The sequence below is a fragment of the Legionella steigerwaltii genome, from assembly GCF_001468065.1.
Lineage (GTDB): Bacteria > Pseudomonadota > Gammaproteobacteria > Legionellales > Legionellaceae > Legionella > Legionella steigerwaltii.
The window spans coordinates 1-57,671 of the sequence record NZ_LNYZ01000015.1; the positions used below are offsets into that span (position 1 = coordinate 1).

The following is a 57,671-nucleotide window of genomic DNA, read 5'->3' on the forward strand; positions in this document are numbered from 1 at the left end:
CATCTCAACAAATTGATTTAGTCAAAAGCGCGTAGAATATCACATAAAATCAATAACTTTTAGACGCCAGGGTAATAATAAACCAAATGCAAATCAATGTCCTCCGTTATACAATGCAGTTGCACTGAAAGATGTCAAAGCGACACGACTTTTATTGGAAATGGGAGCAAAAGTTGACGTCATAGATATAGATGGAAATAACATTTTGCATCATGCAGTACCGCGGAGTAGTTTGCCTATCGTACACGAAATTGCATTGAGGGATCTCACTTTATTTCATCATAGAAATCCTGAGGGAAGGAATCCATTTCATCAAGGACTTGAAGAAGTGCTCCGGTACTCAAAAGAAGATGAAATCAAATTTATGGAATTAAGTGATTATCTTTTAAAGGAACGAGTAGATTTAAATGCAGAAGATAGGCATGGAAAGACAATGTTAGATATTGCTTTATCAAAACGTTTTTATCATTTATCTGTAAAACTGATAAAAGCAGGAGCCCATACAAATATTTCTTCCGCAGCAGCGTTTCTTCATGGGTCTGAAACAAATTCTATTTTAGAGCGCCCTAAAACATTTAAAAAGAAATTGATGAAAACGCTCAATGAAAATCCTTTAATTGCAATGACGCAACTTAATGATTTATACATACAAATTAAAGAGGGGCATCTTCGAACTCCTAAAGATTTTGCACCTCAGGGAGGTTTAGCTTTTTTTAAAGGAAAATCAGATGATGCCAAAGCTCATGATAAAGTTTTATCTGTATTAAAGGATGTCTATGACAGTAAACTTAATGAGCTACTCGGTAGCTATCAGGGGCAACATGATAATTTTGAAAAAAAACACCAAGTAATAGACGAGAATCTGAAGTTTTTAATTAAAAATCAAGAAATTTCAAAGAAAATAGAAAGGCCTAAAACTCAAATAGTTGAAGGTGTACCTCACGAAATAAAATGGTAATTTTGGGGGTATTCTGTTCCCTCATTTTTCTTTCACTCTAAATCGATTTTATTCGTGTGCGTCAGGTTTTTTTCTTAGCATTTTGAGCTCGCCTTGTCTGGATTTTTCATCCAAAATCTTTTGTTTGGCGCGCCTTGAGCGTCTTTTCTTTTGCCGTTTTAATTTTTCAATTTTTTGTTGTTCTTTTGTTTTCTCATCACTCACTATTGAATGTAATTTTTCACAAAGCCGTATTCTTGCAAAATATCGATTGTCCTCACGGCTCCTTGATTCCTGACATTTTATTTCCAAACCTGAAGGAATATGCTTCAAATAAACCGTGGAGGCAGTTTTATGCAACTTTTGTCCTCCTTTGCCACTGCCTACAATAAATTTTTCGATGAGATCGGTTTCGTTTATTTGAAGTTTCGCCATTAACTCGGCTAACTTATCCCATTTTTCTTTAGTAATCATATTAAGTACTTCTGTGAAAATTCTTTTTAAGTCTCGGTCTAAAAATCTTTAAACTGTGATTAAATATTATCGGTGATTGAGTTTAATTTTCCATACTTTTATGCAGATGGGGCGTGTAAGGATAATTTATGATATTGAATTCTTATTTCTTAGGGCAATTTCTTCCTTGGCATCCTCAACAATTTTTTCTAACGCTTTCACTGAACTTGTTTTAAACAAGCTCCAGTTTTCTAAACCTAACGCATGAGCTTTTTGGGTAAATGCTCCTTGACCTGTTTTCAGAATGGTATATTCATTAGTATCTTTATATTTTTTTAGGAATTTATCAATTTCTTCGGCGGAGTTATATTCGTCAATTTTAGCTTTGAAATTTAATAAGATTTGAGTCTTTAACATGTCTCCTTTCAGATGTTGATATCGCTCTTTGAAATCATCATCACCAATGGTTTCTGCCGTGACCCCCAATTTATGCGGTCTAGAATGTTCCAGAGTTGCATGATGATAAGCAAATTGAATGTTTATCATTCTTAACTCTTGCTTAATATTTTGAACAGTTGGCGCGTTATGTTCGGCTGTATCTAAGGCTTTTCCAAAATTTTGTTTAACACTATCACGATCAATCCAGTTTTTTATCTGCTTCAATTTATTTAAATGAGTAACGGCTGTTTTACCGGGTTCTTCCAAGTCTTTAATTTGTTCAGGTTGCATTTGGGACAAATCAATTTTTAACTTATGTTGAATTAATTCTTCATATTCAGTTTTTAGTTGTTCTATTTCGGCATTTCTCTGACTAAGTTTTTCTTGAACCTCATCAAAAGGAACAATTTGGCCTGGTAGTACCAAAAAACGATTCGGTTTCTGCTCTAATTTTTTAAGATTTTCCAGATTTGGGTAAGCATCATCAAAATAATCTTCCTCTAATTCAGAGCCATCTTTAGTCAACTCTTTTCGCAAGTGTTTTAATTGTCTTAGCTTATCAACTGGATAAAAATCTTTATCTGATGATTTATATTTAGGATGCTCCTCTTTATACTTTAATATAGCAGCTTTTTCCTGTTCGATTTCTTTCTCTAAATCTTCTTTTAACTTCTTGTCCTCAGCTGAAAGAGGTCCTTTATCTTCGGCTAACTTCAATTGAAGGAATCGTTCCTCAAATGATGCGAGTTGATCAAAATACGCTAATTGGCCACCAAGCATCGTATCTACTGAAGTAGACACTTTAATTGGCCTATTTAATGCTTCTGAGAGTGCTGAAACGGCGTCAGCTGTGCTTTTAAGCCTATCCTCGGCCATTATTTTTTTAGGTAAGCTCATTGACTGAACTAATTTACTTCTTTGAGTAAATAAAACAATTTCATCGTAATTACCCTCTTGTAGTCGTTTTACCAGATCTTGATTAAGCTCGCCATTTTGCAGAAGGCACCCATCAACATCAACAAGCGCCACTTTCTTTTTCTTTTTAGGTTCAGCTTCAAGTTGCTCGGGGATTATTTCTTTAGGCTTTCCAGGAGTTATTTCCTCCGTTTTTCCAGCACTTATATTTTCCTCTAACGCTGCTTTGCTAAGGGTATCTTGCAATTGCTTAATTCCATCTCCTGTTTTAGCACTTGTTGTAATTGTCTCAGATGTAATATGAAACTCTGTTTTGAACTGTTCAATTTCTTCCTTTGAAATGTTACTTTCTTTATCTGCTTTAGTAACAGCAATTATAATTTGAGCCTGCTCACCAGATACTTCTCGAATTTTTTTTGCATAGTCTCTAGCTTGTTCTAATGATCTTGGATTGCTTTGATCGATGCAAATGACGCTTATGTCAGAGAATCCCTTAATATACCCAGGTAATTGACTCTGATTAGGGTTGCCTGATACATCAGCCAGTTGAAGATCAAGACCTTCTTCATTTGATGGTACTGATAAAAATGAGAGGCCCACAGTTGTATGTTCATAGTTCGGATCAAACTGTTGATTACTTAACGCACGTAAAAGTTGTGTCTTTCCACTCTCTACCGGGCCGAAAAATCCTACCTTGCCTGGAGTTTTTCCTCTATTAACTTTTTCACGAGCCATAAGTTTCTCATAACAATTTTATACTATTTATTATAGATAAATTATTAATACTTGATTTAATAATGGAACATGCTTCAGATCAGCATATGGAAAGATAAGTTGTTTCATGAAATACCAAGCTGAGCTTGGTTCAAATGATTAAGAGTCCATTTAGTTTTACATCAAAGTGTTATAAAACTTTCTCAAACGGTTAATAAATGATAAAAATAGTGTGTAAAGGAATGTGTGTTTGAGTCAGTGATGATAATTTATAATGGTAAGCTATTAATTAAATTTAAAAACAAGAATGGTGGGAAAAATCAAAGCGAAGTCGATGGTTTTTATCGTGATCCTGATGGAGTGGAATATTTCATAAAAAAACCTAAAGACCCAAAAGAATTGTTCACCGAATTGTTTGCTGGTTTGTTACTTCAAGAGTTTATACGTCGTCAATTGATTGACAAAATATATCATGCATCCTTTATTTGTGCTCAACTGATTCAATTTGAAGATGGAAGTTATGGACTGATCCAGCCTATGACTCTATTTACAGAGCTGTATAAAATTATTGGTACAGGTTATAGCGACGGTTCCGATCGCGATCCCTTAACAGAAATAATTCATGGTCCTGAGTCCTACGTAGTACTGACCCAATTAAAACACTACTTTGGTCTTGCTATTGTATTAATGTACTCTTTGCTTTTTGGGGATCACAGTGTGCACAGTGGCAATGTAGTCTGTTTGGATGTTGCTACTGCGCTTGGGATGCTGTTTATTCAATTTGCTCGTATTGACTGGGGTGCTGCATTTCGTTACTTCGGCTATAAAAAAAATAATGAAAATCTTTTACATCCTTTAGAGTATCAAGGATTGTTTAATCCTAAAGGATACACTAAAGGGTATTTCCTAAATTACAAAAAAATCAAAGGACTATTCCCAGCTATTGCAGAGCAGGCGTGTCTATTACAAAAACGCGTGGATGAATCATTATTTGTTGACATGGTTAATTCGGTTTTAAGACAACTTCCAGTTGATCTACTCGATACCAAGACTAAAAAAGAATTAGCGCAATATTTAGGTATGGAGTCTTTCATAAACATCAATTTTGGTGAAGCGAATAATCAATTTTCACAAGATTTTGCAGTGATTTTATCTAGCCGATTAAAAAAAATGACCGTTCTACAGGATTTCCCAATTGCTGCAGCGAATTCAGATTTACCAGCTATATATCTAGAAAGTTTACCGACAGTCATTAGCCTACCCGTCAATAACGCTATTCTTTTTGATCAACAAATGAATATTTGGCTAAATATATTTTCTTCACCTGATGGACGAACTATTTTTGATTTTAATAGCATTGATCGTGTTCAACTAGCGAAACAATACAATTTTTTTATGGAATGTTTATTGCGTCAAGCAGAGCAATTCGATCAATTATTAGACTATGGGGACCTTCCTAATCCCTTTGATGGTAAAAGCACATTACCTCATCCACTGAGTTGTTTTTTACGTAACCAGTTTACTTTAGGAATGGATTTAAAACCTTATTTTTCTCATACAGAGCAAAGAATCTCTTGCAAAAACACTTATTGGAAACTCGTTGAATCGGTATTAACTTCAAGTTTTAATGCGATGGTGACCATTAGGGTGCTGCAAAGTACTCAAAACACAACAACATTGTGTAAGGGATCTGCTATTCATTTATTATTTGATGCTTTAAGAATGTACTTGGATGATTTTAATCGAGCGCGTAATTTATTTTTAAGAGAGCTGCAAAATATTCTTTTCTCAATGTCGGGAGCACAGCTTGTAAGAATTTGTCTCAATGAAATGGAGTTTATAAACTCCAGTATGATCGTAGAGCTTGTCATGAGAAATGCTAAGCTTTGGGTGCAAATGAATCAGGCTTTAACCGAAGCATATGAGATGCTCTATGACGAAAAAATGGGGTGTCACATAACTAATTTACGGAAACTTCAAGAAAATTATATTTTATTTTTAACTGTGGCCAGTGAATCGTGGTTTGTAACCCAATTGGGCACAAAGAAAATAATCGTTAATAAATTATGTAGACTATTCGAGAGTCTTCCTGGGTTTTTGCAAAGGGAGCTTGTAACCATTTTAAATCAAATTCAGGATCAATTCAGGAGGCAATCTCAACACCTTCTCGAGTTGGAAGAGTCACAACCATTGAATGAAAAACTGCATGTTACTTTAGAAAAGGATAATGGGTTGCTTTTTTTTAGTCCAAATAACGCACAATTTTCCATACTCGATAGCAATCATAGTAGCCCTCTTTCTACACCATTAAAAATACCGAACAAATAATTGAGTTTCTATTTTTGAGATAGTTTCTGAACATTATATGACCATGTTCTATACTTAATATGATTATTAATTAATACAAGACGAGGTCATGATGTCTTTTGATGAGAAATATTCACCTGATATCAATTCAAACGGTATCACTGTGACCAGATCAGTAAAAAAATTAACTCAAGATGCAGAGTATCGAAGTGTGGATTTTTTTGATAAGTGTGCGGTAGAGCCAGATTTTCAGATGGAACAAGAACAAATCACTATTCAAGCATCGAAAACCCCGCCGCCAATGGTCAAGGTGGATGATTTAAATATCCCAGAACATCTATTAGAACATATATCCGCTGATGAGATAGCAAACATTGCCAATCAATTAATAAATTTTGCTTATGATCCATTGAAAGTGGCAGAGCATCTTAAAGATTTAGATGATGAATTGGGAAAGTCAATGCAAGGAAGTTTTCCATCTCACGAAGGCTATTTTCCTTCTTATTTGATCGCTGGAAGAGGAAACTTTATCCCTGGGGCACCACCAGATTCCTATCAACCTTTAAAAAAAGCAGGGATATTGAGCGATTTATTGTTAAAACGTGAGAACTCACGTGATGTGAATAAAAATGGTTATATGGTTAAATTTATTGGTTTTGTTAGTAGCATGATAGCTGACCGTGTAGTCTCAAGTGGTCAACTCTTTAATGAAAATAAGCAAATTGATCGCGTGTTATTACATGGTTCTTATTCACATCGATTATTGCTTGAAGCATTTGCACATGCAATAGAAAAAGGTGTTATTGACTTAAATCTTAGTACAGGAAAAAAATTGAATTTTGTTCAATTACTAGAAATATTAGTTTCAGTAAAAACAAAAAATGGTCAAAGTCTTTGGGAAATGGTATTGGATTCTGTAGAGGATTCCCAACGCGCTTCTAATGATCCATTAGATTCAAAACAATTTAGTTTTAGTTGTCGTTCTCCTTTTGTTTTAAACTCTCTATTGTTATGTTTTGGTAAAGAGCTTAAATTACCTAATCTCCAAACCTATTTGCTGGATAGTCATTACAAAGCTGCATATGAAATGGTATTACGCTCTAAAGAAAAAATGGCAAGGATGCATAAGACTCATTATTCTCAGCTTGATATTCCGAATGGAAATATATATGAACGTTGTATGGAGCATTTTTCTAAGAAGGCTGAAAGTTATGGAGAAGTAGGTGGTAATACCCCGTTTACCTTAGATGAATTTGCAATGTTATCTGATAGTCGCTATATAGGGTCCATATGGGGGCCAAGTGTTCGCATAAAAGTGTCCTCTCCGCAAAAACCAGGGTTTTATTCAAATTGGATGGAATTTTTTCAGAGTAAAAGTAGTACAAAGGAGCCATCAGTATCAATTCCATCTAAAAAGCACGAACGTCCATCAGATGAGTCAGATGAAGATCACGAAAGACTCGATAAAAGAAGAAAATGAAATAGAAGTGATGTTATTACCGGAGTTGTAATCAACTAGAAGGTTGAGTCATTTTGACCCAACCCATACTAGAATAATCTTTTAATTTGTTGCTTGATTTATGAATTCATCATCATCTGATTCTTCTGGTGGTGCTAAAAATTTATCTTCATAATCAATCACAAAACCTGCAAAAATTCGAACAATGCGATCATCAATTTTTTCAGGATAGTGAACAGAAACATTCCATGTTTTATCGCTAAAATTTCGATTGAGTTCGGCAATCGGATGAGGATTGTTTGTAGATGCTAAAATGACGAATCGGTCAAAGCTTGGATTTGCATAGGCAAAACCAATTTCAGTCGCTTTCCCTGCCTCATCATAGTCATAAATAGTGAATTTTGCAGATTCAAGTGTTGCTAAATTTCCATCAATAAACCCAATTTGCACACCACGAGTGTCATAAATATCAATCTCTTTAGCCCAAACATATAAAGAACCTAAAGAAATGATTCGTGTAATACCTGTGGCTTGCCATCCATCTTTATTAGATAAATCATAGTTTGTACGGATACGAAATGCGCTCTTTTTTATTGATCCAGGATATGTTTCTTTTTGGGGGGATTTAATTTGATAAACTTCTGAAAATTTATAAACATCTTTTGTAACTACAAAATCATATGGGTGGTCTTCGTGAACACCATAACTGTTAGCAAGAGTTGTATAGGACATTGCAAATAGAACAAACAAACACGACACCAATAATTTACGCATATATGATTTCCTTTTGGTTAAATAATACTCAGAGATGCCAATTTGGCAACCAATGAAGAATAAATAAAAATATAAATAATTCAATATCCTTCACGTACCTCGTGTGAGGCACGATGTATAGTAAATCAAATTTATTAAGAATTTATTAAGGAATAAATTGTTATCTAATTTAACCATCAAGAAATGGAAAACGCGTGTATCAATTGTTCGAATAGTTTCAAGCGCGAAAGACTCTCCCAAGCGATCGAAGTAACGCTTGAGAGACCAAAAGAAGAGTCTACTGGGGGCCACCTAAACAATGCTCTTGTGGATCGTCGTAATCAGCTCCCTCTTGCACTGCAAATATTTCCACTGCTTCTGGAAGGGGAGATAAAGAAGTAGGTGTAGAAGGACTTCTTTCCGATTCAAAAATGCTAAATTGAGCCAGACTTATACAACGCTCTTGCTTTCCACGATTGTTTTTTGCTGGTTTTTCTTCACTTTCTGAAAGCGATACGAGATCGATTTCTTCTTGTATTTTTTGATATCCTCGATTCAATGTTGGAATTTTTTGGCTCAATTCAGAAACCTTCAAGTTGAGTTCGTTTTGCTCTTCTTTTAATCGGCGCAGTTGTTTCGTTAATGCCTTTTTCACTTTTCTCTTGGGATCATCTTGCAGTTGTTTCTCTATAGTATCGATTTCGTCTTTGAGTTTTGATGCTTGCATTGTCAAGTTTTTCATGGAAACAAGTACCACTGCTCTAGAGGATTCTCTCATATGTTCCAGTTGTTCACGTATTGAATGACTGGTTTTTGATAAATGCTCCAATTTATCAGCATGGCGCTCTTTAAAATCTTTATTCCAGTTTTCATCGGTGATGTAATTTTCTAATACAGACGTCAATTGACTTAAAAATCCACTTAAACCTAAAAGATCTGATGCGGGAAAGAGGCCTAAATCTTGAGTCAACCGAGGTGCCATAATAATAGCGAGATTATGGTAGGTCATGAGGTTAGTATCTTGGAATATGCCGGCCTGATGCATTAAGTAACAGTAATGATAAATAATTTCTCCTGCACGTTGATGATCGACTCGCTTTGAAAGCAAAAGTTCATGAATGAACTTATCGAATAATTGATTTGCCGCATTGGTAATATCTTTTTCCTGTTGAGAATTTAGTAATAACTTTAACTTTTTAGAGAAGTTGATAAGTAGACTATCTTTAGAGTCTAATATCGGACTGTTTTTAAAAACAGCGGGTATCATTCCTAAAATGTTATGGAGATGTTCACTATATACTTTATTATCTTCCATCACATAGTGAATTAGAATATTCACATCAAAGTATTCACTAATAAGCTGCTCAAGTAACTTTTCTGTATCTTCTTTTGCTCCTGCAACTCGAAAAACTCCTTGGGTTTTTAATAATTCTGGATGTAGCGATACAAGGTGGGCAATGGAGCGAAATACATTCACTATGATTTGGGTATTATAAGGGCCAGACATTTAAATTCTCCAGATATTGAATGAATATTAGGGGCTGTTTCAATTCTACTATCGTGGCCAAAATGCTGCGATTTATGTGCTCTATACTCATATACTTCGTGTACGCTGCGTTTCGGTGCGCAAAAATCGCAGCATTTTGGCTCAAGCTACCGAATTGTATACAGACCTATAACTTATGGCTTTGGTTTTAACTAATTTCAAATAAAGGGCAATTTGATGAAAGTTTGTTTGAGCTGATCTGCCTTTTCAGGTAGCTCAATTCTGATATGATAAGCAAAGAAGCAAATCTGTTAAGCCTATCAATAATAATCCTATATAACTATATAAAATGCCGGAAAGATTTACAATGAAGGCAGTACATATAAGAGCACGCAGACGTTCGCGTAAGTGAAAAACCATTATTTATAAATTTAAAAATAAGAGCAACGCCTTCTGTACATGCATTCTGTTTTCACTTTGAGTGAAGATGATTGAAGCAGGACTGTCAGGCAAGGTCTCAGATACTTCTTTTCCTCGTTCCATAGGCATGCAATGCATAAATACTGCTTCTGGTTTCGCATAGGTCATTAAAGTTTCATTGACCTGGAATCCCTGGAAAGCCTCATTATTTTCCTGACCTTCAAAGCCCATGCTGGTCCAAACGTCAGTGTAGACTGCATCAGCATTTTTAACAGCATCTTCAGGTTTAGAAAAATGATAAATCATATTCTTCTTAAGGCTCTGTGCCTGTTGGACAATTGCAGCATTAGGCTGATGGGAGGCAGGGCAACAGTAATTAATTGTTACTCCTAACTGGGGTGCTAGCAGCATCAAACTGTGCAAAATATTATTCCCATCACCAATATATGCAATGGTTAGTCCCTCTAAGGAACCAAATTGCTCCCATAGGCTTAATAAATCCGCTAGAATCTGGCATGGATGATGTAAGGCTGAAAGGCCATTGATTACAGGGACTTTGGCATAAGCAGCCATCTCTTGCAAAATCTCATCCGCATGAGTTCTCACCATAATAAAATTCGCATAACCATTTAGTACCCTTGCCATATCCGCTGGAGTTTCCTGCTTTCTAGTATTGCTTACACTTTCAATAGCTATTCCTCCCATGCTTTGAATTGCCATTGCAAAACTTAAGCGGGTTCGGAACGACGGTTTTTCAAAAATCATGGCAAGGCTTTTATGAGCTAGAGCCTGACTGTAGAAAGAGGGCGTTTGTTTCAGTGCTTTTGCTCTCTCCAATACATACTTCAATTCTTCTGCACTTAATTCAGTTCCAGTCAGAAAGTGCTTGGTTTTTTGAGGGGAAGATGCCTTAATTCCATTTGTTGATTCGGTATTAGGTGTTTTGCCCTGAGGTGTACCAGTTTCAAGGCCAAATAGTGCCTGTTGTAGATTAATTACAAATGTATTGGTTGTTATTTCGTTAATTGGTTGAGAATTAGTTTCTTCAACTAAAGTGTTCTGAACGGGAGTGTGAGGTGACATGTTGAGCCTCCTTTGTTAAATCAGTACATGGATATTTTTCTATGGTTTCTGTACCCAGAAACCTGCTTGCTTTTATGCGATTTTGTATTCATCTTTATGTCAGTAATTGGTTACTCATAATGAATCCTTTAACCAGCGATTTTCTAGTTTTTGAATGTCTCCATTTGCTTTGAGTTTTTGCAATGCCTGATTAATCTTAGTTGTCAATGGAGAGCCTTTTTTCAGTGCTAAAGCATATCCATAATCTGCCTTGGCAATTACTGAATAAGACAGTTCCGCATGTTTTTTGCTATAGATTTTACCTTGAGCGCCATCCATTAAAACGACATCAACATGATCCGCAAGTAAGGCTTCAATCGCTTGATTATTATTATCCAATGCAGTGATTTCCACTTGAGGGTATTTTTCTCGTAACCATATCTCCATCGTACTACCAAGTTGTACCGCTACTCGTTTTCCTTTAAGTTGGCTTGGCGTTGTGATGGGTTGATTGGAATGATATACCGAGGCCATACCTTCGAAGTAATAGGGATTAGAGAAGTCAAAATTGACTTTTCTTGCATCGGTAATTGTGATTGTTGCTATGGCAATATCATCTTGTCCGGAACTTATTGCTGGGAGAACAGTGCTGAATTGCATATTATCAAAAACGGCTTCTTTCCCAAGCTCATTTGCAAGGAGTTTTGCCAAATCAATATCAAAACCTTTAATTTCACCATGGTCGCTGTATTCAAAAGGTGGATACTCTGCTGATGTTGCAAAATGCAAGTTGTTCTCGTTGTTTTTTGATTTGCATGACAATAGAAAAAAGCATATTGCCAGTATTAATAGGCTTAAAAATCGGCGCATATGAATTTGAATCCATAAATTATCCATTAAATGAATATACAGGCTCTCGATTTTATTGTCAATAGAAATGAATACAATTTCAATTTATAGAATATGCGTTCAATGAGTTTCAGAATAAAAATGAACCATAGAAAAAATAAGTACATTCCTAAAGTACATTCCTAACTATTTATTCAACAAAAATCTTAATCAATAGGGGATAAAATAACCACTTGAATATTAAATATTTTTGGATAATATCCACTTAACTGGAAACGACATTCCATTTTTCAACCGTTTTTAATGGGGGAATCGTGTTTAAAAAAAAAGAAGTACAACAAATTACGACACCAAAAGGAAGTTTTTCTCAAGTTCCTGATGACCTGATGTACCTGATTATGTTTTTTCTTGATGTGAAGTCGCTAAATCATTTCGCGATGACCAATTCAACATTCAGAGATCTTGTTAATAAGTATCCAAAGCAAATCCATATTAAAATATGTAATAAAGAATATGAAGGGACTTACCCAGAAATACGTATCCAATTTTTAGGTGAGCTGCAAAGGAAAAATGCTGAACTTGCTCGAGAAAAGCGAGAAAACGAAGAAAAAGCAATTACAGAACTTAAAGAGTCTGTTCAAGCTAGAAGAAATGAATTAAATCATTTATGGAATTTTCCACTTAAAAAATCATGCATCACCCCAGATGAAAAAATTGCGGTAGGATGCTGTTGTACTTTCGGTTTAATTGGAGGCATTCTGGTTTCCTGTTTTACTCCTTGGTCTTGTCTCTTAACTTCTTGTTTAGGTATGGGGGCAGGAGGAACAACGCCTCTTGTTGTTTCCCGAACGATTCGTTGTTGTTGTGGAAAATGTCTGGAATGTAGCGAGCAGGAGCTTGCCACAAGAGAGGAAAATTTTGATAAAGATTATTCTACTTTCCCAAAAATGAAATGAGTCGTTGGTGCTAGTAGCTGTATTTTATAAATAGTTACTAGCTTTTGAAGTTCGTTGTTATCAGTTAAAACCTAATTGCCTCCATGCCTCATATAAAATGACGGCAACAGCATTTGAAAGATTTAAACTTCGATTATTCTCACGCATAGGGATAGAGAGAGGCGTGTATTTCTGTAATATTTCTTGAGGCAACCCGCTAGATTCTGGACCGAATAAAAATAGGTCATCTGCGGTATATTGAACCTGTGAATAGCACTTTTTAGCGCGAGCGCTGAACGTATAAATAGTTTTTTGATGGTGTTGTTGAATAAATTTTTCCCAATTTTCATATTGAGCAATAGAAGCCCACTCGTGATAATCCAAGCCCGCCCGCCTTAACGCTTTTTCCTGCAATGAAAATCCAAGAGGATGTATTAGATGAAGTTTTGCTCCAGTGTTGGCGCATAATCGAATGATATTTCCCGTATTGGGAGGGATTTCAGGTTGGTAAAGGGCAATATGGAACATAAGTTTTATCGAGTTAATAAAATGGAAACTGATCTGAGTATTCCAGGATTTTTTAATTATAACTGATCAGGGGTTTTAAACAAATTCAGCGAATCTAAGACACGGTCATAAAGAATTGGGTTTGTCATTATCTACGCGCAATAAATAAAATATATTCACATGCGGTTGAGTAGGTAAAAATTGGATACTCCACAATGCTGTCGTAGCATTATTGTCTGCTAGAAACCGTCCATCAGCGAGCAATAGCGGTTTATTATGCACGGTAATGAGATAGCTATCAGCAAACCAGTTAAAAATATTAAAATCACTCAATAATGAAGATGAATTTTTTACATAATCAGGCAATTCCGTGTAAGAAAAAGCAGGATAACTTGTCACAAATTGGCTGCTTGATTCATTAAAAAGTGGGGTTAAAACATTAATGATATCTAGGTGATTTTTATTTAATGCAATTCCTCTCCATCGTGTTGAACTAAGTAATTTAGGAAACACACGTACCTTCTTTGTATTTACCCCTAGTTGGGCAAGCTCACCACGAAACGCTGTCATTGCGCGATGATGTTGAACTATATTAAATAGAATAAATAAACTTACTAGCGCTAAAGCAATAAAGATGGGCTGTCTTTTATTAAAGACCAAGGCTGAGATAATTCCTAAAAGCAAGGGGATCGTTATAAAAGGGTCAACAATCGAAACAATATCCCAACTTACTCGAGTATCTGAAAATGGCCAAAATAAAACGGTTCCATAATTAGTACAGGCATCTAACATGCCATGAGTTGAGTAACCGATCAACGCGGCTAAGAAAGTAAATTTCCAATGGGTTTGAAAGCGTTTAAAAATTAATAAGATTAAAGTAATGATTAGCGCGCCTATTGGGATAAAAATTAGGGAATGGGTAAAGTAACGGTGATAGAGGAAAAACAGCATTGGATTGCCTGACTCACGAATGAATATATCCAAATCAGGTGCCATTGCTGACAAGCCACCTACAAGCCAGGCATTGTGCTTGTCCTGCCTGTACAAAATTGCTTGAGAACAGGCAGCCCCCAAAACTGCATGCGTGATCGGATCCATTTCTTTACCCTTTAAAGAATAAGTATTGTTTTCTCAAACAGTGCATGTCAGAAAACAAACAAAAGTCTAATTTGTAAGACAGGGCTCTTCTTCAAGATAGCCACTTAATACAGCATGCTCACTATTTCTCCAATGAAATCTTGGTAGACCTGATTTTTCAGTGGGTCTATATAAATGGTTTATAATATTCTCTAAATAGCTTGGGTTGGTAAACAAGGCGACGGCGATATGATTTTTCAATAGTTTAGATTGCCCATTACTGTATAGCAAATCAAGCTCGCCATTTATTGTAACCATAACTGCCTCAAACAGGCCCACACCATAGCCATCTTGATTCATAAAAAATACAGAAAATGGGATTGCATATTGAGTACTCTCTTTAAAATCAATTTTTAATTCTTGAATACCGTAGTCAGTTGGCCATTGAACATGGCGTAATCCCTGTTGCTTAATTAGTGTACCGGATGTATTGAACTGTAATGTACCTTCATCCAGTGCTACTTTGCCAACAAATACTCGAGCCTTCCACAAGCCGACTTCAATTCGTGTTAATTTAATCGTTAATTCGTGCGTCTTAGATAGGGAATCAAAGACCATTATGCTAGCTATATAGTCATCACCCTCGATTGTCGAAGCAGGAAGATTAGCTCCAATTTTTATTTTGCTGGTAGCTTTAGGCGCTAAATTTTTTGTGGGAATTTTGATTTTGCTTAAATGTTTGGGATCTGATTTTTTGGTCATTCCCAGTAGGTAGTCGCCCCATTCTGTGCGAAGGTAATTATCAGCGTCTAAGAACAGTTTGCCAAAACGAGTAAACAGTAGTTCATTGTCTTTTTTGCCACTTGATACAACAAAATAGCCAGAGTTAAGCAAGGCAAGATCGAATGTATTTCCTGTAGCGGTAACGGGGCACTGATTAATTGTCAAAGACTTGTGAGTCAATTGAAATAAATTAGCTGCATGCACTGAAGATGAAATAATGAGAACAGTAGCGATTAAAACTGATTTAAGTGTCATATTAATTCCTTTTAAATAAAACTGTAGATAAGCAACAGCTCTTTTTTAAAACAAATCATTTTTTGATCGTCAAAGCTGAGCCTGAGTTAGAATAGCTTGATTCAGGTTCTCTGTCATTGAGAAAAAGAACGAAATCAGCTATCTTGTGGCAAACTAAAATGATTACTTAATCGACTTAGTCAGAAAGGATCTTAAATACCCTTTTATTGAAGGGAGAAAAGGAAGAATATTTTATGCATAAACGAACAAAAGCGGATTGTTTTTCACCATCTTTTTCCATACGTTCTTTTTTTATAATTTTTAGTTCAGTGATGATGACTGCAAACGTAGGGTATGCTGATCCTGCTGTAATAACTCCCCAATCGAATCTAAGAAGCTTAAGTTGGTTCCATCCCTTTTTTACCCTCTCAGGTGGCGTTGCTGTCGCCAAGACAGGACATGCACAAACTTTAAATATGGATGGTGATTTCACAACATACCAATATACGCCCAAGCATACCCATTCAAATCGGATGTTATGGGGAGGGTCTATTGGGACTGAAGTTCCAGTTCATTCACAATGGGCTTTGCAACTGGGTATTGGTTTTTATAGACCTAATAATTTTTCCAGTAGTGGTATTTTAATGCAAGGGGTTGATGAGCAATCAGCTGACGAGTTCACCTACAATTATAAAATAAAAAGTAGCCAACTCTTTTTTGAAGGAAAGTTGTTACATTCTGCTGAAAAAATTTTTCATCCCTATGTCTCTTTAGGCCTAGGAGCAGCGTTTAATAATACTTCAAATTATCAAACAAGTGTTCCGCCTTTTCTCACTTTTACTCCAGAATTTGAGGACCATAAAACAACGAATTTCGCTTATAGTCTTGGTGTAGGTGTTGATGTGGATCTATGTAAAAACTGGCGCTTAGGGGTAGGGTACCGTTATGTAGGCTTAGGTGAAGTGAGTTTGGATGAGGGAATGCTTGATGTAATGCCTTTTACAAGTACTTTGACACTACCGCATTTTTATATGCAGGAAGGCATAGTACAAGTAAGCTATTTAATTTAGGAAATAGGAAAAAATGAAAAAGAATAAAAGGATGTCCTCTTTATTTCTGTTTATTGGTGCAACTTCGTTAAGCACCATGAGCTATGGGGTTGCTTACAATGTCATACCCAAAGCAGGAACCGTGTTACCTACTCAACTTGTTTTAGGGAATACTGCAACAGCATTGTATACTGTTATTAATGCTACTCGTCGTACTCTACCTGGCGGATTTGTTAAATATTTACCTCCAAACGTAACCCAAGTACTTACCGATACAAATTATCCTGATTTATGTGGTGCAAATTTTACCTTATTACCTGGTGGGAGCTGCACATTGGAACTTAGGGTTTCGGGTGCTGTTAATCCACATGATCCTAATCCCCATAATCATCTTTTTGTTTGTAGTCCTAATGTTCCAGCATGCGCAGGGACGAATGAACCCTTAAATGTTAGGGCCTTCGAACCTACAATAAAAGGAGTGGTGCAATCAGGGAATGTTTCTGCAATTCCACTTGCGAATGCAAATGTCACAATTTACAGTGCCAGTTCAACGTCTGCAATACCGATTGCTAATGCGACAACCAATGGTTCTGGACAATTTTTTATTTATATTCCTCCAGAACAAATACCCCAAACATCTTCATTTTATGCAGTTGCACGCCAGGGTAATAACACCAAGCTGGTGACTATAATAGGTAAAAATCTTCTTCCAGCGATTACGATTAACGAATTGACGACTGTAGGCGCGGCTTTTTCAATGGCACAATTTTTTAATAATGGGCAAATTATTGGTCCATCATTAGGATTAAAAATTGCCTCAGGTATGAATGATAATTTAGTTTCACCGATTCAAGGTACTTTATCACAGGTGATTACTGCATCACCCAATGCAGATCAAACAAATACAATGCGATCCCTCAATAACTTATCTAATTTAATTGCAACGTGTGTTCAAAATTCGCCAGGTGCATGTACTGTTCTTTTTGGATTAACAACAATCAATGGTTTTGCACCGACAAATACCTTAGATGCATTGTTAAATATAGCGCATAATCCAGCAAATAATGTATTAGGTATTTATGTTCAATCGAATCAATTTTCTACGTATCAACCTTCGTTACAACTTAAACCCGACGCGTGGACTTTAGCGGTAAAATTTAATAATTCCGGTAGTTCTGCGGCTCCTTTTGGCGGACCTGCTAAAACTGTTTTTGATAAGAACGGTTATGTTTGGATAACGAATAATGTGATTCAAGGCACTCCCAATTCATCGAACTGGCTTATTGTTTTAAAGCCCAACGGCCAACCTGCGGACGGAATAAATAATACCCCCACATCTCCACTATTTGGTGGTGGTCTTTTAGGGAATGCTTTTGGAATTACTATTGATACACGAGGCTCTATATGGACAGGCAATTTTGGATGGGGGAGTTGTGACACCTGTTTGCCTCCGGGAGGAGAGGGGAGTGTTTCTCAGTTTTCTGCAACGGGCATTCCAATTTCAGGTCCTCTAGGCTATATATCGGCTTTATATAGAGTTCAAGGTACCGTTTCAGATAAAAATAATAATATTTGGATGGCCAGTTATGGTAACGACAGGGTTGTTGTTTATTTAAACGGAGACCCGAATTCAGCGATTTATTATCAAGAGCCTACAAATAGTGGGCCTTTTGATATAGCCATTGCTCAAGATGGTTCTGCCTGGGTGAGTAATAGCAAAACTTCTGCGGGCAACCCAGGTTCGGTTATTAATAAATATGTGATTTCCGGAAACCAACTCATCAAAACTTTAGACGTTCAATTACCAGCCGGTAGTTCAACAAGGGAGGTTTCTTTAGATTCGCAAGGTAATGCTTGGGTGGCATCTGTAAATGACTCCACAATCTATAAAATTGCTCCCAATGGAACTTTTGTTGCATATAGCGGCCAAGGTGGTGTGTCTGGACCTTGGGGGGTTACTGTTGATGGTGATGATAATATTTGGGTCGCCAATTTTGAGGGTAATGGCTTACCTCCTCAATTTTCAATTTCTAAACTTTGTGGCATTAACACAGCCAAGTGTCCAACAGGCCTAACTACAGGTGATGCAATATCTCCCTCCACTGGATATACCTTACCTAGTGCCGGGAGCCAAGTGTTGCTTGCAGATGGCACACCGCTTAATGGTGCAGGCGGCCCCCCAAGTTTTAATCCTTTAATGCGCCTCACTCATGCAATTTCAGATCAAGCAGGAAATATCTGGGCTGCAAATAATTGGAAACCACTTCCTTTTAGTGATAATTACTTTAATCCCGGTGGTGATGGAATGGTAGTATTCATAGGGATTGCTGCACCACCCTCAGTGTGATTTGCAAACAAGCGTAGAAAGACTCATCTACGCTTGTTTTTTCTCAACATAAAAAGACAGGGCCTGATCCCGCAAGTTTGCCTAACGGATATGATTAGATCTATTATACCATGTTGGACTTAGAATATATCGCTCCAGGACTCAGGACATATTACTCATGCACTTACTTTTTGATTTTGATGGTACGCTAGTAGATAGTTATGACTGCGTCATTGAAAAAACCAATTTATTGGCTGAACAATTCAACTTCAGAAAGATTAAGGAGCATGAAATTGAACATCTTCGTGACCTTTCATCAAGGGAGTTAATCAATTTTTTAGGGATCTCTTTTTATAAAATACCTTCTTTAATCCGACAAATCAGGCATCTTTTGCATGAACAAATGGTACATATGAAACCGGTTTCTAATATTCCCTCAATATTAGAGACCTTTTATAAGTCAGGATACTCTCTCGGTATCTTGACCTCCAATTCGGTTGAAAATGTCCACATATGGCTGGACACGCATCAAATTCACCATTTTTTTAATTTTATCCATGATGAATCGAATTGTTTTTCTAAACGCCATTTACTGAAAAAGACGCTAAAGAAATACAAAATTGATAAAAACAAAGTGTTTTATATAGGTGATGAAACCCGGGATATTGAGGCGGCAAAGAGAAATAATATTCAGTCAATTGCTGTGACTTGGGGTTACAATTCAGAGAAAACTTTATTAAAGCATCATCCAACTTATCTGGCGAAACAACCTGAAGATTTGTTAACTATTTGTTCTCCATCTTTCCCGGTGCCTAATGATTATTAAGAGATAATTTACAGAGGAGAGGGAACTGCATTTTTATTTTGTTTTCTGATTGGTTGAGCTAATTTTGCGCATAAAAAATAAAGAAGAAAAATAGTTCGAGTCAAGACTGTTTTTTTATTTTTAATTTGTATAAGATAGCTACGTCTAATTTCTTTTCAAATATCCAAGTCTGTGGATACTTTATTTCAACCCAATAGTACCCCAGTAATCAATTGCTTCTAAAAAGCCCTTACAGGGTCTGCTTTATTTCATTTTAAGTCTCTAATAATTCCATTTAAGTTATTCACATTTTCTGTGGATAAGTCTGTTTATAGTCTGTCAAACACCTTGTAGGATTTAGAAGTTAATCAGATGATTTATCATTTTCCAATGTGCTTTTTCAATTTTTTAATAAAAGCACAAAGCAACTATGCAGTGTAGCCCAGAGCAATGGTGAGGAACATCCTAAGTCAAGCGAGTGGTGTCAAAACGCTAATCCAAATCAACAAAAAGAAAGCAATTGACTAAAAATTTCATAAGCTTTCCACAACCGGTTGATTATATGAAGTAGTGTTGAAACTCCTCATCCGCCCTAGCGGGCACCTTCTCCCTATGGGAGAAGGGAACTTTATATAATGGTAGCAGGGAGAGGAGCATCATCATTAAGTTAAAAAACGAAATCCCCTCTCCCACTTGTGGGAGAGGGGCAGGGGTGAGGGATCTTATACCGATAAAATACAATCAAGAGACTGTTTGGCTAATGTTCTAATTTGTTCTGTACTCAACCATGGCTTAGTATAAAGATAATTCAAACTCATCTTATTCTCCATGGTTGTTACAACAAGATGAGGCGCAGGCATAAAAATGGATGTATTAAAATTGACGTTAATTAACTTAAGATTTCCAAACGATTGGGGCAAATCGATTCTACCTGCATTGGATACAGTAATAGCAACAGGACGATCCATTTTCTCAATGGTTTCTTTGTGTATGAGCAAATTTTTAAACACTGTATTTGTTTGAATGTTCTCTTGAATGCTAGCGACTACTTCTTTAGCAAGATCCCAGAATGAATCATCAGGACTTACTTTATAATATCCAATAAATCCGGTAGTGGTTGCTGATACGCTTTGTGGGTCAATGGGAGGGTTTACTAAACTTCTTAAATCAATCACAGAGCGGCACGCAATCATAAATTGCTCCTTACTGTCATTTATGGTTTTACGAATCGTTAGTAAATGCCCGGCGCACAGTGCGCCTTGCACCGTTGCACCATTTTGCTTGCAATGATTAATGATTAATTCTGTTTGTTCTTTAGATAATTCCAAAACAAATACATCACATTTTAAAGTGGATTGAGGCACATTAGGCGATTGAATAGGTAGAGTCTTTGGATTATAGGCAGATTCCGTTTGCTGCAATGCTTTAAGGAGGTCTTGTTTATTTAAGCGTTTAATATCTGGTGGAATATAACTTTCTATAGGCGGTGTTACCTCAATTTTAGGATTCTTAGGGCTGTTTATAGTGCTATCCTGAATAAGTAAGTTGCATGAGGTAAACAGATTCTTAAGTAGTAACACACAAGCATGGACGTCAACAATCGCATGATGGAATTTAATAATAAGTTCAAATTCAGTTTTTTCAGTTATGTTTTGCACTGTATCGGGGAGTAACAAAATCACTTCAAATAAAGCCTCTTCTCGATTGAGTGGGCTATTGAGTACTTCCTCAATAATAGTTTGACGTTTAGCGCGTGAGGCTACGTGCTCAATAAGTTGAATGGGAATGTGATTGGAGTTTGTTCTTTTCACAAAAAAATAATTATCTTTTCTACCTAAGATAAGACAATCTAAAACAGGATATTGAACCAATAATGCTTTAAAGGCATGATGAATGATTTCTCGAGTCATTTTCCCCTGTAATTGACAGAAAGCAAGAAGGGGCATATCAAAGTTTACAAATAAGGTTTCGCTGTTTGAAAGCCATCGTAAAATATTTTGTTGAGCCAACTGTTCTGCGCGGGCTAAATATCTTGAATAGTTCTCTTCTAATAGTTTTACTGCCTCCTCATCAGTCATGCCAACGGGGGTAAAAGTACTCACCCAGGTAACATAACAATGAGTAATATCGAGTTTATGTACTTCTATAGTTGCGATATAATCTTCAAAAGGCAGCTCTGTGTTCACTGAGCCATAACTGATTATTCTGTTGCGATCATCCAACTTAAGTAATTGTTCCTCAACCATCGTATGGTCATCAACGTGCAGTTTGCGAAGACACCCTATACCTGAACCGACAATTTCTATTGCCGCGACATCTTCCACCCAATGGTGTACTTGTTCAAAATCACCAATAATCTGCCATACCTTATCTGCAGAAGCATTGATATCCTTTTTTACAGAAGCTTTTGTCATAAATGCTCCAATTAAGTGATGTGAAGATGAAACTCTTTTTAACGTGGGTATGCCCAACTAAAAAATAAGTATTCTTCTTTGTGCTGTTTCTAATTATAGCTTTTTCCAAGCTAGCTGATGTAGGTTGTGCCGGCCCAACCTACATCTTTTCAAATGATTATTAGTTCAAGTAATCAATGACTTATCTGTAACGTATGTAGGTAGCCTGGTTGCTTGCAACTAGGGATACGGTTCGCTTTCTCAAGACTGTATCTACTATTTAGATGCAGTTACGTGCGTTTTATTCACGTTTTTGGCAGTGCCACAAATAATGAGCCTGAGTGATTTATCCCATTTGCTTCCACACCAGCTTGATTGCCTTCACCCTTATAGACATCAACATGAGCGCCCACAATCGCACCGCCTGTGTCTTGGGCAATACACCATGAAGTAGATTTTTTGCAATTATAGATAAAGCTCATTCCAACAGGAATTACCCTGTGATCGGTTGCGCATGAAGCATGTGGGGTTAAAGAAATATTTTCTGAACCATAAGGCCCACCATCTTCTTTAGCAAAAAATACATAACTTTGATCGCGATTTCGTAAGTCTGCAGCTTTATCACGGTTAAGAGGATTATCTAGATATTGGCGAATTAGCTTTTCTGATGCGCCGCTTAATTTAACTTCTTTAGACAGGTTACAGCGTAACTTTGCTTCATCATGACATTTAGGATCTTTAGCGCAACGCTCCATTGTATCCAGGTTGCCTCCACAGGTGGGATCTTGCGCGCATTGAACTATGCGACCAAGCATGGTGCGTGGCCTACCGTTCGCACCATCGTAATTGATATGAAATAATTTGCCATCAAGAATTAATGAACCAGAACCTTGGAGCATTAAAAAAGCTGGATCATTTGGATCTTTAACATAGCCAATTATATATTTTGGATTTAAAGCCCCCTGATTAATTTCGGCTCGGTCTGGCACTAGAGAGTATGTGCCATCAGCATTTTTCAGACAAAATCCTCGTACCATTTTGGTAATCGGATCAATTCCGCACAATGGAGCCTTCAAATTAAATTTTTTACTTTCCGAAGCTACATTGACAACACCCGGGTTACTATAGATAGGATATAAAAATGCACCGCCTCGTTTGGTACGCGCTTCAACGGCGGCCGGCGCGTAATAGGCTGTAAATTGAAACTCACCTTTTTTAAATCCTGCATGATTTTCAGGCCAGCCATCGCTTTTATACCAGTCAAATTCAGTTTTGAGACTCGATAAATATTTTTGAAAATTACCATGGGCAGCTTTGGCAAGAGCAAGCATTTTTTGGTTGGTATTTAAGCACCATTCTTGACGTTTGAGTGTACGGCCCGCGATAGTCACTGTTTGAAATTCACCACGGTTTTTAGTGCAGTTTTCAATCTGATTATTTAATGCTGTAATCACTTCATCCATATTGCCCGTGGGGTTATCTAATGGCAGTTCCGATGCTGAAATTTTATGAAATCTAAAGCGAAAAACCCCAGGCTCTTTGGCAGCCATTTTCTGTTTTGAGGTAAAGTCCACAAGTCTTCTAACATCCAAACAATGCTGTATAGGATCTGCAGGGAGAGCTGCTTGCGCGATAATGCTAAAAGTCATTAGTACAATTATCAAAGCCGATTGAAACATGGGTATCCTTTCGCTTAGCTATGGTTGAGCCTTTGCCCAGCCATTGATTTGAATTGTGTAACAAAGATTATATAGTCTATTTGACCTGTCATCAAAGGGATGAGTTTAAATAAGTCCTTCTCACATGGCCTGTGGAGCAATAAAACTACTATAATACCTTGAGAAATTAACGTCGCAGTTTCATTTGCTCAGCCACATCAGTATATTCTGAATGAAGTTGTAACAAGTGTTCTTTAAATGAAGAAAATTTAGATTCTAATCGTCCTCCTCCCGCTAAAGCCCTATTGCGTTCCTCGTGCTCTGTAATCAATTTGTTCAACGATTTAATTGTATCGTCAAGTTCTACAGAAGTGAGATTAGTATTTAGTTTTTGTTTAAACTCAGTTAGTTCTGTGACAAAATCTGAAGCTACTTTAGTCCTATCCTCAGTTAAAGTTGAGCGAAATACTTTGTCTTTTATTTTATATATCGAAGTAGCCATGCTCGATTTATAACTTATTATGTCTCTACTAATTGATTGAATATTTTCATCAAGAATCTTGTCTATTGATTTATAAACTTTATCAGCAGGGGTTTCAAATCTAACAACGGGGGTAGGCATCCACATTGTAACCCCTTTGCTTTCAACACCCTTAAGAGATGGGTTTGTAAAAGTAACCACAATAGCCTGTGAGATATCAACATTATTATGTGAAAAATATTCTAATATTCGATGTATATTAAACAATGAAGGTTTATAATGCCCACTGTGTGTAGTGATTGCTTTTAACGTCCCATTTTCTATTTTAATTTCTCCAGCAGCAACGACGGGAGAACCCGCCGTCATTGATGAGTGCGCCATACGATTGGCACCTTCATTGTGTTCAAATATATAAAGCTCACCATTTGCATTCAAAGTAAACGCAGCATATCCTCGTTTACCATGTGACATCATTCCACTTGTATTAACGGGTTCACCATTTTGTAGGAAACGTTTATCTCTTATTATTATCCTATGTTTAGCTCGCTCTTCTGGAGAAAGATATCTAATTTTTAGTTTACGATCTGCTTCTTGTGATTCTTTATTAACACTAAGAATTTCCTTCTTAGCTCTTGCTTCCTGTAAAGCTTTTCTCATCTCTGAGTCTTGCTTTTCAGCATCTTCTAGATTTCTTTGTGCTGGCTCAATTAACTGACTTAATAATTTTGGAGATTTACCTGGAATATAATATGGATTTTGATCTTTATATTTATTTCGCTCTTCCATCAAAGATATCAGTTGCTTATTTATATCTTCTGTTTCTGTAAGATCAAATGCATAAATGAGAAATTTTAGTGCGTGTTTCTTGTGCTGTTCATCGGACTTTTCATTACTATATATTTCCCACGCAAAATCAATACGCTGCGCGAGCGGCCCTTTTGCCTCTAGATAGATATCTTTTTCTAAGTCACTTACAGTTAATAACATACAGGGCCAAATCTAATACTACATATATAAAATATTAGTCTAAATTTAGTGCTGCAACAGCCAAACTCAAAAGAAAAAAATATTAAATTTAAATTCAAAATAACTAGCAAGGTAGAGCTACATTTTGTATTCCTTATTCTTAATTTAAAAAGATTTTTTTTGTACAACTTTCTCTAATGTATCTATAATTGAATAAAATATGGACTGTTCCTCGTAGGAAACTAAATGGGAAGTTATTTGGAAAAAACTTTCGGAAATAGCAAAGGAAATCTGCGTCAGAAAATTGCAGTAATGTATCTGTTTTTGCTCCTATTTAATCTTGCCGTATGGTTTTGGGCTTTTTATGCGCTCTATAATGTACCCTTGTTATTTGGGGCTGCGGTGATGGCTTATAGCTTTGGTTTGCGTCATGCGGTCGATGCGGATCATATTGCTGCAATTGATAATGTTACTCGTAAATTGTTGCAAGAAGGGAAGCAGCCGATTGCGGTAGGTTTTTTCTTCTCTTTAGGACATTCCTCTGTTGTTATTATAGCAACCCTATTAATTGCCCTGTCTACTAAAGCAATTATGAAGTCCAACTTGGCAAAATGGCATGAAATAGGTAGTGTACTTTGTACCTCTTTTTCAGCGATATTTCTCTTATTGATGGCCCTAATAAACATCATTATTTTTTTTGCTATCTACAAGATTTTCAAACAAATTCGTCGTGGCAAGATGTTTACTGAACAGGATGCTCATGAGGCAATGACTCAAAATGGCTTTCTTGTTAAACGTTTCCGCAGAATTATGAATCTTATTTCACATAGTTGGCAAATGTTTCCTCTGGGATTTCTCTTTGGAATTGGTTTTGATACAGCAACTGAAGTAGGGCTACTTGGATTATCAGCATCACAAGCAGCTGATGGGATTTCAATGTGGCTAATACTTTTGTTTCCAGCTCTTTTCACAGCAGGTATGACGCTCATTGATACAAGTGATGGGGTTTTGATGCTCGGTGCTTATGGTTGGGCTTTTTTAAAACCAGTGAGAAAACTTTATTACAATTTAACGATTACACTCGCCTCGGCACTGGTTGCTCTTTTAATTGGTGGAATGGAGGCTTTGAATTTAATCGCAGGAAAATCAGGTTTGAAAGGTTCGTTTTGGGAGTTCATCAGTCAACAAAACGAGCGATTTAACAGTATAGGTTTTTTTATTATTTTGTTTTTTATTGTGAGTTGGATTGTCTCTATTTTTATTTATAAATGGATGAATTTTGATGCTTTGGAAGAGCGGATTGTCGATGAAAAACAAAGCAACTAATTTGTTCGGAAATTGGAGGGTAATAGTATGTCCTATACATCTGAAAATTACAGTTCATTAGTCGAGATAATAAGAAAACTTGTGCCCGTGTCACGGCAGGAGATGGATTTACCTTTCTCAATGACTCCAGATGCTGCGCAGGCAATATTACATGTTGTCCATGATGTTGGAGGCCAACCGGATGGACCTTTAGACAAATCCCTCCATGAAACAGAGCTCTGGGAAATGTTTACCCATGCAACATCTGAGTGTCTGGCTTGGAGAGGATATTGGGTTTCTGAGGAACGTAGACGGCGCGAAAATGATTTAGGCGTTACCCTTTATTGCGGAACACCTTATTATGCTCGTTGGTTGCTTGCTGCTACCAAAATGTTACTTGATAAAGGCTTAATAACACCGGATGAGTTAATGCTGAAATTGGATCAAATCAGTAAACGTGAGGAGGCCTGCAAATGAGTACTAAATTTAAAGTGGGTGATAAAGTAAGAGTAATCGATTTGCCTTCACTATTTCATACGCGTACTCAGGGATATACTCGCGGAAAAATAGGGGAGGTTGTACTGATAAGACCTTCTTGGGTGATTCCTGAAGATGAAGCATGGGGAAGATACGAGGGGCGTAGGGAACCGTTTTATATGGTTCGTTTTAAAATGACTGACTTGTGGGATGACTACGGTGGTCCAGCCATTGATACGCTTGATACCGAACTATCTGAACGATGGATAGAGCATATCTAAAAAATAGGCCTAAATTATTTGGAGAATTCCTATGACAAAGAAACATGGAAAATCGACTTGTTGTGATCATGATCACCTTCATGAGCATAGTCATGATTCAGGTGATGAGTATGTCAATTTGCACCCTATTAAAGAACGTCATGAAGCGGTTGAATTTACCATTTTAGAAGCGGCTATTCGCGAACTTTGTATTGAGAAAGGTTTATTTACAGCCGATGACCATAGACGTTTTGTAGAGTGGTATGAAAGCATTGGCCCGATGGGCGGTGCGCGAGTAGTTGCTCGTGCCTGGGTTGATCCTGAATTTAAGAAAAGACTACTCAAGGATGCCGTAGCAGCTTGCCTTGAATTAGGTATCGATTGGATGAAACCAACGGGTACAGGGACCCCAAGTGATTATACTTTTTTACTGGCATGTGAAAACACACCAAAAATTCATCATACTATGGTTTGTACGCTGTGCTCTTGTTACCCAAGACCCTTACTGGGTACATCACCAGCATGGTATGAACGCATGAATTATCGTCGCAGAATGGTCCGCTGGCCTCGCCAACTCCTTGCTGAATTCGGCACAATTATACCTGAAGACGTTGAAGTAAGAGTTCATGACTCGAATCAAAAAACGCGCTACATGGTTTTACCAATGCGACCTAAGGGTACTGAAAATTGGACCGAAGAGCAACTGCAAACCTTAGTGACACGCGATACCATGATCGGCGTAACTATTCCCAAAGCAGAGCGGTTGAAGGATAACCATCCAGGAAATAAAAAATGAGATTAGGAGTTGTTGATAACTGCGGCATATAGGCAGCGGTTATCAACAGTCCCTAATGTATGTCGGGCTAAGGGCCATAGCCGTCAAGCTAAGGAGGAAGTATTAAAAGCTTTCTCCTTTTTTATACATAATAATCAATATCAAATTTCTGTCATTCCAGACAGGCGTGAATCCATCCCACAAACAAAGTAAAGAATTAACATGATGGATAGATTCCCGCCGTGGGAAATGACACGGTAAACATTTTACTTTGTCTTTCTACGTTAAAATGTACGGGCACAGCGCACATTCAATGAGTTCGATTTGCTATTAATTCCTTGAAGACCATTAGAAAAATCTAGAAACCATACATTGTTCGTAGGATCAGCACTGGACTCAGTAGAACTCCAATACATGCCAGATAATCCCGAAGTAAATCCTAAACTATACAAAGCAAAAATACTTGAAGTATTAGCCGGGCAACCTGCGCTACCGGAAGTTCCCAATTCACAGATAGAAGGTAAATACCAAGTACCCATAGGCAACAGTTCAAAAAAACAATCGGCCGCGGCAATAGCCATGGGGTCAAAACTGGTTATTTCCGAAGTATTACAAAATCCATCAGTAGCGCCATTACACGCATCGGGAGGGTTTGTAGAGGTTTCAGTAATTCCTGGTATGTTAAAATTAACAATGCTCCAAGAGACTGGAGGAAAATCGGTATCTGATATGACGTGTGGCGTTCCATTTACTACAGAGAATACTAAAAAATTACTGATAGAAAAAGCTAAGGCAATTGATGGCGGTGAAACTACATTATCGCCAGTAACGGATATGCCTCCTTGAGGAGCGAAAGCAGTAGGTGTTGTTGATGCAATGGTTATAACACATGATCCATTTGCAGGAATAGTAGCACATGTGGTGCTGGTAACCCCACCTGCTATCCAGGAGGAAGGCAAATTAACCCTGACATTAGAAGCTGGGGTGCTGGTAAGATTATTCACAGTAATATTAGTACCAACTGAATCATTCGTGGGAATAATTGCGTTAGTTGGAGCACTGATGGTTGTTTGAGCGGTGCATTGTAAAGCCTGCATATCAAAGAAAGCAGCGGTTGTATTTGTTCCTTTAACCATGACATTCGGAATGAAAAAGGCAACTGAGGTATTGGTAAAAAAAGAGATGGTGCAACTTCTACCGGGCAACAAAGAGGCTGGACAGCCATTATTTTGCACGACATAAAGGGAAAAAAAGCCGTTTGTCGAAGAAGCCTGAATATTATTTGCAGAAATTCTGGAGTTATTCGTAATGGTAATCGCGCCTGGGTGTGAGAGACATTGAGGTAGGTTCTGGCTCACTTGAATCACACAATTTTGCAACGGCCTGTTGCAACTGACGCCATTTTTACCAGTGCTAATGGTTAAGCGAGCTTTTTCCTCAGTTTTAGAAGACTCAACCGCCCACAGAGATTGAATAGGAATAATAAAAAAAAGAAAAAAGTATAATGGTAGTTGCTTCAAGTAGCGCATGAATTCATCCTTTTAATTAAACGAGCGCATAGTTATGCAACCATATTACAGACCCTATCTTTTTTGCAAGAGTTTATTGGATATGTCGCAAGTTTTCCAATCCAACTCAAGTTGCTCTTAGCAATCAATACTTCATTATCGCCAATTCAAGACCTTTATTACTATTCCTAATTCCTGACCCGTAAGGCCCAGTCAACTTAAGTATTTTTAATGTTCTCGAAAACTTTTTTCAAACTTAATTTGTTGATATTGACACATGTTCTCCGTCCTCATCTTGCGAATCGTCTTTTCCCTTATATTCGTCTTTAAAATGCGCCATCCGTTTTTCTGCACTATCAATACTTTCGAGAGCAGCCATAATTTCTGTTTTCTTATTACTTTGTTCAAGCCATGAAATATCATAAACAGCCCCACAATTTCTTAAAGCTTTTATCATTGGAATATCTTCTTTTTGTATTGCAAGGCGTAATGGGGAATAACGACCATAATGATTGAACTTATCCCCAGCTTTATGTAAGGCCTCTATTATTTTAGCATTGTTCTCAGCTTGTTCTGGGGTGTTATTTTCTACCACTAAATAGGCTGCTGTTATTTCTAGCCGATCACCTCCATCATGAACGTTAGACGCTTTAGATGGAGTAGTAATTAATTTTAATTTATAACTATTTGTTTTTTTATAATGATCTGCTAAAAGCGTAATCATTTCATGTCTCCCATGAATCGCCATGACGTGAAATATATTACCACGGCGTTGCTCTCCAATTTTTGCTGTTAACGGACCATTGCTGAAGCCATCGGCATACTTGTTTAAAAGCAAATGAAACATAGTTAGATTACCTTTCTCAATAATCTTCAGAATACTTATTTGATCAAAATGCATTCCCGCAGCGAGCAACTCTTCAAATTTATGGACATCACCAGACTCTATGGCTTGATGAATTGGTTCATTAATTAACCTCACGATTTCATGATGTTGAAAATATTCCGCTGTTCTTGCAGGGGGCTCATGACGGTCGTCTACTAAAGTGCAATTTGCCCCATGCTGCAGCAACAATTGGACTATATCCCGCAGACCTAATTCACTCGCAACATGAAGCAATGTTTTAGAGTCTTTTTTCCTATTAATATCAATTGCTGTATTTTCCAACAGATACTTAATAATTTCTTTTTTATTATGCTGGACTGCTTCTAAAAAAATATCTTGCAATTTATCCGGTGGAATAGAAGGTAGGATCTTTTTTAACATATCAAGATTATCATGCTTAATAAGAGAAAAAATACCAGACCATGGTCTAGGATGATTTGGACCAGTTGCTAACAGGGTTTCGCGACTTATCAATTTAATAAATTGTTCTTTATTTTCCTTAAATAGCTGATCTAAAAGCTCCATATGATTTAAATCAGCAGCAAGCAGAACAAAATTAATGCCATCATGCTCCCAATCGGGGAATACACGTAAAAGTTCAGCGACTTCTTTAGGAGTACCATGAAGAAGAACTGAAGAAACAATATTTCTCATAAAAAAATTGTTTTGTTCAGCAGAAGCATCATGATTCTTAGATACATGCTCACAATAGAGATGCCACTGCTTCATAAGCGCTTCGCGATTTTTTTTAATAAATTCAGCAAACTCTACATCCGTAGTAATTATTATGTCGTCTTTAGATAGGTTAGGACCTCGACCATCATACCTTCCGTATTCTCTAAAAAGTTGATTTTTAGATTGTTCTCTTTGTGCTGCTGTTAATCCCTCATCTGGTACTAAACCTAATTGTCGTTTTATATATTCACGTAAGATGCTTAAATCAGGTAAGTGCTCACCTTCAGACATATCCGTTAACAAGCCTTTAAAAAAACCGCCTTTCCACTCTCTAGGTTGTAGAAAAGGAACACTAAGACTGTCCGGTAAGTCAGGGAAACCTATACTTGCTGCATCCATTTCTTCACTATAGGAAGTGTCTCCAGAACCCGCATTCGTGTTTGCAATGGCAATCATGCAATCCTTATGATCATCTGACATTCCGGAAAAATTACGCACACTAATTTTTCGACCCTGTCCTTCGGGTAATAGTAAAATTTCTCTGTTATCGGGTCCTTCAATGACACCAACCCCTTCATTTTGAAGAAATTTTATGACTTGGGGATGTTTTTCCAAATATTTGAAAAAATTATCAAATTTTTCCCCCGTAAAATTAGTAAAAAGATCGATATCCTTTTTAGAGTCAGCTTGAGCCACATTGGCCAGTAAAAAAGAGCAAAACTTATCTTCCTCTTGTAAATAACCAAATCCAATGTGATGTTTTTCAAAATAAGCTTGCGTCTCCGCAGGACTTGCATTTTTACCAACTATTGTTGCCAATAATTCGGGGTTATAATCCTGCAGAAATTTTGCTTTTCCCATTTTTAAGGCAAGTGATTTGTATTGTCGAATATGAGTAGATTGTTTCACTCCAGCTTCTGGAGTTTCTAACGATGTATTTACACCCCAAGATTTTGCGATATGAATAAAATTTGTAGGGCTGTAACATTGATAGGGTCCAACTCCAAGTTCAAGAAGAGCTTGTCTAAAAGTATGAGAAAGTGGTTGCAAAACATCTCGGGTATCTTTTTCGATAAAACCATCATTACTGGGAATTAAGCCTCCAACAGGGCGCGAAACCATAAGGGCGGCATCGGTTTTCTTTAAAAATTCATTGAGCTTGGCCTTATTTCTTTCTTCTAGAGTACCGTATTTCATTGCAGCGGCTTCTCGGGACATGAATCCGGTTGGGCATAATCTTTGTTCACTCCAATCTCCAGTCCAAATAACAAAGCGAGAACTATCGGCTTGAGTTACATCAAAATCAGATACACTCTCATCAAAAAAATAATCCACATCATCAGTTTTACCCACCGGTAAATGATCGCCTATCATTGCTTTGGCTAATTTCATTTTCTCAGGGGGTAAAATACAAAAACTTTGAATTTGAAACCGTGGATCGCCACCAGTTAGTTTCTCAAAATAAAGGAGTAAATCACGATTATGAACAAAGTCACCAATTCCAAAAGGATGGTTCCAGGTGTATAGCAAAATGCGTAAAGGTTTCCCTTCTTTTTTTCGTCGCTCAAGATGTGCTTGCACTAATGAATTGAATTGTTCGGCATGCTCACTGTCAACATAACCGTTTATGACTTTCTCTAATGTGGCTTTGGAGGGCTCTGATTCCTCTATTTTGCGAGTAGGTTTCGGCACAACACTTGATTGTTTTTTTTCTTCTGATGGTGCGGTTTGAACTTTCATTCTTAAATGTGGAAATTTTTGTACACTAATGGAAGGACTTTTAGCTACTTCTGATGTAGTGGGAATATTGGGTTTAATACAATACCCATGAAAATCTTCATCCGTAATACCATACTGAATTAGATGTACAAATGCACGTATGGGAGCTTCTTCTAATGCTTGACTTAGTGGGGAAAGGCCAAATGACTTTCTTGCATCATTTATATCGTCAATAACAGTATTAAAATATCGTGCTTTAAAACTTTTATCCTTTGTTCCAGTCCTTACTTCACTGTTACTCTTTACTTGCCCAATTGCATCCATAAGCTCAGTATGAGGAATTGTTTTAAGATCAATAGCGACACCGTTCGGAACAACGAACAATTTGGGATCATACTGCTTACCATCAGGTAGCTCTTTATACTTCAACCATCCAATCCAGATGGCTAACTCGTCACATAAAGGCTCAAACTCGTTTGATAATTTGACGTTTGCTGCTCTGCAAGCACCGATAACTTGGTTAATGGCTTTACTGGCTTTTTCTGCGTCATCAATTTCATCAGTTTTGCTATTACAAGCAACCTGTAATAATTTAGAAGCTTCTTGCACTGCATCACAGAAGCTTTTGTTAGAAGAATTACTGGCTATGATCTCATCGAATGCGTGTAATAATCGTTCTTTGAGTTTCATCATTTGCTCACAACAATTAGCGCTATTATTAGTATAGTCTGTGTTAATTTAGCTGCGGAAAATCTCTATGGGGAAACGCACTATACAGGAATTTTTTATTTTCGACAGAACCCAAAATTTTCCTATTTTAGGTAACATTTTATTGTGGGCAATTCGCTCTTAACAACAAGCCCCTATTGATCGATTTTTGAACTATAATTTATAAAAAATACATTTTATGTGATTGAAATGGCATATTCTAGAGCGAATGTAATTCGAAATGATAAAAACTTGGTTAAATTGCATAATTTAATAAAGGAGAAATTACAACTTTATACTCCTACACGAGAAAATAGTGTTCAGGTAAAAAAAGAACCATTAAGTAGAGAAAAGGCAGCTCGCATCATTCAAAAAACATGGCGGATGTCAAGAATCGCTGAACAATTTTCAAAACACGGCCATGAATCCTATTTGAATATGCTGCAGCATGGAGATGATGAAATTAATTTTCTTGCTGAGCTCATGTTTGGCAGAACGGTTGCAGCTGTATTGACTCGATTTCCCAATAATCCCTATTTACCTAGACGTGCCAAATATCACAGGGATGATGATCTAAGTGGGTCCTATTTTGATAAAGTTATCAGCCTGTATGATACTTATAAAAGCCATTCGCATGAATACATACCGATTATTTCAACTAAAAGTACGCCAATTGAAACTATTTTAGAAACAAATTTAATAAATCATAGCGAATTTATTGAAGTGATAAAATATAAAGATGAAAAAATTCAGTTAGTTAAAATAAAGTCAAGCCACCCAGATGCTGAAAAGGCGGTGAAAATTTTGCAAAGATCTGGAATGATTGCCTCACCGTGGGAAATTTCCATTTTGATGTCAAAACATAAGTTAGTTGAAACTTCCAATTTTAATTTAAGTTCTAATCAGCCAGATATTTCAAACCCAGTTAAAATTTACTTACCAACCACACTTAAGGAATTAAAGGAAAGTGAGTTAATGGTAAAATTAGCCAAGATTAAATCAGATAAAGGCACTCCAAATCATCTCTTAGCAAAATGTCTTTATAAGATGATTATTAATCTACCTGAAACAAATAATGAAGAGATTATTAAAAGAATTTATATTTTTCTAAATATTGCTGTCGATTTTTACAAAAACAATTACAATAAATTCGCCATTTGTTTATACAAAATTATACATGAGATATCACTATTACTCTATGAGAATAATAGAGATAAAAAAGCTATTGGCATCGAATATAATCAATTTAGAGAGCATAGAATAGACAAATCGCTATCATCTTTTGGTTTAAAAAAAAGTGATATGATCAATTCTCATTGTGTTGCTTCTCCTGCCATGGCGGGGACAAATGCATTTACACTCGCGCTGCAATTAGCAAAAAAAATGAAGCATAATAAAGAGCCTATCTCAATCGAAATGATTGGCCCATATTATTATGAATTTGTATCGCTCTATCCCTATGTAGAAAATAAAGCAGATCATCTCGCTGACATTTATGTGATTTCATCTGGCCCAATCACGTATCCAACTGGGATATTACCGGGTGTAGATATAAATAAGTTAATACGAAATAGGATTATTAAGCATAAAGATTTTCCAGCAAAACCCGTAGTCATTGTCGTAGACACAACTAGTGGGCTTGAGGAAGATCTTAAGCTTGATGAAGATTTAAAGAAGTATATTTATAATGGTGATATTTCAATTATTGTCAATGAAAGTCATCAAAAATTTGGACTTCTACATTCAGATCAAGTTCAATATGGTGAAGTTTTTGGAATTTGCAGTAAAAAATTATTTCTCGATTCAACTCTAAAAGATTTTGAAACTAACGCACGAGATGATTTTCAAAGTCACTTGGATATGATTGTAGGAGCTTACATCGATGTGACTGCTGGTGATGATTTGGAGTTAGTAAAAAAACAACATTTCGAAGCAGGTGCGATTTATGGGGATTTACTAAAAAGATTAAATTTAACTAAGCCCCATGTTTACCAATATAAAGAAATGATTAAGGACACAAATAAACTCTATTTTACTTATATCAAAAAAACAGATAAGGCTTTCAAAGCCTTTCAAGATACGTTTGAATATAGAGATAGTTTTGGTCATTTTAGAACAACTCTATCAGGAATCGAAGATATTGACCGTGTCTCGCCAAATGCTTCAGATAGCGTAGATACATTAATCGATATTTCTTGCATTTATCTTCAAGCTTCAACTCAACCAGAAGAATTAAGACGTCATCTAACGCAATGGGTATCCGAATTAGTTAAATATAATCGCCCATTTTTACCAGAAGAAGAAATCATTTTTATTGGAATGTTAATGTCACTTAAATCCGTTCAGTCAACTGTTACTTTATCTGATCAATTTATTTACTTGCTTAGTCTAAAATTACTTGATCGAAATGGTTTGGAGCAGTTTTCTCATAGGAATGAACCACAAGAGCTAAGGTCATATTATAATAAAATTGAAAATCCTACCCAAAAGCAATTATGTATCGTATTAGATAGAATTTTTTCTAATCAATTTTTATTAAAGGGCTTATTTAGAATTGCTGAAAACAACTTATTGAATCTTGATATCTTAGCTTCAATCAACGATGAAAATAATTTTAAGCAACTGCAAAATCTAACACAATTTTTAGGTGAGCATGCGGTCATTATTTTATTATTAGATAAAAATGGAACAAGCTCCAATTTCGCAGCAATAAGTAAGTATATAAATTCCCTCAGTCCAAGCGAAAAAATGAGCTTATATAATCATATACAAAAAAACATTGATGCCCTTCAATCAAGTGGTATGAGTCAACAGGTAATTAATGAGATACAGCGAACTACTGACTTATCTCTACTAAAGGATTTTAAACAAATATATAAATCGCAATGCTGGTTTACATTTTTTGAATACACACCACGCAGCGAATTTGGCGGTAAAGTTTTTGGTGATAAGTTGCAAAGCATTGAAGAAGTAAAAGCATATGCTATATCCAACCCGAACGGCGCAGTTGCTAAAGCATTAAAGATAATGTCGCCATCTAATAAGGATGATACGAATACGCAACATCACCACACGAAAATTTAAACAATTAAGTCGGTAAGCCCCTGCCTTTTGCCAGCAATCTCATTTAGGGAGTTTTTGTCTCAATTCAAAGGAGCTTTTCATTAAAACTCTTCTATCTCTTTAGCTCGTTTATTGTTGCTCTGCTGAAAATTCACGATTTGCTGGAATCGTCCAAGAGCAAACTAACATGGCTCAAGAAAGTCATATAAGAGAACCCGAATCAGGATGGGACTTGAGGCTGACAAGTCACTATGCGCAGCTTAACTATTATTTTAATAGTTCAAATTTAGCTTTCCAAAAAATTATTATTACGACTAAAGGTAATAATAAATTCAAAATTGATTTCCAAAAACCAAAAGAGCCTTTGGGCTTTGAAAAATGCTTAGAGAAATTTGGGTTTCAATATGATGAATTTGATAAAAAATTTATGGACTATAAGATTTTAAACATTGAATTACAGCAGTTGAGAGAAGCTTTGAATCTCTTGCATAAACAAAATTACATTTCAGAACAGATTTTACGAGATATAGAGCTGGCCATCTCACCGGACAATCCAGATTTAATGAAATTAAAAAAGGCAAAGGAAGAAGATTCAACGAGACCTACGATGATATTTGAAAATGAACGGTCTCGCCAAAATTCTCTTAATGAAAATTTATATGTTTTTTGTGCCAATGAAAACATGAGACTCTATACCATGAAGGATATTACTTCTGCTGGAATATTCGTAATTAGGAATTTATTAAAAAATAATGCTAATCCCAATTCTTATATGAATTCTCAGACACCACTCATGGGATTAATTATTAACCAACCCTGCAATGATGATACCAAACAAATCGCTTCTCTTCTTCTTGAGTATAACGCGCAATTAAATGCTCACGATATGAATTACAGAACCGCAATATTTCTTTCTCCATCTTTAGGCGTTTATTTTCTTCTTTTAACCGGCGTATTTCTGTTTGTTCTGCACTCAGCTTTCCGTTGCCTCTAAATGCTTTAATACCTAAGGATTTGGAGAAATTTCCAAAGCATGAAGACTTTAAAATGCCCCAAAAAGAGGAGCCCAAAGAGGATGTTCAGAATACGCTCAAACAAAAAATTTAGGTCGCTTGCTCTTTTTTATATTGCTCATCTGCTTCTCTGGCTTCGCGCTGATTTTCTTACAATTGAAACTCATTAAGTTGCTGTTGCCAGAGCAGCGCGGCTTGCGCTTTGAGTTGGTTCAACTTTCGTATCAAGAACCCTAAATGAGTTGCCAGCATAGGAAGTTTCTTAGGTCCAAATACAATGAGGGCAACAATCAAAATGACAAGAAGCTCATTACTGCTCATGAGGATATATTATCCTCTTTTGGAGGCTCATTTTTTTGCTCTTCATTCAAGGCCTTACGGAAATTTCTAATCGCCTCTCCAAGATCCGTGCCTATGGTTTTTAATTTTGGAGTGCCAATTCTAGATCATATAGATAAAAGGGAAAAGGATCTAAAAGAGGTCATTAATACCTTTTCCATTCATGGACCGCCGGAACTTGTTTCATTCATAACATCCAATATAACGGCTAATTATTTTAAATGCTGAGCTCCCAGGCAGGAGTTCGCTGGGCCTGAATTCAAAATATGCGAAAATAAATAACAGTTCAATCTTGTCGAATACCGATTTTTGAAGATAATGATGTTTAAATCTATCGAGAATGTAAGATTTTAGATCAAATGCCAGTGCTCATAGTTGAGAACAACCCCAAAAGATGTGTTTTATTTCTCTTATCAACTATCAACTTTCAAAAAGATCATGCTGTTTTGATGGAGTATCATAAACTATTTATGAAGCGTAGTAATATGACAGGGTTTAAAACCGAACAATTAGATAAGCTGTTGTTGATTAAAGCACGTGAAATCACCAAAGATAAAAAGCTTTATGCTCAATTGCAAAGTAGCTTACCAAAGTTTGCCCAGTCACTGTTAATGAGAATTAAAAATCATGAGCTTGGAATTGATAAAGAGCGCTGAGATAATCAAATACAATTCATCCATGAGCTGTGTGATCTGAACTTATATATATATAACTTCTGCTTCAGATTGAGTATTAATTTCTAATTTAGGTTGATTTCCAAGATTATTTGATAACCAAGACTCGACGATATGCTTGAGTTAATAGCATAACTAGCCAGTCTGGATTTCAGGCGAACATTGGTTAATATGAGATACTGACTTGCGAACATGCTCTTCTCGCAGTGCTGCCTAAAATCTTTTCATCAAACTTTATATGACTACATTGAGGGAAAAAACTTACTAAACTTTGCAATGAGTTTTGAGGTCATATGGACTTGTTGCCTCACATAAATCCCCTGGGAAATCTAATATTATACACTATGGTTAATATGTGCTCATTGATTTATTAGGTGTTTCATGCTCTTCCCAATAAAATTTGACTCCAATTTTGATAGGTCTCCAAAATTAAAAGAAAAATATCAAGATGCTATACTTGTTCAGGGAAATAGCGGTGAGGTGGCGTCTAAATTAGCTGAAATAGCTAAAACTGACCCCCAACAAAAAGTATTCGGCCATTGTGGTATCCTGCTTGACTATTTTGATATCCCATTTGACCATTGTGGTATTCTGTTTGATTATTTTGATACCCAAATTGGTTTCTTCTGTATTTTCTTTGACCTTTATAAGTACCATATCTCAAGTATCTATCATTGCGATAATAGCCTATCTTATTGTAGTTTCTATGACCATTGTAATATCGTGTTCTGCCAGTATTATATTCCAAACCATTTGAGCAATATCCGTTTACTACAGAATAACTTGGTCCATAACCATATGAGTTACCATAATAGCTATTATTCGAACTGGAACCATAGTAACTATTCGTATATCCCGGAGTAGTATAATACCCAGAAGAAGATACGTAATTGGTCCTGTATCCAGGTGAATAAGCAGATCCCATTGTAGTACAACTTTCAAGGCCTAGTGTAGATGTGACAATTCCTATAAAAATTATAGTCTTATTTATAATTAACTCTCCCTGTCATTAAATGCACTTTAATTGCAAACTATGAACAACAATTGATCAAATAATTAATATTGGTGTTTAGCCTTAGATAATAGGGGAAAGGCTGGGGTAAAATTTTCTTCACACTTCAGAACATTGATCCGACTTTATGATGACTAATAAGGATGGAATACAATTAGATAAATAAACTATAAATGATTAGAAATAAAACTTGCACTGCGGTCACGATAAGCCCATTTTGTATCATGGCCTTAACGTTCTCACTCCCTGCAAAACCCATTGCGGCAAACATATTTGCGCCAGGATATGCATAATTAGTAACGCGGGTGGCAAAGAGCATGCATAAAGCAAAAGTAATAATAGGAAGTTGCATCTGAATTACCGCTGGATTAAACAGTTGATGCAGCATTTTTATAGTGGCTTCCGCAGCTCCAGGCATACCGAATGCCCCAGTCAAACCTATTAACATCGACAATACGGGCTTGCCGCCCAGAGTAATTAATGGGGTTAATAATTGCGTTAGGGCAGTGAATCCTCCTGCTTGATGAATCAGAGCCATAAACGGATCAAATAAGATAAATAAAAAGAAAAGATGCAAACTTTTTTGCATCCCTTCGAGTAATAAATTAAAGATTTTTTTAACGCTTAATTTGCTTGCCAATCCGGCAACAAAGGCTAAAAATAACATGACAAAAATAACATAGGAAGTTTTTGCTTGTGTGGATAAACCATAAAGTACACAGGCCAAAAAGGCAGCTAAAAAGAACAGGGTACTTCGTTTTTGCTGCCTATTGGGGATAAATGGTTCGGAGCTGTCTTCATCGTCACAAAGCTCATCCCCATACTGTCGTTGTAGTCGTGAAGCCATAAACCATGTAGTAATTAGGGTCACTAAGGCTACTGGAAGAGAAGCGTAAAGAAGCATAGTCCCATAATTTATTCCTGTAACACCGAGTAAGGTTACGACGGGAGGAGCAAAGGGCCCAATAATTAACGCCTCTTCAGCAGAGGCCTGCATTAATACAGCCAAACTAGGTCGTGACAACCTTACTGAACCAGCAATAGGGCGCAAACTTGGGGCCAAGATGGCTAATCCTCCAGCGAGCGTTCCAAGTAAGCCCACAATAATAAAAGATGAGAGTACAATGCCAATTTTAGCGCGTCGTTGCGTATTAATCCCAATCCCATTAACGATTTGATGCACCAAGGTATGGCTTATCTGGGTGTGAGTCAAAATCTGTCCCAATCCTCGGCCTAGCATGATGATAAAACCAACTAAAGCCATGAAGGAGCCTAGAGCATCAGCCATAGTATTCCCTATGGCTATTGGGCTACTTTGATTATATAAAAAGCCTAATCCGACACAGAGAGCCGTCGCTATGAGTGGATCAACATTGCGAAATAACATCACGGCATAAAGAATAATAATCGATAAGCTGGCTAACTGAATATAAAAAGACATTATTGGAGCGCTCCAACCCACTTCAAACCTTGGCTAATCCCTTCAATTCCTAGACCTGGTTTGTCTGACAAAACAATTTTATTGCCTGTACGTTGTGCCCCGCCAAGGACATAATTTTCACGAATCAGAAAAATAGGATCGAGATCAGAGTAGAAAATATCGGGTTTACTTGCAGCAAAACTGGCGATAGCCGCTATTCCAATAGGTGATTCCAGCATACATCCAACCATTATAGCCATATCTGCTGTTTTAGCGATATTATAAATAGCGTGTGCATTCTCTATACCTCCTGATTTCATCAACTTAATATTGATTCCATCACAGGCATTCATTTTTGCAATATTCAGTGCATCTTGAGGTGAAAAACAAGCCTCATCGGCAATAATAGAGCAATCAACGTGATCACTGATCGCCTTTAAGTGGGATAAATCTTGAGCAATAACAGGTTGTTCTACCAGAGGAATATTCATTTTTTGTTGTTTAAAAGCAGCAATAACCTTTAATGCATCCTCATAAGACCATCCTTGATTTGCATCTACAAGCAATGTGATGTCATCACCTATGGCCTGTCGAATAGCACGAACACGTTCAATGTCTTCGATTGGATTTAAACCTAATTTTATTTTTATGGTTCTATATCCTTGATTGACCAAATCAAGCGCGTCACTTACCATCTCGTGACTCGCTTTAACGCTTATAGTAATACACGAGTTAATGATATTCGTATTACCTCCCAATACTTTGTAAAGAGGTAAACCGCAATACTGAGCAAATAAATCATGCAATGCAATATCAATAGCAGCTTTTGCAGAGCTATTACCCGCTATGTTTTGATTATTCATCTGCAATAACAAATTCAACTCAGAAATACTTCGTCCAATCAGCTGGGGGCCCAAAATATTTTTAATTGCCTTAATAATAGATCCCGTACTGTCTCCAGTAATGGCCGGAGTTGATGCCGCTGAACCATAACCTACTGTGTTGCGATCTGTTTTAATCATGATTACTACATCATCAACACAATCAGTGCGTCTTACAGCAGTAATAAATGGACGAATTAATGGAATTGTGAATTGCGCAATATGAATTTCAGTAATTTTCATATAAATACCTTTTTAAAATTAATTGCGCCTAAAAATAACTTCATTTTATCAATTAAAGGTTAATTTTTTAATTAAAAGGATAAAAGAATATACCATATTATTATCCCTTAACTGGGGTATGCAAATCCATTAAACTACGTTATTAGTCCCATGCCTATGAAAAATGATAATTTATAACGATTCTAATCGTCCCAATAGAGGTAGAAAGGCAGGTATTGATTAAAAAGTTAACATTTATTTCTTCCTATACTTTTAGCCCTGTGTTAAATTAATACATCAAAGTCACTTCTGCGGGGTGGAATGCGTTACGGTATTTTTTCCGATGCGCACAGCAATCTAGAGGCCATGTTGTCGGATTATTTGATCAAGTCGTTGGGGGCGGGGAAGTGAAATTATTTTTCCTAGGCCCTTTTCTTCTTTCTTGCATGAACCGACCAATTCTTCGGATCTTCATTGGATTTTCATCCTTCTTTTTCCTAGGAGTGGCCTTCGCCCAAACTCTTCCACTGCATGTGGATGGCTCTCTCTTGAGGGATTCCAACGGACAGGCGATCACCTTGCGGGGGATTAACCACCATGGTTTTCTGGATGTGCCTGATGGGGCTTGGGATCCTCCCGGCTGGCCCCTTTATTCGGGCATGGGCCATTGGAATCCGGAAGTGGTGAAGAAAACCTTGGATTCCTACCACAAGCTTGGATTCAATTTGATCCGTCTTCATACAGTGGTGGAGTGGTGGAAGAACAATCCTGTGACTTACCAAGACCCCTACCGGGAGGTAACCTACGAAGAAGCTTACCGTCAAATGATCCAGGATATAGTGAAATGGGCGGAAGAAAGAGATCTCTATGTGATCTTTGATTTTTATGCACTGAAAAATGTCCAGGGGAGCCAATCAGGACAAGAGTCCCTTCCGTGGGCCCCTTGGGGGAGATATCCCGAGGTTGTCCGGGATCGTTCTGAATTTATTTCTCTTTGGGATTCGGTGGCAGAGCAACTGGGTAGCTTTCCCAATGTTCTTTTTGAGTTGTACAACGAACCACATGGGGATAGCCAAGCGGAGGAGGAATGGTTCAAATTCGTCGAGGAGGTCCTTCCTATTCTCCGTCAACGGACGGGCAATCCAGTGATCGTCCAATGGAATTATGACTGTTGGGTCAATTTAGACTACCCGCCGCCTTTCCACCCAGCTTCCACTCTGGAATGGATTGAAAAACATCCACTAAAGGATAACAATTTAATTTATGGTGCCCACCTGTATCGAAATTCCGGAGGCGGATCATCGGGACTGGCCCACCGGGGAGGCAGCACCATTGTCAACCTATGGGAACGAAATGATATTCTGCAAGCTCTCCAATTAGCCCTCTTTCCAAAGATCTTAAACGAAGACAAAAAGTTGATTCTCGTGACGGAAATCGGAGCTTATCTTTCCAATGGGGGAGAGGATCAAGAACGTGAATTGGAATGGTTTAAGAATACCCTTTCCATTCTTAACGAGTGGGGGGTGGGATATGTGGCTTGGGCCTGGCAATCCGACCAACAGTTGGGACACGGGATGCTTCACGAGGAAAATCCTAACCGGGCAGGCAGCCTGTTTCTAGAATCTCTCAAGGATCCGAGAGTTCCAGCAAATATTTTAATATCACTTAAATAGCCAGATTTCGGCATCACTTCGCTTTTTAGGCTTTTATTATAATCTGACCAATTTGAAACTAGTACCAAAACTGGCCACCATTTTAGCACTCATTATACTAATGCTGATTGCTCATTTCCTTTTTTTAAACCAATTGACTACTTTTTTCTTGAACAGATGGATGTTTGCATTCGTTTTGGTAGTACGAACCCAAACAAGTCCTCCCTCTCCTAGATACATACTAAATCCAATTGTGATGGGAATAAGCCATAAAAACCACCAAAAAATCGTAAAAATTGGATTCACTCTGACCATGTATGAAATTCGTGAGGACATTTTTTCCAAAACTAAGCTCGTTCGTTTCCAGGTTTTGTAGTAAAGGTATGATTGTTGAATAACGAAACCGGCAATGTTTATAATACTTAGTATAATCAACCACATGGGAAAGATGTTGCGATGCTCAATCCACGTCGATAAGGCCCATATCCCCGTAGGCAAACCAATTAAATTAATCGCAAGTAAGAGGCAGGGCAGAAAGTTCATCCATGCTAGAATTTTTTGACGTCTCGTCATACCAAGACGTGTCAACGGTTCTGTTAGACTTTGAAAAAATCCGCAAACCCATCTCTTTCGTTGAGTAATTCCACCGATGAACGTAAGGGGAACTTCCTCAATAACAGGCTTCTCAATGATTCCAAGTGTTTTTCCATTCATCCAGAATCGCATACCCACCTCGGGATCCTCTATTGCCATCCAAGGATGAAATCCGCCTAGGTTGAGTAGATCAGATGCCTTATAATAAAGTGATTTTCCTAACACCCAATAAGGGTGCTTTCCATTAGCGGATAAATGTGGGTATTTTAGGCCATCCCAAAACATATGATCCAATGAATGGAAACTTGCAGGCCACGTTTGAAGAAGATTGCCCGCGATATTTGTAGCCTGCAACACATCGTAATGTCGAATGCCAACTGCGGCATCAATGAAATGATCTATAGGTAAGCACGTGTCTGCATCAACATAATTAACGAGAAAATCCTCTTTTCCTTCAAATTCTTTGGCCATATGATAAAAAGCATAAATGAGCTGGCGTGTCTTTTTAGGGGGGAGGTTAGTGACCTTCGCGTGCGCGCCAACATGCCACCAGTAGGCTTTTTCATTAACATTCCAGTTGTCCCATACGATTTGCCAAGAAGGATCATCTGTAGGAGGTATCTCCATGATTTCCAAGAAATCAAATGTCTTTTGTAGATCCCTCAGTTTGTCTATCGTCTCTAAATCATCCGAATTAGGGATTGAAATAATGCGGTATCTGTCTTTAGGATAATACAGTTTTTCAAACGACTTCATAGTCGTATACATTGTCCCTTCGGGCTCTTTCAAAACGGGATAAAACAAGATAATAAATGGAAAGTCTCCCTCACGAAGGTTGATGGATTCTTTCGTATCCACCCAATTCACAGGGCGGGTGAATAAATACAAATCAACAAGAAAAGCACACAAATAAATAATTTGCGCTAAGGCATATAATGTCATCAATATAATGAAGTAAGGTTCTGCCATAACTATTTCCTTGCAATTATATAGAAATCAAATGATGTGTTTTGTTAATTGTTTTAGCACTTACTTTACCCAGTTAATCAATTCCATCATTCCTTGTGAAAGACTTTTTTGTGGTTTAAAACCATAAACTCGCTCAATTTTTTTGATATCTGCAAAACAATGCCGAATATCCCCAACCCTATATTCATTTGAAATTACTGGCGCAATTTTTTTATTCATTAGGCTCGCAAGTGTTTCTGCAACCTGCTGGATGGTTACAGCAGATCCGCTTGCCACGTTAAAAACATCATATATTTCTGTTTCGTTTTCGAGGACACAAGCAAATGCATTGGCGACATCACTCACATGCACAAAATCACGCTGTTGCTTCCCATCTTCAAACACAATAGGGGGTAAATCCTTCAGCAAGCGAGAAATAAAGATAGCTCCCACTCCTGTGTATGGATTGCTCAAGGCTTGGCGTGAACCATAGGTATTAAAAAGTCTAAGGGCAACAGTAGGGATATTAAGAGCTCTTCCCACAACGAGAAACATCTCTTCGTGATCACGTTTATTAATTGCATAAATTGATGCTGGCATTAATGGTTTTTCTTCTGTGGTAGGAATAGGAATTAGGATCTCGCCATCGTGATACAGTTCCCATTTTTTTTCTTTGAGTTGTTCATTGTTTCGAAGACTTGGCGCAAATGTGAGAGGGCCAGTGGCCGTTCGATATTGTCCTTCACCATAAATAGACATGGATGATGCAGTTACAATCTTTTTGACTGAATGATTTCCCTTTGAAAGAACTTGAAGCATAACTGCAGCTGACATCGTATTGTTTTTAGTATAATCAACAATATTAGTCATACTTTGTCCCACACCAACAGAAGCAGCTAAATGAACAAGATGGGTTATTCCCTTTAAATTCTTTTCAAATTGGTCTTCTGAAAAAAGGTCGCCTTTTATTCGTCGAGCACGTTTATTCAAGTAAAGAGGCCATCCTTCTGAATCCTTTTCCTCATCATGATGGACTTGATCCACTAAACAATCCAAAACTGTAACCTCATATCCTCGATCAAGAAGCAGGTCTACAAGATGAGATCCAATAAAACCTGCACCACCAGTGACTAATACGTGACCCTTTCCCATTTAAAAATGTCTCCATCAGTTTATACTTTATAAATAAATGAAAGGCTTGCTGCCTTTGCCCAGAAAGGGCCTCCATTGCGATTTGTTCTAAAAATGCTGTTATTTTGGTTATAATATTGTGCGCCCAATCTCATTCCCCAATGGGTGACGATTTTATAATCCATGTATCCGGCTACTGCATTTCCATAACTGGAATTTTGTGGAAAAAAGGACAATCCATCTTCAATCCCCAGCCGTAATTTGGATGTGACATAATGTTCTATTCGCACTTTTCCAGTATGCACTTGAAAATCTAGTGGGTCATAATAAGCTGATTGACTGTGATGGTCTTGTGTAAATATGGGGGCCGGGTTGGAATAATTGAGATAAAAGAAATCGTATATAATCCTTATCTGAGGAATATTTATCAGTTTATAGTTCGCTTCAAAACTCACTTGAGTTTTGTTATTGCCGTCTGAATATTTACCATAAACCCCTTTACCCCATAAAGATAAATTTTGCGTCGGCTGATAATACATTGAACCACTATAATCATCGGTGCGTATATTTAAACCAACTGCACCAATCGCTACAATATAATTGTAAATTTGAATGCTAAAAGGAGGTTCCGTGTCGATAATGTCTGAATGGTTGAACCCTAATGTTGCATTCAGAGTTTCTGACCAAGAATATTGTACTGCTACATTGCCATTAATGTTATTAAAGCCATTGCTGTAAACCTTGTCGGAAATTCCCGCAAACAGCTGCCAATGCTCTGTAAAGAGTTTTGACCCTTGCAATTGCACCATATTTCTAGAAATACTATCGAATCCATTTTGCTCGAATCCTGAATAAGCTTCTGAAAGATTTAACCTGGTATTGGCTATTGCATAAAAATCAGCAGCTACGCCTGCATCTTGGCGGCGAAAAGTGTTTGAACTGTCATAAAAGTCCGCACTGATTGGTATCATAGGTGATTGATAGTAATCGACCAGCTGCTCCTGCAAAAAAGAGCGCTCCCAATTATAAACTTCTTGCCAACGATCGTAAGCAACCCGGTTGCCTTCATATTCATGCGCTGCAGCCGTAGACGATAAAATACCCCACAACGCATCGCTATTGTAAGGATACTTCTGTAACACTTTTTGATAATAGGCATTTGCTTGTCGATATTCTCCACATTTGCGATAAGCATCACCCATTCCCAACAAATAGCCAGTACTGCGTTTATCCGATACTTCCAATAGCAAATGGAGTGCGGTATCACACATTCCCTTTTGAGCTGCTAATTTCGCCAAAGCTTCTTTTGCTTCGGGGCTTGGATAATATTCTAGGGATTGGGCGAGCATTTTATATGCAGCATCATATTGCCTAAGTTCAACTAATTTGCTGCCCCATTCATAAGCGAGAAATGCATTGTGAGGAAATCGTTGCATAAGTTGCTCATATTGAGCTGCTGCCAGATCATATTGCTTATTCTTAAACAATGTCCTGGCAAATTCGAGTCGAGTAAAATTATCAGTTTTTTTGTTGGCTATTAAGATTCTACCAAGCGCAATCGCATGATCATATTCATTATGGTATATGTAATTATTAAACAAATCTTTTTGTAGTGCTAAATTATAGGGATCGCGCGCCAGCTTTTGTTTTAGCTCATAAATTTTTAATTCATTTTCTCTATTGGCCATCAGGGGCGCTTTAATAAAGGCATTGGTATAGTTACTATTTAGCCAGCGAGAAGTGTAAAAGTGTTTGAAATCCCTTTGAGATTCGGCAAGATTTCCCAGATAAAACTCATCCCAAGCTAAGCCCTGATACATATTAGTTCCTTGGGGATGGTTTAATGCTTTCTGGAAAGCAACCGTGGCTTGTTCCATAAAGCCAAATAAATGCAAAAACCACGCATAATGGGTTAAATAACCGGGATTTTTAGGATCGAGAGCCAATGCTTTTTGGAAAGCGGTTCTTGCTTCAAATGCATATAAGGATTGTTCATAATTGACCCCCTTGAGGTAGTACTTATATGCAATTGCTTTTGCATTGTCGGCAAAAACAGCACTTGACACTAAAAAGAGTACAAAAAAGAAGAGTTTTTTTTTAAAAGCTCCATGCATAATATATACCTTATAGTCAGTCCTTATCGCAGGGCTACGCATTCAGCCCACTGTCTCAATGCTCGTTTGACAATTTTTCCGGTTCCATCCGAACCTTCTTTAATAAAATACTATATTTCAATATGCTGATTATCTCAATAATACTATATTAAAATCAGTGGTGAATTCCATCATGTGAAGAAAGTTTGTTGGCAAAATATTCTATTGTACGTTTTAACCCATCTTGCAAATCAACTTTTGGATGCCAATTCAACTTGGTTTTTGCCAATGTAATATCAGGTCGTCGTTGTTTGGGATCATCAATCGGCAAACTGTGAAATACGGTACGAGTCTTACCACCAACTAATTCGATAACAATTTTCGCTAATTCCATAATCGTAAATTCATTAGGGTTTCCAAGGTTAATCGGTCCAGAGCACTCTTTATCGGTAGCCATTAATTTAATCAACCCATCCACTAAATCGCTGATAAAGCAAAAACTGCGTGTTTGATTGCCTGTCCCATAGACACTGAGATCTTGGTTTTGCAGTGCTTGAATGACAAAATTACTGACCACTCGTCCATCATTTGCTTGCATTTTGGGACCATAAGTATTGAAAATCCGGGCGATTTTCACCTCTAAGCCGTATTGATGTATGTAATTTGTAAAAATAGTTTCAGCACAACGCTTGCCTTCATCATAGCAAGCACGAGGTCCAATAGGATTCACATTGCCCCAGTAAGATTCTGGTTGTGGATGTACGGTTGGATCACCATAAACTTCAGATGTGGAAGTTTGCAAAATTTTTGCTTTATTCTTTCTAGCCAATTCCAACAGATTGAATGCGCCAAGAACTGAGGTCTTAATAGTAAAAAGTGGATCTTTTTGATAATGGACGGGTGATGCAGGACAAGCAATATTATAAATTTCATCGATATTTTTTAAATCAATCGGTGTACAGATATCATGCTCAATGACAGTGAAATTCTTATTTTCTTGCAGAGGGGCAATATTTTCCAATGAACCAGTAAAAAAATTGTCTAAACAGATGACTTTGTGACCTTGTTCAAGCAGTGTCTCACACAAGTTAGTGCCAATAAAACCAGCACCTCCGGTGACCAATACCGTTTTTACTGTTTTCATAAGATTTTGCTCCATGCTTAATGTGTTTCACTGAATAAGAAATTGTCATGCAGTTGTAATTTCTATTTCATTTGAATGTTCAATTGTTTGAATGTTCAATTGATTTAAATTTATACTATAATTGCTATTGTATCAACTAATTATTCATTGCTATCCATTTCCTCACTCGCTTTCGCCATGGAAGTGAGGAACGAGCGAGGTTGGTTCTTGGTAGCCTTAGAGCCGGATGTTTTGCCGTAGGCAAAATATAAGGCATACGAAAGGCATCAGTCATTGTGGTAGCGCTAAGCCCCCCCTAGGGGGAGTAACAATGAGCGAACCAGGACGGGCTAGGACCGCCGGAGTTGTATTTGTTGCCTGTATTGTACCTTCTAGGTTGGATGTTCGGGAAGGTTCTCAAAACTGGTGACACGCTTGTAGGAGAATTTAAGAATGAATAAAATCACTATTCACGGAATTGGATATGTGGGACTGGTTTTAGGGAGCGGATTGGCCGAACTGGGTAATCAAGTCATTTGTCTAGACACAGATGAAAGGAAGATTGAACAACTCAATGAAGGCATTATATCATTCTTTGAGCCAGGGCTTGAAGAACTGCTGGAAAAAAATTTAGCCAATAATCGCATCTCATTCACTACGGATCCCGTCAAAGCAGTGCAACATGGGGATTATCAATTTATCACCGTGGGTACACCTCCTACTGAGGATGGTTCTGCCGATTTAACTTACGTTTTTGCAGCGAGCAAAAACATTGGTCAATATATCGACAAAAACTGCATCGTCATCACGAAATCTACCATTCCTATAGGCACCACTCATAAAGTAAAAGCCATTATTGACGCCGAATTAGCTGAGAGAAAATCAAATATAAAGGTGGGAATTGCTTTTAATCCTGAGTTCTTACAGGAAGGGAACGCTGTTCATAATTTTATGCATCCTAATCGCATTATCATTGGCTCCGAAGATCCTGATATTATTCATAAAATGAAAGAGTTATTTAAAGCAACAATGACTTCTGATAAGCAGTTTATTACCATGAGCACCTGTTCTGCTGAACTCGTTAAATATGCCTCTAACACTTTTCTAGCACTGAAAATAAGCTTTATTAATGAAATCGCTAACATTGCTGACTATATGGGTGCAAATATCAATAGTATAAAAGAAGGAATGGGGGCTGATGAACGTATTAATCCTTATTTTCTTAGTGCTGGCGGTGGTTTTGGAGGATCCTGTTTTTCCAAAGATATTAAAGCACTGTTAAAAGCTGAGAAAAGAATTCATTATTCTTTTCCAATACTCAATGCAATTGAACGAGTAAATGAAAGGCAAAAACATGTCTTATTTTATAAAGTGTTTCGATATTTTAATGAGTATTTGTATGATAAAACGATTGCCGTATGGGGGCTGGCATTTAAGCCCAATTCTTCTGATATGCGCGATGCCGTCAGCATTACCTTATTAAAAGAATTATGGCAGCACGGCGCAAAGGTTAGGGCTTACGATCCCGCAGCCACAACTGAAGCGAGAGTTTTATTTGGGGCTCGAGACGATTTAATTTTGTGCACGAGCAAAGAGGATGCCTTGATAGGTGCAGATGCTTTGGTGATTGTGACTGAATGGGAAGATTTTTTAGAGCCTGATTTTGAGCTAATAAAAAAATTGTTAAGATATCAAGTCATTTTTGATGGCAGAAATATATATAATCGTGAACACCTAGCAAGTTTAGGTATAGAGTATTTAAGTATTGGTAGAGGTACTTGCCGACTCTGTGAGGAAACAAAAAAGAAAGCCGGCACAAAGGAGCACCAGGAGTAGCGACAAAATAGTGGCACAAGAGTTTCATGCTGAATTATGGAGCATAACAAAACTTGAGAATAAATCTGTTTATTCTTGCATGATCAGTCATTGGAACAAAATTTAGGGTAGATTTAAAACGACGGTCTATTTCTATTCTTTTAATTGCCATAGGGACAATTGCGCTATAGAGTGCTGGAATTTGCGCTCACTTTCCCGAATGACAAAAGGGATGTCGTGTGTTGTAATTAAGTTAAATCGAGGTTTGAGTATCGTTTTTAAACCCTCTATGGTTTTTTGAGATTCTCCATTCACTTTAATGCCACCTAGCCAGTTGTTTTTATCAGTGTATTCTTCTAACCAAGCATAAGTAGATGTTAAAGCCAGAATCCCTTTAGGTTTTAGACGGCCACTGATCGTTTCTAAGAACAAGGCGGGGTTATGAAGTTTCTCTATTAAATTAGCAAAAAATATAAAATTATAATCTTTAAAAATAGGTTTTAGATTACAAGCATCTCCTTGAATAAAATTAATTTTATCAATTAAATCATGATAACCTAAGTCAAATAATTTCAATTCTTTATAATCGACTAAATCACCTTCAGAAGTTATTGTATAGCGAATAATTCTTTCTTTTTTTAAGCGCAATGCTTGTTGTATAAAGCGAGTTGAAAAATCAATTCCATCAACATGTTCAAAGTATTTAGCTAATTCAAAACTAAAACGACCCACTGAGCAACCAAGATCCAATGCTTTGAGAGTGGGTATTTTATTAAAAAATTTTTTACATTGGTTGATACAAGCTACTGGAAAATTGGGAATCCTGAAGTATTCATTTCCATAATGGAGTGCTAATTGTTGGGATATTAATGGATCAGTTTCATAAGCATTTATTTTTTCGTTTGGTAATAAAGGATGCTCACTTTGTACATAACGAAAACCCGCATGTTGGAAAAAATGGCGTCTAAATGCGTATCGGGCTTTTTTTGTGGCCAGATTGCCTGTTGAAATCCATGACCCACCCTTAATTAAGTTATGTTGCCCATCAAATGTTGGAGTGGAGAAATCATCATACAGGTTATGCACCTTAAAACCAGGAAATGCATCAATTGCTGTCTCAGTCCATTGCCATACATTACCTAGAACATCATAAAACGATCCATTTTTAAATTTATCTATGGGACATGATGAAGCATAGTATTCAAGATCGATATTTCCAGGAGCCACTTGCCAATCAGTGACATCATCTTCAATTTGGTTACGGAGAATAGTCCATTCTGCTTCAGTGGGTAAGCGAATGTATTTATTTTCCATCAATGATTTCCAATTACAAAAAGCTTTAGCTTCATGATAATTGACTTCAACTGGCCAATTAAGGGGTAAAGGTACTTCTTCAAGCAGATTTCTTTGCCAAAATTGACCGTTTTCAAATCGCCAAAATCGAGGCATTTTTGCATTAGTATAACTGAGCCATTTTTTACCTTCGGAGGTCCACCACTCTAAGTTTTCGTAGCCTCCAGACTCAATAAATGATAAAAACTCTTGGTTAGATACTAAAAATTTTGAGGCATAAAAATCGTTTACCAAAATGTTTTTGCTCCCGAACTCATTATCCCAACCAAAAATTTTATTTTCATCGCCACGTCCTAATGTCAGGCTCTCTCCAGCCACAGCGATTAATTCATTAAAGGGGGCCTCACCAGTCTCACTACAAACCCGCCATTTATTTGATTGACGCAGGTAGTTTAATGGAACCATTCTTAAAATTACTGAAGAGGTTTCGAGGTGGATCCGTTCATGCTCTATACCCATTAAAATAACCCAAGCTAGAGAGTCTTGAGTTATAGTTGTATTAGGAGGGATTGTGCCAATTAATTGTTCAATTAATATTTTCACGTGCTTGCGGTACTCTGCAACTTCCTTCACTTTAGGCCAATCATAATGGGTTGTATTCAAATCATCCCAAGACATTTCATCCACACCAACAGCAAACATGGATTCGAAGTCTTCATTAATCCTTGTGTCAATGTATCGCCCAAGAATCAGTTTATTGATAAAAAAAGTTGCAGTGTGGCCATAATAAAATATCAAGGGGTGTCTTAAAGGTTCGGCACGTAAGTAATAGGCTTCGTCATTTGCAATACAAGCAAATAGATTTTCATAAGTTTCAAAACTTCTCCTAAAGTACTCTTTCAATTCATCAAGTTTTTGAGACGTCAATAGACCATCTAGTAAAGGAGTTTTGATTTTATTCATCTTCCTTGCTTCCCTTCGCAATTTACCTATCCGTCACTAAATAATTTTAGCATATCCCAGGCCATTGATTTTTAACTTCAATTTCAGCGATTTCCTAGCTCTATGGGAGTTTGATAAATGAATTAATCTAATCTATTCTTAAACTTATCTTACCTTATAAAATGGTAATCAAATGGCGGCTCATCAACTGTCCATTGGATTAGAATTAGAAGCCAATGTGATTGATATCGATTCAGGTAAGGCTATTATTGATTTTAATAACGGGGCGTTTCAAAAGCTTTCGTCCTATTTGAACTCTCAAGGTTATCCTCCTCTTCAAACTGAGTTTGACGCCGCTACAATAGAGTTATCTACTTTGCCCTGTCACGACGTGGACTTGGCATTTAAAAACCTTTCTGCAAATTTGCACGCTGCCAATAATTTTTTATATCAACAAGGACACCTATTGCTTTTATTAGGGCTACATCCAGGAAGAGGTCGTGATGAATTAATCATGACTGACAGTCCCTATTGTTTGGCTTCTTTACCCTTAATGGCCGAGCAGGGTGGACCATTGTTTTATTGCAGCTTTCAAATAAATCTTGGAGTGGATGTCCGTGACATAGACTATTTGATTCCATTATGTCATTGGTTACAAGTGTACATGTGGCCTTGTTCGGTAATTACACAATCATCACCTGTTTTCGCAAACAGAAACACCAACTATAAATCATTTAGAGTCCGTCTTAATGATGCGCTTAGTGGGAGTCGTACAGGTCCATTACCTTTAGACATTTGTAATTTAAGTGAGTTTAAATCTTATTGTAGTAATCTACCTGATGAAGCAAATACCTTACGAAAATATAATGTTTGGTACGATATTTTTCCCAAATTGATTGACGAAAAAAATCCATCAGCCGGGTATCGTATCGAAATAAGACTTGCTGACACAACAGAGCTGGCAAAGTTATATGTATTTACCCAGGCAATGGTCCTAACCTTCATGAGTATTTTACATAAACTTAAAGCAAAGGAACCATTAATAGTACCAGAACATCGTTGGTTCATGCTTAATCGTGATAGCGTATTAAAAAAAGGGAGTGAGGCTAGAATAACTCATAGTGGAGAAGAATTTTATTCTATATCAGATTATCTTAATACCATTTGGCGGCCACTCGTTGCAAACTACGCGAGGGATTTTAATGTTGATATAAATAATCTAATCCTTCAACTTACTGGAAAGTCTCGTGCTAGTGATATGTTGAAACAGTTTCAAACCATGACAGCGGATCAAATCGCACTTAATTATGCGCACTCTGATTACCAAAAGGTGGGGGACGGTCCGGGACGGACCCCTACAGAAAGTATTCAGATTGTTTAAATTATTTTAATCATTTAGTCCTCATGTAATAAATCAGCCCCTTTATTGTAGTGATTAACGGCAACCTGTTTCTTTTTTATAGGGGTCCGTCCCGGACCGTCCCCCTATTTATACCGGAGCGTCACGTTCTAATGATATGTTGAAACAATTTCAAACTATAACAGCAGATCAAATTGCACTTAATTACGCTCACAATGATTACCGTACCCCCCGGTTTGATTCACTCCAGAAATAGTACCTATTTGCCGATGTACGCTATGATTTAATCAATACGATTTGTACAATATATGTACAATGGGCCATTTTTAATTTATAATACGTATAATTATTCTTCTATAGTTTTAAATGAAATTAATATGCATATATTGAGCGGTAAGAATAAATCTGAAGTCAATGATTTAATGCCTTCTATTAGTATGGAAAGTTTATTTTCTTTACCCGATTGGCATGTTTATCATTTAGATTCAGAAGGGAAATATGTCAATTGCAATGAAGAATCGTGTCACTTTTTGGAACTGTCACAAGATGAGTTATTGTACAAAACAAATTTTGATTTTCCCTGGAAAGAACATGCAGCCGAATGGCGTGAACATGACTTAAGAGTGATGTCCTCACAAAAATCGTTAGAATTTGTTGAGGTCATGATACATCAAAACAATAAATATACTCTTACTGCAGTTAAGTCGCCTGTTTATATCAGGAATAAAGTGAGTGGCACCTTAAACCTTATAAAAATTGATAGAAAAACTCCTTTGGCCAATATCTCGAATGACCCTATTGTTTCTGAAAGAGAGTTACAATGCCTTTATTATTTAATCAAAGGATTCGCTTTAAAACAGATTGCTTATGTTTTGGAAATTTCACCCCGAACAGTTGAACATCATATTAATAACGCTAAAAGCAAATTAAACTGCTATCATCGAAGTGATTTGATAGAAAAAGCATCTCAACTTACTGATATAAAAAATAAATTATTTCTCGAATCTGTGAACAATTCGCGAATAAAATCATAGATATTCTCAACTACTTTATCTTTTCCAAAGTTAAATCAAATTAAAATTCCTGCAAGAAATTTCCTTGTCTCTCGCCATTATCAATAAATCTCCATGAATTTGCCCTCAGAGTTATGAATATATGTCAATGGGTGAATTTCACCGATTTAAATGAAAGGCAAAAAAAATACAATTTGGCATTAATTTTATCGAGCAAAGGGTTATTTATGCCGACAGTTAATACAGTTAAAGACGAAAACCATGAAGCCACTCCATAACAAAGGAACCAAGGAGCTGTATAGCTCCTGACGGTTTATCAAGACGGTTATTTCACTCTATTTAACAAAGGTATTAAAATTATGTATTACTCATTAACTAACCTTGGCAATAAAACCGGTGCTGAACTAGCCCAGGCCGTCGCGGCAATTCCGGCAGGTGTGACCTCGCTTTTATTGAGTACGAATGACCTTGGTAACAAAACAGCTGCCGAACTAGTCCAAGCTTTCGCAGCAATTCCAATAAGTGTGACTGAACTTAATTTGAGCCTGAATTTTCTTTACAAGAAAACCGGCGCCGAACTAGCCCAAGCGTTTGCGGCAATTCCAGCGGGTATGATCACACTTAATTTGAGCCTGAATGTTCTTGGCGACAAAACTGGCGTCGAACTAGCCCAAGCTTTCGCGGCAATTCCAGCAAGTGTGGCATCACTTAATTTGAACGGGAATGGCTTTGACAGCAAAACCGGCGCCGAACTAGCCCAAGCGTTTGCGGCAATTCCAGCTGGTGTGGCATCACTCGATTTAAACTCGAATGGTCTTGCCAACAAAACTGGTGCCGAACTAGCCCAAGCATTTGCGGCAATTCCAGCGGGTGTGACTGCACTTAATTTGATCTGGAATAATCTTGGTAACAAAACCGGAGCCGAACTAGCCCAAGCGTTTTCGGCAATTCCAGCAGGTGTGACCTCGCTTAATTTGAGCGGGAATGGCCTTGACAACAAAACCGGCGCTGAACTAGCCCAAGCTTTCGCGGTAATTCCAACAAGCGTTATTGCACTTGATTTGAGCTTAAATAGCCTTGACAAGAAAACCGGAGCCGAACTAGCCCAAATTCTAGCCGCAATTCCCGCGACAGTAACAACGATTACTTTATCTGAAGAAGATATTGTAAATCGCCCCACAAAGGAACTTATTGACCTAGGAAAGGCTCTGCCGCATGCCCTCATTAAAATTGTCGACGTGAGTAATCAACCCGGCACGCATGCAAAAACACAGGAGCTGCAAAAGTACATGGGAGCCTGGATTAATGAAGCCCATGCACAACTAAAAGATATCCCGTTACCCGAAGATTTGGTTGATCTGATCTTGGAGAAAGAAACCGGAGTTAACGCTGTAGAAATAAGCGCTTTTGCAAAGGCTAATGCTCCTGTTGAAATAAACAAGAATGCGTTCTTCACGCCAAACGCCGATTTCACGAAGAATCACCAGCATAAAGAGAAGCAAAAGGGCGTGATGCTGGCTGTTCAAAGTCTTGTTCGATGATCAGGACAACTCGTTCGTTATACTAACAGAAGGTATTAAATTACACAGTTACCATTAACTGGCCTTAGTAAAAGGTACTCTCTAAATGTATCCTTTGAATTTTTTCAATTTGAGAAACGCGATGATGCGTCCTGTTATTTCCCAATGAAGCAACTAAAAGTCGGTTCTATCTGATAAGGATATCAGAAAAATCCAGTTCTCATGAATAAATCAGCCCCTTTA

The 57,671-nt window shown here is 37.2% G+C and carries 42 protein-coding genes and 1 pseudogene; 19 read left to right on the forward strand and 24 right to left on the reverse strand.

What is annotated here, in order from left to right:
- Positions 1-160: 160 nt before the first annotated feature.
- The gene (locus tag Lstg_RS11320) at positions 161-958 is read left to right on the forward strand and encodes an ankyrin repeat domain-containing protein (RefSeq protein WP_058477795.1); all 798 of its coding nucleotides are present in this window, start codon (positions 161-163) and stop codon (positions 956-958) included.
- A gap of 48 nt (positions 959-1,006) precedes the next feature.
- Here Lstg_RS11320 and Lstg_RS11325 read toward each other — a convergent pair whose 3' ends face one another.
- Positions 1,007-1,411: a peptide chain release factor family protein gene (locus Lstg_RS11325; RefSeq protein ID WP_058477796.1), complete on the reverse strand. Its 405-nt coding sequence runs from the start codon at positions 1,409-1,411 to the stop codon at positions 1,007-1,009.
- Positions 1,412-1,537: 126 nt separating this feature from the next.
- Positions 1,538-3,478: an ADP-ribosylation factor-like protein gene (locus tag Lstg_RS11330; RefSeq protein WP_058477797.1), complete on the reverse strand. Its 1,941-nt coding sequence runs from the start codon at positions 3,476-3,478 to the stop codon at positions 1,538-1,540.
- Positions 3,479-3,718: 240 nt separating this feature from the next.
- Between Lstg_RS11330 and Lstg_RS11335 the strand changes: the two genes are divergently transcribed.
- Positions 3,719-5,785: a LepB GTPase-activating domain-containing protein gene (locus Lstg_RS11335; protein ID WP_058477798.1), complete on the forward strand. Its 2,067-nt coding sequence runs from the start codon at positions 3,719-3,721 to the stop codon at positions 5,783-5,785.
- 88 nt (positions 5,786-5,873) lie between these two features.
- Positions 5,874-7,244, forward strand: a complete 1,371-nt coding sequence (locus tag Lstg_RS11340) for a hypothetical protein (protein WP_133129206.1) — start codon at positions 5,874-5,876, stop codon at positions 7,242-7,244.
- A gap of 81 nt (positions 7,245-7,325) precedes the next feature.
- Here the strand turns inward: Lstg_RS11340 and Lstg_RS11345 are convergent, their stop codons facing one another.
- The 4 genes from Lstg_RS11345 to Lstg_RS11360 all read right to left on the reverse strand — a co-directional run bounded on the left by Lstg_RS11345 (position 7,326) and on the right by Lstg_RS11360 (position 11,814).
- Complete coding sequence (locus Lstg_RS11345; protein WP_058477800.1) at positions 7,326-7,997, reverse strand: hypothetical protein; 672 nt, start codon at positions 7,995-7,997, stop codon at positions 7,326-7,328.
- Between the two features lie 277 nt (positions 7,998-8,274).
- Entirely contained in the window at positions 8,275-9,483 is a 1,209-nt protein-coding gene (locus tag Lstg_RS11350) for a RhoGAP domain-containing protein (RefSeq protein WP_058477801.1), read from the reverse strand.
- A 402-nt stretch (positions 9,484-9,885) separates the two neighbouring features.
- On the reverse strand, positions 9,886-10,965 hold the full coding sequence (gene argF, locus Lstg_RS11355) for an ornithine carbamoyltransferase (RefSeq protein ID WP_058477802.1): 1,080 nt from the start codon (positions 10,963-10,965) through the stop codon (positions 9,886-9,888).
- 114 nt (positions 10,966-11,079) lie between these two features.
- Positions 11,080-11,814, reverse strand: a complete 735-nt coding sequence (locus Lstg_RS11360; protein ID WP_058477803.1) for a substrate-binding periplasmic protein — start codon at positions 11,812-11,814, stop codon at positions 11,080-11,082.
- Positions 11,815-12,107: 293 nt separating this feature from the next.
- Between Lstg_RS11360 and Lstg_RS11365 the strand changes: the two genes are divergently transcribed.
- Positions 12,108-12,749, forward strand: coding sequence for an F-box protein (locus Lstg_RS11365; protein ID WP_058477804.1), 642 nt, complete (start codon positions 12,108-12,110; stop codon positions 12,747-12,749).
- Between the two features lie 60 nt (positions 12,750-12,809).
- Here Lstg_RS11365 and Lstg_RS11370 read toward each other — a convergent pair whose 3' ends face one another.
- From Lstg_RS11370 to Lstg_RS11380, 3 genes are all read right to left on the reverse strand, one after another.
- Positions 12,810-13,256 carry a tRNA (cytidine(34)-2'-O)-methyltransferase gene (locus Lstg_RS11370; protein WP_058477805.1) on the reverse strand — a complete coding sequence of 149 codons (447 nt, stop codon included), beginning with the start codon at positions 13,254-13,256 and terminating at the stop codon, positions 12,810-12,812.
- A gap of 105 nt (positions 13,257-13,361) precedes the next feature.
- Complete coding sequence (locus Lstg_RS11375; protein WP_058477806.1) at positions 13,362-14,333, reverse strand: metal-dependent hydrolase; 972 nt, start codon at positions 14,331-14,333, stop codon at positions 13,362-13,364.
- A gap of 66 nt (positions 14,334-14,399) precedes the next feature.
- Positions 14,400-15,350, reverse strand: coding sequence for a flagellar hook-basal body complex protein (locus tag Lstg_RS11380; protein WP_058477807.1), 951 nt, complete (start codon positions 15,348-15,350; stop codon positions 14,400-14,402).
- Positions 15,351-15,583: 233 nt separating this feature from the next.
- Here Lstg_RS11380 and Lstg_RS11385 point away from each other — a divergent pair, with 233 nt between their 5' ends.
- The 3 genes from Lstg_RS11385 to Lstg_RS11395 all read left to right on the forward strand — a co-directional run bounded on the left by Lstg_RS11385 (position 15,584) and on the right by Lstg_RS11395 (position 19,530).
- The gene (locus Lstg_RS11385) at positions 15,584-16,399 is read left to right on the forward strand and encodes an outer membrane beta-barrel protein (RefSeq protein WP_058477808.1); all 816 of its coding nucleotides are present in this window, start codon (positions 15,584-15,586) and stop codon (positions 16,397-16,399) included.
- A 13-nt stretch (positions 16,400-16,412) separates the two neighbouring features.
- Positions 16,413-18,725: an NHL repeat-containing protein gene (locus Lstg_RS11390; RefSeq protein ID WP_058477809.1), complete on the forward strand. Its 2,313-nt coding sequence runs from the start codon at positions 16,413-16,415 to the stop codon at positions 18,723-18,725.
- A 157-nt stretch (positions 18,726-18,882) separates the two neighbouring features.
- Complete coding sequence (locus tag Lstg_RS11395) at positions 18,883-19,530, forward strand: HAD-IA family hydrolase (protein ID WP_058477810.1); 648 nt, start codon at positions 18,883-18,885, stop codon at positions 19,528-19,530.
- A 701-nt stretch (positions 19,531-20,231) separates the two neighbouring features.
- Here Lstg_RS11395 and Lstg_RS11400 read toward each other — a convergent pair.
- The 3 genes from Lstg_RS11400 to Lstg_RS11410 form a co-directional block, all read right to left on the reverse strand.
- On the reverse strand, positions 20,232-21,923 hold the full coding sequence (locus Lstg_RS11400; RefSeq protein ID WP_058477811.1) for a phthiocerol/phthiodiolone dimycocerosyl transferase family protein: 1,692 nt from the start codon (positions 21,921-21,923) through the stop codon (positions 20,232-20,234).
- Between the two features lie 284 nt (positions 21,924-22,207).
- Entirely contained in the window at positions 22,208-23,581 is a 1,374-nt protein-coding gene (locus Lstg_RS11405) for an MltA domain-containing protein (protein WP_058477812.1), read from the reverse strand.
- Positions 23,582-23,747: 166 nt separating this feature from the next.
- Positions 23,748-25,028, reverse strand: coding sequence for a hypothetical protein (locus Lstg_RS11410; RefSeq protein ID WP_058477813.1), 1,281 nt, complete (start codon positions 25,026-25,028; stop codon positions 23,748-23,750).
- Positions 25,029-25,253: 225 nt separating this feature from the next.
- On the opposite strand from Lstg_RS11410, the gene Lstg_RS11415 reads away from it, so the two are divergent.
- The 4 genes from Lstg_RS11415 to scnC are packed head-to-tail and all read left to right on the forward strand — an operon-like array spanning position 25,254 to position 27,845.
- Positions 25,254-26,333, forward strand: a complete 1,080-nt coding sequence (locus tag Lstg_RS11415) for a HoxN/HupN/NixA family nickel/cobalt transporter (RefSeq protein WP_058477814.1) — start codon at positions 25,254-25,256, stop codon at positions 26,331-26,333.
- 27 nt (positions 26,334-26,360) lie between these two features.
- Complete coding sequence (locus tag Lstg_RS18105) at positions 26,361-26,789, forward strand: SH3-like domain-containing protein (RefSeq protein ID WP_058477815.1); 429 nt, start codon at positions 26,361-26,363, stop codon at positions 26,787-26,789.
- Positions 26,786-27,070 (forward strand): SH3-like domain-containing protein, encoded by a 285-nt coding sequence (locus Lstg_RS18110; protein ID WP_058477816.1) that lies wholly within the window; start codon positions 26,786-26,788, stop codon positions 27,068-27,070. The genes Lstg_RS18105 and Lstg_RS18110 overlap by 4 nt, the downstream gene beginning before the upstream one ends.
- Before the next feature lie 31 nt (positions 27,071-27,101).
- Complete coding sequence (gene scnC, locus Lstg_RS11430; protein ID WP_058477817.1) at positions 27,102-27,845, forward strand: thiocyanate hydrolase subunit gamma; 744 nt, start codon at positions 27,102-27,104, stop codon at positions 27,843-27,845.
- A 263-nt stretch (positions 27,846-28,108) separates the two neighbouring features.
- On the opposite strand, the gene Lstg_RS11435 is transcribed toward scnC, so the two are convergent.
- Both Lstg_RS11435 and Lstg_RS11440 read right to left on the reverse strand, forming a co-directional pair.
- Positions 28,109-29,353 (reverse strand): Lcl C-terminal domain-containing protein, encoded by a 1,245-nt coding sequence (locus Lstg_RS11435; protein WP_058477818.1) that lies wholly within the window; start codon positions 29,351-29,353, stop codon positions 28,109-28,111.
- Positions 29,354-29,588: 235 nt separating this feature from the next.
- The gene (locus tag Lstg_RS11440; RefSeq protein ID WP_082650842.1) at positions 29,589-33,305 is read right to left on the reverse strand and encodes an ankyrin repeat domain-containing protein; all 3,717 of its coding nucleotides are present in this window, start codon (positions 33,303-33,305) and stop codon (positions 29,589-29,591) included.
- A gap of 225 nt (positions 33,306-33,530) precedes the next feature.
- On the opposite strand from Lstg_RS11440, the gene Lstg_RS11445 reads away from it, so the two are divergent.
- Both Lstg_RS11445 and Lstg_RS17800 read left to right on the forward strand, forming a co-directional pair.
- The gene (locus tag Lstg_RS11445) at positions 33,531-36,404 is read left to right on the forward strand and encodes a hypothetical protein (protein WP_058477820.1); all 2,874 of its coding nucleotides are present in this window, start codon (positions 33,531-33,533) and stop codon (positions 36,402-36,404) included.
- 166 nt (positions 36,405-36,570) lie between these two features.
- Positions 36,571-37,377 (forward strand): hypothetical protein, encoded by an 807-nt coding sequence (locus tag Lstg_RS17800; RefSeq protein WP_058477821.1) that lies wholly within the window; start codon positions 36,571-36,573, stop codon positions 37,375-37,377.
- 169 nt (positions 37,378-37,546) lie between these two features.
- Here the strand turns inward: Lstg_RS17800 and Lstg_RS11455 are convergent, their stop codons facing one another.
- Positions 37,547-37,717 carry a twin-arginine translocase TatA/TatE family subunit gene (locus tag Lstg_RS11455; protein WP_058477822.1) on the reverse strand — a complete coding sequence of 57 codons (171 nt, stop codon included), beginning with the start codon at positions 37,715-37,717 and terminating at the stop codon, positions 37,547-37,549.
- Positions 37,714-37,833, reverse strand: a pseudogene (locus tag Lstg_RS17535) (Sec-independent protein translocase family protein); the annotation flags it as partial. The gene Lstg_RS11455 and the pseudogene Lstg_RS17535, both read right to left, overlap by 4 nt.
- Before the next feature lie 387 nt (positions 37,834-38,220).
- Between Lstg_RS17535 and Lstg_RS17710 the strand changes: the two are divergent.
- Positions 38,221-38,391 carry a hypothetical protein gene (locus tag Lstg_RS17710; protein WP_156413868.1) on the forward strand — a complete coding sequence of 57 codons (171 nt, stop codon included), beginning with the start codon at positions 38,221-38,223 and terminating at the stop codon, positions 38,389-38,391.
- Positions 38,392-38,914: 523 nt separating this feature from the next.
- Here Lstg_RS17710 and Lstg_RS17715 read toward each other — a convergent pair.
- The 3 genes from Lstg_RS17715 to Lstg_RS11470 all read right to left on the reverse strand — a co-directional run bounded on the left by Lstg_RS17715 (position 38,915) and on the right by Lstg_RS11470 (position 41,965).
- The gene (locus Lstg_RS17715) at positions 38,915-39,334 is read right to left on the reverse strand and encodes a hypothetical protein (protein WP_133129208.1); all 420 of its coding nucleotides are present in this window, start codon (positions 39,332-39,334) and stop codon (positions 38,915-38,917) included.
- Between the two features lie 241 nt (positions 39,335-39,575).
- The gene (locus Lstg_RS11465; RefSeq protein ID WP_058477824.1) at positions 39,576-40,862 is read right to left on the reverse strand and encodes a GntT/GntP/DsdX family permease; all 1,287 of its coding nucleotides are present in this window, start codon (positions 40,860-40,862) and stop codon (positions 39,576-39,578) included.
- Positions 40,862-41,965 carry a dipeptide epimerase gene (locus tag Lstg_RS11470; RefSeq protein WP_058477825.1) on the reverse strand — a complete coding sequence of 368 codons (1,104 nt, stop codon included), beginning with the start codon at positions 41,963-41,965 and terminating at the stop codon, positions 40,862-40,864. The genes Lstg_RS11465 and Lstg_RS11470 overlap by 1 nt, the downstream gene beginning before the upstream one ends.
- A 386-nt stretch (positions 41,966-42,351) precedes the next feature.
- Between Lstg_RS11470 and Lstg_RS11475 the strand changes: the two genes are divergently transcribed.
- Entirely contained in the window at positions 42,352-43,617 is a 1,266-nt protein-coding gene (locus tag Lstg_RS11475) for a glycoside hydrolase family 5 protein (protein WP_058477826.1), read from the forward strand.
- A gap of 111 nt (positions 43,618-43,728) precedes the next feature.
- On the opposite strand, the gene Lstg_RS11480 is transcribed toward Lstg_RS11475, so the two are convergent.
- The 4 genes from Lstg_RS11480 to Lstg_RS11495 form a co-directional block, all read right to left on the reverse strand.
- Entirely contained in the window at positions 43,729-45,159 is a 1,431-nt protein-coding gene (locus Lstg_RS11480; RefSeq protein ID WP_058477827.1) for a glycosyltransferase family 2 protein, read from the reverse strand.
- 60 nt (positions 45,160-45,219) lie between these two features.
- Positions 45,220-46,290 (reverse strand): NAD-dependent epimerase/dehydratase family protein, encoded by a 1,071-nt coding sequence (locus Lstg_RS11485; RefSeq protein WP_065235614.1) that lies wholly within the window; start codon positions 46,288-46,290, stop codon positions 45,220-45,222.
- A gap of 20 nt (positions 46,291-46,310) precedes the next feature.
- Positions 46,311-48,383, reverse strand: a complete 2,073-nt coding sequence (locus Lstg_RS11490; RefSeq protein WP_058477828.1) for a tetratricopeptide repeat protein — start codon at positions 48,381-48,383, stop codon at positions 46,311-46,313.
- Positions 48,384-48,537: 154 nt separating this feature from the next.
- Entirely contained in the window at positions 48,538-49,506 is a 969-nt protein-coding gene (locus Lstg_RS11495; protein WP_058477829.1) for a UDP-glucuronic acid decarboxylase family protein, read from the reverse strand.
- Positions 49,507-49,938: 432 nt separating this feature from the next.
- On the opposite strand from Lstg_RS11495, the gene Lstg_RS11500 reads away from it, so the two are divergent.
- Positions 49,939-51,321, forward strand: a complete 1,383-nt coding sequence (locus Lstg_RS11500; RefSeq protein ID WP_058477830.1) for a UDP-glucose dehydrogenase family protein — start codon at positions 49,939-49,941, stop codon at positions 51,319-51,321.
- A gap of 132 nt (positions 51,322-51,453) precedes the next feature.
- Here Lstg_RS11500 and ovoA read toward each other — a convergent pair whose 3' ends face one another.
- Positions 51,454-53,556: a 5-histidylcysteine sulfoxide synthase gene (ovoA, locus tag Lstg_RS11505; protein WP_058477831.1), complete on the reverse strand. Its 2,103-nt coding sequence runs from the start codon at positions 53,554-53,556 to the stop codon at positions 51,454-51,456.
- A gap of 172 nt (positions 53,557-53,728) precedes the next feature.
- Between ovoA and Lstg_RS11510 the strand changes: the two genes are divergently transcribed.
- The 3 genes from Lstg_RS11510 to Lstg_RS18000 all read left to right on the forward strand — a co-directional run bounded on the left by Lstg_RS11510 (position 53,729) and on the right by Lstg_RS18000 (position 57,449).
- On the forward strand, positions 53,729-54,916 hold the full coding sequence (locus Lstg_RS11510) for a glutamate-cysteine ligase family protein (RefSeq protein ID WP_058477832.1): 1,188 nt from the start codon (positions 53,729-53,731) through the stop codon (positions 54,914-54,916).
- 356 nt (positions 54,917-55,272) lie between these two features.
- Entirely contained in the window at positions 55,273-55,929 is a 657-nt protein-coding gene (locus Lstg_RS11515; protein ID WP_058477833.1) for a LuxR C-terminal-related transcriptional regulator, read from the forward strand.
- A 338-nt stretch (positions 55,930-56,267) separates the two neighbouring features.
- Positions 56,268-57,449 (forward strand): leucine-rich repeat domain-containing protein, encoded by a 1,182-nt coding sequence (locus Lstg_RS18000; protein ID WP_058477834.1) that lies wholly within the window; start codon positions 56,268-56,270, stop codon positions 57,447-57,449.
- Positions 57,450-57,671: the final 222 nt, after the last annotated feature.

Coding starts and splice junctions, on each gene's coding strand:
- Lstg_RS11440 (WP_082650842.1), bottom strand. CDS start 33,305: ATGATGAAACTCAAAGAACGATTATTACACGCATTCGATGAGATCATA.
- ovoA (WP_058477831.1), bottom strand. CDS start 53,556: ATGAATAAAATCAAAACTCCTTTACTAGATGGTCTATTGACGTCTCAA.
- Lstg_RS11335 (WP_058477798.1), top strand. CDS start 3,719: ATGATAATTTATAATGGTAAGCTATTAATTAAATTTAAAAACAAGAAT.
- Lstg_RS11495 (WP_058477829.1), bottom strand. CDS start 49,506: ATGAAAACAGTAAAAACGGTATTGGTCACCGGAGGTGCTGGTTTTATT.
- Lstg_RS11405 (WP_058477812.1), bottom strand. CDS start 23,581: ATGTTTCAATCGGCTTTGATAATTGTACTAATGACTTTTAGCATTATC.
- Lstg_RS11500 (WP_058477830.1), top strand. CDS start 49,939: ATGAATAAAATCACTATTCACGGAATTGGATATGTGGGACTGGTTTTA.
- Lstg_RS11485 (WP_065235614.1), bottom strand. CDS start 46,290: ATGGGAAAGGGTCACGTATTAGTCACTGGTGGTGCAGGTTTTATTGGA.
- Lstg_RS11350 (WP_058477801.1), bottom strand. CDS start 9,483: ATGTCTGGCCCTTATAATACCCAAATCATAGTGAATGTATTTCGCTCC.
- Lstg_RS17710 (WP_156413868.1), top strand. CDS start 38,221: ATGACAGGGTTTAAAACCGAACAATTAGATAAGCTGTTGTTGATTAAA.
- Lstg_RS11465 (WP_058477824.1), bottom strand. CDS start 40,862: ATGTCTTTTTATATTCAGTTAGCCAGCTTATCGATTATTATTCTTTAT.
- Lstg_RS11385 (WP_058477808.1), top strand. CDS start 15,584: ATGCATAAACGAACAAAAGCGGATTGTTTTTCACCATCTTTTTCCATA.
- Lstg_RS11320 (WP_058477795.1), top strand. CDS start 161: ATGGGAGCAAAAGTTGACGTCATAGATATAGATGGAAATAACATTTTG.
- Lstg_RS11435 (WP_058477818.1), bottom strand. CDS start 29,353: ATGCGCTACTTGAAGCAACTACCATTATACTTTTTTCTTTTTTTTATT.
- Lstg_RS11410 (WP_058477813.1), bottom strand. CDS start 25,028: ATGTTATTAACTGTAAGTGACTTAGAAAAAGATATCTATCTAGAGGCA.
- Lstg_RS11455 (WP_058477822.1), bottom strand. CDS start 37,717: ATGAGCAGTAATGAGCTTCTTGTCATTTTGATTGTTGCCCTCATTGTA.
- Lstg_RS11415 (WP_058477814.1), top strand. CDS start 25,254: ATGGGAAGTTATTTGGAAAAAACTTTCGGAAATAGCAAAGGAAATCTG.
- Lstg_RS11360 (WP_058477803.1), bottom strand. CDS start 11,814: ATGCGCCGATTTTTAAGCCTATTAATACTGGCAATATGCTTTTTTCTA.
- Lstg_RS11515 (WP_058477833.1), top strand. CDS start 55,273: ATGCATATATTGAGCGGTAAGAATAAATCTGAAGTCAATGATTTAATG.
- Lstg_RS11330 (WP_058477797.1), bottom strand. CDS start 3,478: ATGGCTCGTGAAAAAGTTAATAGAGGAAAAACTCCAGGCAAGGTAGGA.
- Lstg_RS18000 (WP_058477834.1), top strand. CDS start 56,268: ATGTATTACTCATTAACTAACCTTGGCAATAAAACCGGTGCTGAACTA.
- Lstg_RS18105 (WP_058477815.1), top strand. CDS start 26,361: ATGTCCTATACATCTGAAAATTACAGTTCATTAGTCGAGATAATAAGA.
- Lstg_RS11390 (WP_058477809.1), top strand. CDS start 16,413: ATGAAAAAGAATAAAAGGATGTCCTCTTTATTTCTGTTTATTGGTGCA.
- scnC (WP_058477817.1), top strand. CDS start 27,102: ATGACAAAGAAACATGGAAAATCGACTTGTTGTGATCATGATCACCTT.
- Lstg_RS11380 (WP_058477807.1), bottom strand. CDS start 15,350: ATGACACTTAAATCAGTTTTAATCGCTACTGTTCTCATTATTTCATCT.
- Lstg_RS11375 (WP_058477806.1), bottom strand. CDS start 14,333: ATGGATCCGATCACGCATGCAGTTTTGGGGGCTGCCTGTTCTCAAGCA.
- Lstg_RS11480 (WP_058477827.1), bottom strand. CDS start 45,159: ATGGCAGAACCTTACTTCATTATATTGATGACATTATATGCCTTAGCG.
- Lstg_RS17800 (WP_058477821.1), top strand. CDS start 36,571: ATGGCTCAAGAAAGTCATATAAGAGAACCCGAATCAGGATGGGACTTG.
- Lstg_RS18110 (WP_058477816.1), top strand. CDS start 26,786: ATGAGTACTAAATTTAAAGTGGGTGATAAAGTAAGAGTAATCGATTTG.
- Lstg_RS11490 (WP_058477828.1), bottom strand. CDS start 48,383: ATGCATGGAGCTTTTAAAAAAAAACTCTTCTTTTTTGTACTCTTTTTA.
- argF (WP_058477802.1), bottom strand. CDS start 10,965: ATGTCACCTCACACTCCCGTTCAGAACACTTTAGTTGAAGAAACTAAT.
- Lstg_RS11510 (WP_058477832.1), top strand. CDS start 53,729: ATGGCGGCTCATCAACTGTCCATTGGATTAGAATTAGAAGCCAATGTG.
- Lstg_RS11370 (WP_058477805.1), bottom strand. CDS start 13,256: ATGTTCCATATTGCCCTTTACCAACCTGAAATCCCTCCCAATACGGGA.
- Lstg_RS11340 (WP_133129206.1), top strand. CDS start 5,874: ATGATGTCTTTTGATGAGAAATATTCACCTGATATCAATTCAAACGGT.
- Lstg_RS11445 (WP_058477820.1), top strand. CDS start 33,531: ATGGCATATTCTAGAGCGAATGTAATTCGAAATGATAAAAACTTGGTT.
- Lstg_RS11345 (WP_058477800.1), bottom strand. CDS start 7,997: ATGCGTAAATTATTGGTGTCGTGTTTGTTTGTTCTATTTGCAATGTCC.
- Lstg_RS11395 (WP_058477810.1), top strand. CDS start 18,883: ATGCACTTACTTTTTGATTTTGATGGTACGCTAGTAGATAGTTATGAC.
- Lstg_RS11470 (WP_058477825.1), bottom strand. CDS start 41,965: ATGAAAATTACTGAAATTCATATTGCGCAATTCACAATTCCATTAATT.
- Lstg_RS17715 (WP_133129208.1), bottom strand. CDS start 39,334: ATGGGATCTGCTTATTCACCTGGATACAGGACCAATTACGTATCTTCT.
- Lstg_RS11400 (WP_058477811.1), bottom strand. CDS start 21,923: ATGACAAAAGCTTCTGTAAAAAAGGATATCAATGCTTCTGCAGATAAG.
- Lstg_RS11325 (WP_058477796.1), bottom strand. CDS start 1,411: ATGATTACTAAAGAAAAATGGGATAAGTTAGCCGAGTTAATGGCGAAA.